This is a genomic window from Streptomyces sp. NPDC026522, from assembly GCF_055567555.1.
In genome coordinates, this window is the sequence record NZ_JBVHQF010000013.1 from 111947 (window position 1) to 168905 (window position 56959).

Annotated in this window: 48 protein-coding genes and 7 pseudogenes; 37 read left to right on the forward strand and 18 right to left on the reverse strand. The window is 67.9% G+C overall.

What is annotated here, in order from left to right; translation table 11 throughout:
• Window positions 1-688: 688 nt before the first annotated feature.
• Together ACZ4M3_RS29565 and ACZ4M3_RS29570 are read right to left on the reverse strand one after the other, a co-directional pair.
• Window positions 689-973 (reverse strand): chaplin, encoded by a 285-nt coding sequence (locus ACZ4M3_RS29565; RefSeq protein ID WP_467737760.1) that lies wholly within the window; start codon window positions 971-973, stop codon window positions 689-691.
• Between the two features lie 599 nt (window positions 974-1572).
• Window positions 1573-2820, reverse strand: a complete 1248-nt coding sequence (locus ACZ4M3_RS29570) for a beta-ketoacyl-[acyl-carrier-protein] synthase family protein (RefSeq protein ID WP_467737762.1) — start codon at window positions 2818-2820, stop codon at window positions 1573-1575.
• A gap of 66 nt (window positions 2821-2886) precedes the next feature.
• Here ACZ4M3_RS29570 and ACZ4M3_RS29575 point away from each other — a divergent pair, with 66 nt between their 5' ends.
• From ACZ4M3_RS29575 to ACZ4M3_RS29585, 3 genes and pseudogenes are all read left to right on the forward strand, one after another.
• The gene (locus ACZ4M3_RS29575) at window positions 2887-3504 is read left to right on the forward strand and encodes a TetR/AcrR family transcriptional regulator C-terminal domain-containing protein (RefSeq protein WP_467737764.1); all 618 of its coding nucleotides are present in this window, start codon (window positions 2887-2889) and stop codon (window positions 3502-3504) included.
• A gap of 62 nt (window positions 3505-3566) precedes the next feature.
• A pseudogene (locus ACZ4M3_RS29580) lies at window positions 3567-3991 on the forward strand (transposase family protein); the annotation flags it as partial.
• A gap of 49 nt (window positions 3992-4040) precedes the next feature.
• Window positions 4041-4862, forward strand: coding sequence for a CHAT domain-containing protein (locus tag ACZ4M3_RS29585; protein WP_467737766.1), 822 nt, complete (start codon window positions 4041-4043; stop codon window positions 4860-4862).
• 209 nt (window positions 4863-5071) lie between these two features.
• Here ACZ4M3_RS29585 and ACZ4M3_RS29590 read toward each other — a convergent pair.
• Together ACZ4M3_RS29590 and ACZ4M3_RS29595 are read right to left on the reverse strand one after the other, a co-directional pair.
• Window positions 5072-5557 (reverse strand): annotated as a pseudogene (locus ACZ4M3_RS29590) (transposase family protein); the annotation flags it as partial.
• Window positions 5558-5781: 224 nt separating this feature from the next.
• On the reverse strand, window positions 5782-6108 hold the full coding sequence (locus ACZ4M3_RS29595) for a hypothetical protein (protein WP_467737768.1): 327 nt from the start codon (window positions 6106-6108) through the stop codon (window positions 5782-5784).
• A 96-nt stretch (window positions 6109-6204) separates the two neighbouring features.
• Here ACZ4M3_RS29595 and ACZ4M3_RS29600 point away from each other — a divergent pair, with 96 nt between their 5' ends.
• The 6 genes from ACZ4M3_RS29600 (at window position 6205) to ACZ4M3_RS29625 (ending at window position 11604) form a co-directional block, all read left to right on the forward strand.
• Window positions 6205-6474, forward strand: coding sequence for a hypothetical protein (locus tag ACZ4M3_RS29600; RefSeq protein WP_467737770.1), 270 nt, complete (start codon window positions 6205-6207; stop codon window positions 6472-6474).
• 411 nt (window positions 6475-6885) lie between these two features.
• Window positions 6886-7095 (forward strand): hypothetical protein, encoded by a 210-nt coding sequence (locus ACZ4M3_RS29605; RefSeq protein WP_467737772.1) that lies wholly within the window; start codon window positions 6886-6888, stop codon window positions 7093-7095.
• Window positions 7096-7365: 270 nt separating this feature from the next.
• Window positions 7366-8337: an LLM class flavin-dependent oxidoreductase gene (locus ACZ4M3_RS29610; protein ID WP_467737774.1), complete on the forward strand. Its 972-nt coding sequence runs from the start codon at window positions 7366-7368 to the stop codon at window positions 8335-8337.
• A 76-nt stretch (window positions 8338-8413) separates the two neighbouring features.
• Window positions 8414-9637: a TerD family protein gene (locus ACZ4M3_RS29615; RefSeq protein ID WP_467737776.1), complete on the forward strand. Its 1224-nt coding sequence runs from the start codon at window positions 8414-8416 to the stop codon at window positions 9635-9637.
• Between the two features lie 516 nt (window positions 9638-10153).
• Window positions 10154-10684, forward strand: coding sequence for a hypothetical protein (locus tag ACZ4M3_RS29620; RefSeq protein WP_467737778.1), 531 nt, complete (start codon window positions 10154-10156; stop codon window positions 10682-10684).
• A 257-nt stretch (window positions 10685-10941) separates the two neighbouring features.
• Window positions 10942-11604, forward strand: a complete 663-nt coding sequence (locus ACZ4M3_RS29625) for a hypothetical protein (protein WP_467737780.1) — start codon at window positions 10942-10944, stop codon at window positions 11602-11604.
• 422 nt (window positions 11605-12026) lie between these two features.
• Here the strand turns inward: ACZ4M3_RS29625 and ACZ4M3_RS29630 are convergent, their stop codons facing one another.
• Both ACZ4M3_RS29630 and ACZ4M3_RS29635 read right to left on the reverse strand, forming a co-directional pair.
• Window positions 12027-12758, reverse strand: a complete 732-nt coding sequence (locus ACZ4M3_RS29630) for a hypothetical protein (protein ID WP_467737782.1) — start codon at window positions 12756-12758, stop codon at window positions 12027-12029.
• Between the two features lie 166 nt (window positions 12759-12924).
• A pseudogene (locus ACZ4M3_RS29635) lies at window positions 12925-13086 on the reverse strand (ISL3 family transposase); the annotation flags it as partial.
• A gap of 280 nt (window positions 13087-13366) precedes the next feature.
• On the opposite strand from ACZ4M3_RS29635, the gene ACZ4M3_RS29640 reads away from it, so the two are divergent.
• Both ACZ4M3_RS29640 and ACZ4M3_RS29645 read left to right on the forward strand, forming a co-directional pair.
• A complete protein-coding gene (locus ACZ4M3_RS29640; protein WP_467737784.1) occupies window positions 13367-13609 on the forward strand; it encodes a hypothetical protein in 243 nt (80 codons plus the stop codon).
• A gap of 11 nt (window positions 13610-13620) precedes the next feature.
• On the forward strand, window positions 13621-14772 hold the full coding sequence (locus tag ACZ4M3_RS29645; RefSeq protein WP_467737786.1) for an HAD family hydrolase: 1152 nt from the start codon (window positions 13621-13623) through the stop codon (window positions 14770-14772).
• Window positions 14773-14968: 196 nt separating this feature from the next.
• Here the strand turns inward: ACZ4M3_RS29645 and ACZ4M3_RS29650 are convergent, their stop codons facing one another.
• Window positions 14969-18094: a DNRLRE domain-containing protein gene (locus ACZ4M3_RS29650; protein ID WP_467737788.1), complete on the reverse strand. Its 3126-nt coding sequence runs from the start codon at window positions 18092-18094 to the stop codon at window positions 14969-14971.
• Window positions 18095-18561: 467 nt separating this feature from the next.
• Between ACZ4M3_RS29650 and ACZ4M3_RS29655 the strand changes: the two genes are divergently transcribed.
• From ACZ4M3_RS29655 to ACZ4M3_RS29665, 3 genes are all read left to right on the forward strand, one after another.
• A complete protein-coding gene (locus ACZ4M3_RS29655) occupies window positions 18562-26010 on the forward strand; it encodes a ricin-type beta-trefoil lectin domain protein (protein ID WP_467737790.1) in 7449 nt (2482 codons plus the stop codon).
• A 14-nt stretch (window positions 26011-26024) separates the two neighbouring features.
• A complete protein-coding gene (locus tag ACZ4M3_RS29660; protein ID WP_467737792.1) occupies window positions 26025-26393 on the forward strand; it encodes a hypothetical protein in 369 nt (122 codons plus the stop codon).
• Between the two features lie 211 nt (window positions 26394-26604).
• Complete coding sequence (locus ACZ4M3_RS29665; protein ID WP_467737794.1) at window positions 26605-26814, forward strand: hypothetical protein; 210 nt, start codon at window positions 26605-26607, stop codon at window positions 26812-26814.
• A 1-nt stretch (window position 26815) separates the two neighbouring features.
• Here the strand turns inward: ACZ4M3_RS29665 and ACZ4M3_RS29670 are convergent, their stop codons facing one another.
• Entirely contained in the window at window positions 26816-27142 is a 327-nt protein-coding gene (locus ACZ4M3_RS29670) for a relaxase domain-containing protein (protein WP_467737796.1), read from the reverse strand.
• 656 nt (window positions 27143-27798) lie between these two features.
• Here ACZ4M3_RS29670 and ACZ4M3_RS29675 point away from each other — a divergent pair.
• Complete coding sequence (locus ACZ4M3_RS29675) at window positions 27799-28167, forward strand: hypothetical protein (protein ID WP_467737798.1); 369 nt, start codon at window positions 27799-27801, stop codon at window positions 28165-28167.
• A gap of 37 nt (window positions 28168-28204) precedes the next feature.
• Here the strand turns inward: ACZ4M3_RS29675 and ACZ4M3_RS29680 are convergent, their stop codons facing one another.
• Together ACZ4M3_RS29680 and ACZ4M3_RS29685 are read right to left on the reverse strand one after the other, a co-directional pair.
• Window positions 28205-28441, reverse strand: coding sequence for a hypothetical protein (locus tag ACZ4M3_RS29680; RefSeq protein ID WP_467737800.1), 237 nt, complete (start codon window positions 28439-28441; stop codon window positions 28205-28207).
• A 362-nt stretch (window positions 28442-28803) separates the two neighbouring features.
• Window positions 28804-28974: a hypothetical protein gene (locus tag ACZ4M3_RS29685; protein WP_467737802.1), complete on the reverse strand. Its 171-nt coding sequence runs from the start codon at window positions 28972-28974 to the stop codon at window positions 28804-28806.
• 130 nt (window positions 28975-29104) lie between these two features.
• Here ACZ4M3_RS29685 and ACZ4M3_RS29690 point away from each other — a divergent pair, with 130 nt between their 5' ends.
• A complete protein-coding gene (locus tag ACZ4M3_RS29690; RefSeq protein WP_467737804.1) occupies window positions 29105-29557 on the forward strand; it encodes a hypothetical protein in 453 nt (150 codons plus the stop codon).
• Window positions 29558-31159: 1602 nt separating this feature from the next.
• A complete protein-coding gene (locus ACZ4M3_RS29695; RefSeq protein ID WP_467737806.1) occupies window positions 31160-31513 on the forward strand; it encodes a hypothetical protein in 354 nt (117 codons plus the stop codon).
• 710 nt (window positions 31514-32223) lie between these two features.
• Here the strand turns inward: ACZ4M3_RS29695 and ACZ4M3_RS29700 are convergent.
• Entirely contained in the window at window positions 32224-32349 is a 126-nt protein-coding gene (locus tag ACZ4M3_RS29700) for a hypothetical protein (RefSeq protein WP_467737808.1), read from the reverse strand.
• Between the two features lie 102 nt (window positions 32350-32451).
• Entirely contained in the window at window positions 32452-33120 is a 669-nt protein-coding gene (locus ACZ4M3_RS29705) for a high-potential iron-sulfur protein (protein WP_467737810.1), read from the reverse strand.
• 242 nt (window positions 33121-33362) lie between these two features.
• On the opposite strand from ACZ4M3_RS29705, the gene ACZ4M3_RS29710 reads away from it, so the two are divergent.
• Window positions 33363-34037 carry a hypothetical protein gene (locus tag ACZ4M3_RS29710; RefSeq protein ID WP_467737812.1) on the forward strand — a complete coding sequence of 225 codons (675 nt, stop codon included), beginning with the start codon at window positions 33363-33365 and terminating at the stop codon, window positions 34035-34037.
• 51 nt (window positions 34038-34088) lie between these two features.
• Here the strand turns inward: ACZ4M3_RS29710 and ACZ4M3_RS29715 are convergent, their stop codons facing one another.
• Entirely contained in the window at window positions 34089-34355 is a 267-nt protein-coding gene (locus ACZ4M3_RS29715; protein WP_467737814.1) for a hypothetical protein, read from the reverse strand.
• A 128-nt stretch (window positions 34356-34483) separates the two neighbouring features.
• Here ACZ4M3_RS29715 and ACZ4M3_RS29720 point away from each other — a divergent pair, with 128 nt between their 5' ends.
• Together ACZ4M3_RS29720 and ACZ4M3_RS29725 are read left to right on the forward strand one after the other, a co-directional pair.
• A complete protein-coding gene (locus ACZ4M3_RS29720; RefSeq protein ID WP_467737816.1) occupies window positions 34484-34963 on the forward strand; it encodes a hypothetical protein in 480 nt (159 codons plus the stop codon).
• Between the two features lie 452 nt (window positions 34964-35415).
• Window positions 35416-35997: an AlbA family DNA-binding domain-containing protein gene (locus ACZ4M3_RS29725; protein ID WP_467737818.1), complete on the forward strand. Its 582-nt coding sequence runs from the start codon at window positions 35416-35418 to the stop codon at window positions 35995-35997.
• On the opposite strand, the gene ACZ4M3_RS29730 is transcribed toward ACZ4M3_RS29725, so the two are convergent.
• Both ACZ4M3_RS29730 and ACZ4M3_RS29735 read right to left on the reverse strand, forming a co-directional pair.
• Window positions 35926-36297 (reverse strand): STAS domain-containing protein, encoded by a 372-nt coding sequence (locus ACZ4M3_RS29730; RefSeq protein WP_467737820.1) that lies wholly within the window; start codon window positions 36295-36297, stop codon window positions 35926-35928. The two genes, ACZ4M3_RS29725 and ACZ4M3_RS29730, sit on opposite strands and share 72 nt — an antisense overlap.
• Window positions 36294-37727 (reverse strand): PP2C family protein-serine/threonine phosphatase, encoded by a 1434-nt coding sequence (locus ACZ4M3_RS29735; protein ID WP_467737822.1) that lies wholly within the window; start codon window positions 37725-37727, stop codon window positions 36294-36296. Before ACZ4M3_RS29735 ends, ACZ4M3_RS29730 begins: the two co-directional genes overlap by 4 nt.
• A gap of 152 nt (window positions 37728-37879) precedes the next feature.
• On the opposite strand from ACZ4M3_RS29735, the gene ACZ4M3_RS29740 reads away from it, so the two are divergent.
• From ACZ4M3_RS29740 to ACZ4M3_RS29780, 9 genes and pseudogenes are all read left to right on the forward strand, one after another.
• A complete protein-coding gene (locus tag ACZ4M3_RS29740) occupies window positions 37880-38311 on the forward strand; it encodes a GNAT family N-acetyltransferase (protein ID WP_467737824.1) in 432 nt (143 codons plus the stop codon).
• A 156-nt stretch (window positions 38312-38467) separates the two neighbouring features.
• The gene (locus ACZ4M3_RS29745; protein WP_467737826.1) at window positions 38468-38959 is read left to right on the forward strand and encodes a NucA/NucB deoxyribonuclease domain-containing protein; all 492 of its coding nucleotides are present in this window, start codon (window positions 38468-38470) and stop codon (window positions 38957-38959) included.
• A gap of 17 nt (window positions 38960-38976) precedes the next feature.
• A complete protein-coding gene (locus ACZ4M3_RS29750) occupies window positions 38977-39507 on the forward strand; it encodes a hypothetical protein (RefSeq protein ID WP_467737828.1) in 531 nt (176 codons plus the stop codon).
• Window positions 39508-40423: 916 nt separating this feature from the next.
• Window positions 40424-40832, forward strand: a pseudogene (locus tag ACZ4M3_RS29755) (lamin tail domain-containing protein).
• A 968-nt stretch (window positions 40833-41800) separates the two neighbouring features.
• Window positions 41801-42136 carry a hypothetical protein gene (locus ACZ4M3_RS29760; protein WP_467737830.1) on the forward strand — a complete coding sequence of 112 codons (336 nt, stop codon included), beginning with the start codon at window positions 41801-41803 and terminating at the stop codon, window positions 42134-42136.
• Entirely contained in the window at window positions 42136-42699 is a 564-nt protein-coding gene (locus ACZ4M3_RS29765; protein WP_467737831.1) for a hypothetical protein, read from the forward strand. The genes ACZ4M3_RS29760 and ACZ4M3_RS29765 overlap by 1 nt, the downstream gene beginning before the upstream one ends.
• On the forward strand, window positions 42699-47378 hold the full coding sequence (locus ACZ4M3_RS29770) for a putative T7SS-secreted protein (protein ID WP_467737832.1): 4680 nt from the start codon (window positions 42699-42701) through the stop codon (window positions 47376-47378). The genes ACZ4M3_RS29765 and ACZ4M3_RS29770 overlap by 1 nt, the downstream gene beginning before the upstream one ends.
• Window positions 47379-47404: 26 nt before the next feature.
• On the forward strand, window positions 47405-47644 hold the full coding sequence (locus ACZ4M3_RS29775) for a hypothetical protein (RefSeq protein WP_467737834.1): 240 nt from the start codon (window positions 47405-47407) through the stop codon (window positions 47642-47644).
• Between the two features lie 412 nt (window positions 47645-48056).
• Window positions 48057-48854: pseudogene (locus ACZ4M3_RS29780) on the forward strand (IS5 family transposase).
• A 4-nt stretch (window positions 48855-48858) separates the two neighbouring features.
• On the opposite strand, the gene ACZ4M3_RS29785 reads toward ACZ4M3_RS29780, so the two are convergent.
• Window positions 48859-49620: an SMI1/KNR4 family protein gene (locus tag ACZ4M3_RS29785; RefSeq protein ID WP_467737836.1), complete on the reverse strand. Its 762-nt coding sequence runs from the start codon at window positions 49618-49620 to the stop codon at window positions 48859-48861.
• A 361-nt stretch (window positions 49621-49981) separates the two neighbouring features.
• Between ACZ4M3_RS29785 and ACZ4M3_RS29790 the strand changes: the two genes are divergently transcribed.
• Window positions 49982-50485, forward strand: a complete 504-nt coding sequence (locus tag ACZ4M3_RS29790) for a fascin domain-containing protein (protein WP_467737838.1) — start codon at window positions 49982-49984, stop codon at window positions 50483-50485.
• A 17-nt stretch (window positions 50486-50502) separates the two neighbouring features.
• Complete coding sequence (locus ACZ4M3_RS29795; RefSeq protein WP_467737840.1) at window positions 50503-51018, forward strand: MFS transporter; 516 nt, start codon at window positions 50503-50505, stop codon at window positions 51016-51018.
• A gap of 57 nt (window positions 51019-51075) precedes the next feature.
• On the opposite strand, the pseudogene ACZ4M3_RS29800 reads toward ACZ4M3_RS29795, so the two are convergent.
• Window positions 51076-51243 (reverse strand): annotated as a pseudogene (locus ACZ4M3_RS29800) (VOC family protein); the annotation flags it as partial.
• A gap of 295 nt (window positions 51244-51538) precedes the next feature.
• Between ACZ4M3_RS29800 and ACZ4M3_RS29805 the strand changes: the two are divergent.
• Together ACZ4M3_RS29805 and ACZ4M3_RS29810 are read left to right on the forward strand one after the other, a co-directional pair.
• Complete coding sequence (locus ACZ4M3_RS29805) at window positions 51539-51847, forward strand: transposase family protein (protein ID WP_467737842.1); 309 nt, start codon at window positions 51539-51541, stop codon at window positions 51845-51847.
• A 140-nt stretch (window positions 51848-51987) separates the two neighbouring features.
• The gene (locus ACZ4M3_RS29810) at window positions 51988-52449 is read left to right on the forward strand and encodes a hypothetical protein (protein ID WP_467737844.1); all 462 of its coding nucleotides are present in this window, start codon (window positions 51988-51990) and stop codon (window positions 52447-52449) included.
• An 18-nt stretch (window positions 52450-52467) separates the two neighbouring features.
• Here the strand turns inward: ACZ4M3_RS29810 and ACZ4M3_RS29815 are convergent.
• A pseudogene (locus ACZ4M3_RS29815) lies at window positions 52468-53234 on the reverse strand (IS5 family transposase); the annotation flags it as partial.
• Between the two features lie 204 nt (window positions 53235-53438).
• On the opposite strand from ACZ4M3_RS29815, the gene ACZ4M3_RS29820 reads away from it, so the two are divergent.
• From ACZ4M3_RS29820 to ACZ4M3_RS29835, 4 genes are all read left to right on the forward strand, one after another.
• Window positions 53439-54014, forward strand: a complete 576-nt coding sequence (locus ACZ4M3_RS29820) for a TetR/AcrR family transcriptional regulator (protein WP_467737846.1) — start codon at window positions 53439-53441, stop codon at window positions 54012-54014.
• 128 nt (window positions 54015-54142) lie between these two features.
• Window positions 54143-55075, forward strand: coding sequence for an MBL fold metallo-hydrolase (locus ACZ4M3_RS29825; protein ID WP_467737848.1), 933 nt, complete (start codon window positions 54143-54145; stop codon window positions 55073-55075).
• Window positions 55076-55201: 126 nt separating this feature from the next.
• Window positions 55202-55420 carry a hypothetical protein gene (locus tag ACZ4M3_RS29830; RefSeq protein ID WP_467737850.1) on the forward strand — a complete coding sequence of 73 codons (219 nt, stop codon included), beginning with the start codon at window positions 55202-55204 and terminating at the stop codon, window positions 55418-55420.
• Window positions 55407-56798, forward strand: coding sequence for an amidase (locus ACZ4M3_RS29835; protein WP_467737852.1), 1392 nt, complete (start codon window positions 55407-55409; stop codon window positions 56796-56798). The genes ACZ4M3_RS29830 and ACZ4M3_RS29835 overlap by 14 nt, the downstream gene beginning before the upstream one ends.
• Window positions 56799-56959 lie beyond the last annotated feature (161 nt).

Genomic DNA, 56959 nt, shown 5'->3' on the forward strand with positions numbered 1-56959 from the left:
CCACTCCTGGTCACTGCGCGGGCGGTGCGGACGTATCGGCCACCAGACACGGCGGCTGTCGACCGAGACGAAGTCGGCCCTGAAAACGGCGGAGCTCTTCGCTGCCGCGGAAGGTTTTGCCGCCGTCGGGTGGGTGGGACGAGGGTGGCGTGGGCGAGGTCGGTGACCATGTGTCAGCCGAATCCGCCGGTGCCGTCGGTCGCGTCGGGGTGCGCATGCGCGGCGCATGGGGCTGGGGTCGTCGACGGAGACTCGGATGGTGTTCGGGTGGGCGCCCAGGTGGAGGGTGTAGGTGCCGCCGCCGTGGCGCAGGGGCGTTGGTGACGAGTGCGGATACGACCAGGACCACGCTGTCGGCCGCGTCGGGTGGGGCGGCCGACAGCCCGAGGGTTTCGAGGAGGTCCCGGCCGGCCTTCAGGACGGCGGCCACGCCGAACGCCCCCGCCTGGTCCTGCTTCTCCGCCTGTGCGAGCTGTGGTGGTGCGGCGGACATGTGCCAGGGGAGAAGGCAGCACCCGCTGGTGCGTCCGTGCGACCAATACCCGACAGGCCCCGCACAGAAGTCGGCCTCCCCTCGGAGGATGGCGGGGAGGCCGATTTCGGTACCGGGCTGTGCGCTGCGGCTGGTTCAGGTGGCCGCTGGGTGTGACGACGCGCTGTGTGCGCCGGCATCCGGGGCCTGGTGGTGTCAGTACTCGCCGTGCTGCTGGCCCTTGTAGTGGTCCTTGAGGCCGCCGCCGTTGATGCAGGTGTTGCCGAAGGCGGGGTTGAGGAGGCCGACGACGTTTACGGTGTTGCCGCAGATGTTGACGGGGATGTGGATGGGGACCTGGACGACGTTGCCGGACAGGACGCCGGGGGAGCCGATGGCGGCGCCTTCGGCTGTGGCGTCGGCGGCGGCCATGCCGGCCCCGCCTGCCAGGACGGCACCGGCGGCGGCGGTAGCGGCTACGGCCTTGGCGATACGGAACATCAAAATTCTCCTTGAACTTGGTTTGCGGGGAATCCAACTCGGACGACGCACCCCACAACCGCCCGGACCGCCTGTCCGTCACGGGTACTGGGCCGAATCGGTGACCTGCTACCTGGGTGTGGCCTACGAGCTCTGCCCTGACCGCTACGACGCCCGGGCCGCCTGCCCCGGACCGTGGCGGGATATGAAGGGGCCGGGGGAGTGGACGTGTCGGCTTCGGGTGTCCACGCACCCCGTGCGACGTCACACAGGGTGGCGAACGCTGTGCTTGTGATGCGGGGAGCTGGCCGGCTGCGGCTATGGTCGGGCGCAGTCCCCGCCGATAGGGCGTGCGCGGGCGAGGCCCGGTGACCAGAGCGCTCTGGCGGTAGCAGTACCGGGTCGCGGTCGGCGCGTACGGCGGGTAAGCCTGGACGCTGATGCCGAGGGTTTCGCACGCGGTGGTGAACACTTTCGACCCGGACAGCCCCGGGGATGCAGGGGTAGCACGCCCCGGGCCGGTGGACGCCGGCCGAGCGAGGGCAGGCCAGAGCCACCGAGCTCGTCGCGCTGGACTTCACCGAGGTGCCGCCCACCACGGTGCAACGCATGCGGCTCCCCTACCGCATTGGACGTGCGATGCCGTGCGCGGCGACGATGAGTGAGACGTTCTGCCCACCGAAGCCGAAGGAGTTGCTGAGCACGGCCTCCTGGGGGGCGTCTCGTCGCTCCGCGACGACATCGAGGTCGATGTCGTCGCCCACGCCGGCCTCGGTGAGGTTGCGGGTCGGTGGGATGACGCCGTGCTTCACACTGAGAACGGCGATGAGCGCCTCGATCGCGCCGGCTGCGCCGAAGAGATGGCCGAGCGCCGCCTTGGGGGCTGTCACGGTGGCGCGGCCGAAGACCTTCCCGATCGCGCGCGCCTCGGCGACGTCGCCGACCGGAGTCCCGGTGGCGTGGGCGTTGATGTGGCTGATCTGCTCGGGAGCCAAGCCGGCTTGCGCGAGGGCCTTCCGCATGGCCGAGATCTGCCCCGAGCCGTCGGGAGCGGGCGCGGTGATGTGGTGGGCATCGGCGGCGATGCCGGCGCCCGCGAGCACCGCGTGGACCCGCGCGCTCCGGGCGTTGGCATGCTCGGCGCTTTCGAGCACCACGACGGCCGCGCCTTCACCGAGGACGAATCCGCTGCGGTCCGCGGCGAACGGCCTTGATGCCGAGGCGGGTTCACCAGTGTGCCGCGAGAGTGCTTTCGCCTGGGCGAAGCCGGCGACGGTGATGGGGGTGATCGCGGCCTCGGTCCCGCCCGCGATGACCACGTCCGCCTCGCCGGCACGGATGAGCCTGGCCCCCAGGGCGATCGCCTCGGCACCGGAAGAGCACGCCGAGACGGGCGTGTAGACCCCGGCCCGCGCGCCGTACTCGATACTGATCAGCGCCGCCGCCGCATTGGGCATGAGCATCGGGACGGTGCGTGGCGAGACGCGCCGAGTCCCGGCCGCCTCCAGTGCGTCGTCTTCTTTCAACAGCGTCCGTATGCCCCCGATGCCCGTGCCGATCGCCGATGCCAGCCGGTCCGGATCCACCTGCGGGGCGCCGGCGTCGGCCCAGGCTTCGGCCGCCGCGATGAGGGCCGCCTGCTGCGCGCGGTCGAGCCGCCTGGCCTGCACCGGCAGCAGCAATTCAGCGGGATCGATCGCCATCGTCCCCGCGACGGTGTCGGGAAGGCCGGCGTCCTCGTGGTCGCGCAGGACTCCGCCGCGAATGCCGGACTCGCCGGCAAGCAGGGCGTCCCAGGTGGACGCCATGTCCCCACCGAGTGGCGTGGTCGCGCCGAGTCCGGTCACTACGACTTCAGTCCCGTGCATGCCCTTGGACCTTTCTTGTATGTGATACAAGTTCACAAAGCTTGTTGTATCACATACAATTCGGACGTGGAAACGAAACGAACCGAAGCTCGATCAACGTCGGGTCGCTCGCGTGACCGCGGTCGCGCGACCAGGCGCCGGCTGATCGAGGCAACCGCACAGCTCTGCAAAGAGCGGCCCGGCACCGAGCTGAGCGTCGCGGCGATCGCGAACGCGGCAGGGGTCTTCCCCAATCAGGTCACCTACCACTTCGGCTCCAAGGACTCGTTGCTCGTGCACGCCGCTTTTCTCGGCTTGCTGCACGACGCCCGCCGGATCGAGCGCATCGGGCGCCAAGCACCCGATGCGGCGACATTTCGGCGCAACATCGCCCGCGCCGTGCTGGCCATGCCCTCGCTCCCATCGGTCGCGCGAGCACTCGCCGCCGGGATCTCCAAGCCGGAACTCGCCCCCGTGGTCGACCAGCACCTCCAGTTGCTGTTCCGGCAATCCGAGCGCTTCGTGAGCCAGCTCATCGACAGTCGCGGCTGGAGGACCCGTCGACCGCTCAGTGTGGAGGCCAGGACGTTCTGGAGTACCGCGCTCGGCGCAGTACTGCTCGTCCGCGCCGGCGCACACGGCACTGTCGCCGACCTCGACCTCGCCGGAGCATTGACGATCCATGACGAACCCGAACCCGGCTAGATGAATGAGTCCGATGTTTGTGCTGGCCGCGACTATGGCGAAGGGCGCCCGATGGCCTGAGTGTGACTTCTGGCCTGGACGCCCTTCTGGCGGCACTGCACGTGTTCATCGACGACCATGTAGCCCCGCGTCGCCGGATCGGCGACCCCCCAAACTGACGGACGCCGAACTGCTGTGCCTGGCCGTCGCCCAGGTCCTGCTCGGCTTCCCCTCGGCCCGGCAGTGGATCCGCTTCGCTCACGCCCGGCTGGCACGCCTGTTCCGCTACCTGTCCCAGCAGTCCGCCTACAACAAGCGCCTCAACGCCGCCGGCCCGCTCATCAGCCACGTGATCGAGGCCCTGGCCCGGCAGCTGCCCACCTGGCACGACGACCTGCGGCTGTTCGACTCCACCCCCCTGCCCTGCCCCGCCTCACGCGAGACCGTCAAACGCTCCGACCTGGCCGGGCACTGCGGCTACGGCTACTGCCGCAGCGACTCCCGCTTCACCTGACTCCGTAGGCAGCGCATTTTCCTCAGCGACCCGGCTCCCGAGGATGGGGGGCGCCCGGTGGACTGCGTTGCTAGCTCTGCACGCCGCGGGCACCGGGCAGGGCCCGTACCGCCGCACCGTCCTGGACCGGGTGATCTCCTCCTACACCCCCACCATCCGTGCTCTGCACCACACCCGCCGGCGCCGAAACCAGCGCCGGGGCCGGGATGCCTCCACCCCCCGGTCCCTGATCGTCGCCATGCCGACCACTCCCGGCCTCAGCCCACTGGATCACGTGGCCGAGGAAGCCCGCCGGATCAGGGCCCTGCTTCCCCGCCCGGTGCAGCTCACCGGACCCGAGCCCGCGCTCGACGGATCGCCCGTTCCGCCGGGCGCCGATTCCCCAACCGCTGCCGCCGTGCTCACCTTGCTCCCGGAGTGTGGCATCGCCCACTTCGCCTGCCACGGCGACACCGACCACACCGACCCGTCCCGGAGCCTGCTGTTCTTGCACGACCACGCCACAACGCCATTGACCGTCTCGGCGCTGGCCCAGGTCGATCTCGACCGCGCGCAGCTGGCCTACCTGTCCGCCTGCAACACCGCGCATCCCACCGCCTCCGACCTCCTCGACGAGGCCATCCACCTCACCAGTGCCTTCCAGCTCGCAGGCTTTCCGCACGTCGTTGGAACCCTGTGGCAGATCGACGATCGCCTGGCCGGCGACATCGCTGAATCCTTCTACGCACACCTGGTGGCCGACCGGCCCGGAACGCCCGACCCCGACCGGGCTGCCACCGCTCTGCACCGCAGGATCCGGGCAGTTCGCGACCGCTACCCGGCAACTCCCTCCTTGGGGGCGGCCTCCCTTCACGTCGGCGCGTGATCGAGTCGGACACGATCCGAGACGCGGCGCTGGCGTTCCGTACACTCCTTGCGATCCACATTCGCTGGCCGTGGCACTAGACGAGCTGGGCCAAGACTTTCCCCGGCGCAATGCCCTGACCAAGGTGGCTCTCAACACCGTTTGCCAAAACAACATCACTACCACCGGCCGCCAGCTTCGCGAACTGATGCTCCGCGCCACCTCGTGCGCCCGGCGACCGTCGTGGCGGCCGCCGCGGCCGGCAGGTGGGACTCGCGCCAGGCGTGGGCGTCGGCCTTGTTCCCGGGTGCCGGCCGGGCCGAGGCGACGACCAGGTGGGTGTCTGCGTCGATGATGACCTGCACGTTCGCCGAGAACCGGTAGTTGTAGGAGGAGGCGCCGACCGTGCGGTCACGGACCGGGATGAGGGTGCCGTCCACGATCCACAACCGCTCGACCTTGGCAACCGTCCGGGGGCCGGCTCCGGCGCCAGCAGCGGACGCAGACGCTCGATGACCCGGCAGACGGTGGCCGGGGAGATCCCGAAGAGCGGGGCGTGCTGCCGCATCGTGAGGTTCGTGCGGTAGTAGACGGCCACCAGCAGCACCCGGTCGGCCAGCGGCTGGCACCACGGACGGCCCCCGCCCGGACCGTTCCCACCGATCGATCGGCAAGCCTGTGAACGTCTCCACCCATGCCGGCTCAGCGCGTAACATCCTGCCCGTACAGGCAAGATGCCCCACATCAGGCCTTCTGCGACACTCTTTATGCCGTCGTTGTGGTTGGGATGGTGTCGGGTCCTTTTTCGGTTCTTCTCCGGCTGGGGCTTGTGACTACGGGCAACGGCGGACGTTGCGGACTCTGTGGTGTTATGGCCGGGCGGCGCAGGTCACGCATGGGCGATCGGATGCGCCGGCAGAGTTCCTGCTGCTGTCGGCTCTCAGCGGGCTCGTGGCGCGAGGCTCGGGGATTGGTGCTGTCCGGCTCTGCGTACCGAGCGCAGGGTCTGGCAGAGGAGATCCCAGGCCAGCACCATGGCGGCGGTGACCATACAGCTGCTGGCTGCCATCGAGGACCCTATGCCGATCCCTCGTGCGTAGAAGGCGGCCCAGGGGCCCGCGCTGCCGAGGTCCCACAGGGGCCGTTGCGGCCAGTCAGCAGAGACCATGTCGCTCAGGGACCAGCCCACCAGGGCGAGCAGCGTCAGCCAGAATCCGGCGAGTACCAGCTTCCGGGCAGCCGGCCGCCGCTCCCACACTCCACCCATGCCCGCCCCCTGTTGTCGGACTGGCCACTATAGGGGGCCCTCCGGTGCAGGTGCCCTCCGGCTCACGCTTTCGTACCGGCGAGTAGCGTCGTGGGCATGGAATCGCTGATGGGCATCGTCGTGCTGACCTTGTTCGCGCTCGCCGCGTTCTTTGCCGGCTGGGGCGCGGTACGGCTTCTGCGCCGCGCCCGCCTCGGCTGGTACGCGGGCGTACCGTTGCTCGTCACCGCGGGCTCCGGCTACGGCGTGGCCTGGCTGCTGTGGCCGTCGTACTACGTCGGTCCGGCTGTCCTGGTGTGGTGGGGCTGCGCGTTCTTCGGAAACGTCTCGGGCTGGTTCTGCCCAGCCCGAGGACTCCACGCCTAGCGGGATGGCGTGAACACGCCCGGTTCGGGCTCGGCCAAGGTGCCGTGGTGAGCCGGCGTTTCAGATTGGCCCGCTTGCTCTCGACGTGCCGGGGTTCGGTGTCGGTGTCGAGGGCTTCGCAGAGGCCTTGGCGCGGAGTTCCGTCCGTGGCCGACTCGAAGGCGGCCAGGATGCGCCGAGGAGGCGTTGGTGTACCAGCCGTCGGCGTGGCCGGTGATGCGTCTGTCGCAGGCCGTTTACCCCCCGCCACCCTTCGCCGGACAGATGGTTCGTCCCGGTTCTGTACGCACAGGCCCGAGCCGAGCCCCGCGTCTATCCACCGCTGGGGTGGGCCCACCAGAAGAACCCATCGATCAGGCCCAGGGCCCGTTCAGCATCGAAGAGGGTGGGCGGCGCCGTGTTGCCCTCGCGATGTATGACGTCGTCGGGACCCGGCCGGCTGGCCGGGAGAAGGATCGACCGGTACTCCTCGTCGACATCACCGGCTGGACGGCAGACGAGGTCCGGACCGGCGCCGCGCTGATGACCGGGCTCGGCCGGTTCGGCGTCGGCGGCGGGGCCCTGTACTACCCGCGCCCCGGCGAGCGGAACCGCTGGAACTGGTCCGGCGACACCCCCTGACCTGGGCGGCAAGGCCGCCCTGGACCTGCCCGTCTACGCCTACGCCGCGAAGGATGGCACCCGGACGCGGATCAGTACCGTGAAATCGCCCGGCACCGCCCTGCCGCTGTCCGGGCTGGTCATCAACCTTGCAGCCCGTCGAGCCTGGGCGGGGCCTTACCTTCGGAGTCGTCGTGTTCCGATCCACTGGTACCTGGCCTCCCGCTGAACGCGTGCTGCCCGTGCCCACGAGTGATCCCCATGCAGGCGCATGATCCCTATGCTGACGACATGCTCGACATACCTCTTTCAGCACTGGAAGTCGCGATGGTCCAGACGGACACCCGCGCCGTGGACACGCTGCGGGACACCGCCGCCTTCGCACAGGGACTCGAACGGCTCGGCTACCACCGGCTCTGGTACGCCGAGCACCACCACTCGCCCGCGATCGGCGCGTTCCCGCCGGTCGTGCTGATCGCGCACGCCGCCGCCACGACCTCCGTCATCCGTCTCGGCTCTGGCGGGGTGCTGGCACCGAACCACGCCCCCATCATGCTGGCGGAGCAGTTCGGGACACTGGCCGCCCTGCACGGGGGCCGTATCGACCTCGGCATCGGCCGTGGCCCCGGAACCTTCGACGAGGCCACCGCGCGGGCGTTGCGCCGCGGCGCCGGACCGACGACCGACGCGGAGTACGGGAGCGACGTGGCCTCGGTCCTCTCCTTCCTGGTGGGCGAAGTCGCCCTCGACCCGCTGCCGGAGCCGTGGCTGCTCGCCTCCAGCACCGCGGGCGCCGCCCTCGCCGCGGCGCTCGGCCTGCCGGTGGCCGTGGCCCACCACATCCGACCCGACAACACCCTTGCGGTACTCGAGCGTTACCGGGCGGAGTTCACCCCGTCCCGTTGGTGCGAGCGGCCCCGGGTGTTGTTGTGCGTCGAGGCGGTGTGCGCGGAAACCGACGAGGAGGCCGTGCGGCGGACGGGGCCCATGGCCGTCGTCAAGGCCGGGCTCCTCAAGGGGGTGAGCGACATGCCCTTCCCGACCCCCGCGCAGGCCGCCACCCACCCGTTCACGGAGGAGGAGCGAGCGGTGCTGGCCCACTTCCGGGCACAGCAGGCCGTCGGGGCCCCGGAGACAGTCGTTCGCCGGCTCGACCGACTGGCGCGCGAGACCGGCGCGGACGAGCTGATGCTGACCACGCCCGTGCACGACCTCGGCGACCGCCTGCGCTCCTACGAATTGATCAGGAAGCGCTGCGGCTGAGCGAGAAGTACCGAGACGGGCGGGAAGACATCGTAGGCTGCGGACGTCGGGGGGCAGTCGCGGAAGGGGGGCCCGCATGGGCTTGCGAAAAGGCGCCAATGTGCCGGTGGAACACACTTCGGTGCGGGTGGAGTTGGGATGGCAGGAGCGCCCCGGAACTCCGGGCGTCGACGTGTCGGCCCTGCTGCTGACCGCGGCCGGAAAGGTGCGGTCGGACGACGACTTCGTGTTCTACAACCAGCCCGCCCACCGCAGCGGCGCCGTCCGCCACGAGGGCAGGCGACAGGACGGCGCGAGCGTCGTCGAGACGATCAGCGTGACGTTGTCGGCGGTGGAGCAGGACATCACGACCGTGGTGGTCGCGGCCTCCACCGACGGCACGTTCGGCCGAGTGCCCGGTCTGTTCGTACGCGTACTGGACGCAGAGAGCGGGGCCGAGGCGGCGAGGTTCGACGCCACCGACGCCGACTCCGAGACGGCGTTCCTGCTCGGCGAGCTGTACCGGCGGGGCGGTGCGTGGAAGTTCCGCGCGGTGGGCCAGGGTTACGCCTCCGGCCTGGCCGGGCTGGCCACCGACTTCGGCATCACCGTGGACGAGCCCACCACGCCGTCATCCCCACCCGTACGGCAGCCGCCGCCCGTGCCCCCGGCGCCCGAACCCGTACGGCTGTCGAAGATCACTTTGACGAAGGCCGCCCCCGCGGTGTCGCTGACCAAGCAGGGCGCCACCTCGGGGGCCATGCGGGTCAACCTCACGTGGAGCGCGGCCGAGCCGGGGCGCGGCCAGCTGGGCAGGGGCACGGACGCCGTCCGGCTGGAGGACGTCGACCTGGACCTCTCCTGCATGTGGGAGCTGCGGAACGGAACGAAGGGCATCGTCCACCCCATCGGCAACCAGTTCGGCTCGTTCGACCGACCGCCGTACGTCCTGCTGGACCAGGACGACCGGACCGGCGGCAGCGAGGACGGCGAGAACCTGATGATCAACCTTGATCACTCGGCCGAGATCAAGCGCCTCCTGGTGTTCGTGGTCATCTACGACGGGGCGCCCGACTTCGCGGGACTGCACGGCGTCGCCACGCTGTATCCGCCCGCCGGCCCTCCGATCGAAGTGCGTCTGGACGAGTGCACCGTCCCCTCACCGGTCGCCGCGATCGCGCTGATCGAGAACGTGGGCGGCGAACTGGTCGTACGGAGAGAGGCGAAGTACCTGGTGCTCGCGCCGGGAGTCTTCAAGCAGCAGGCCGCCGACCTCGAATACGGCTGGGGGATGAGCTGGCACTCCGCCACCAAGGACTGACACCAAGGACTGACATCGAGGACCGGCACCGAAGACCGGCACCGAGGACCGGCCGATCATCCGGCGAACAGGATGTAGGAGGCCGTCGTGGTCAGGGAGGATCCCGCGAGCTGGACGGGGAGCAGAGCCCAGAAGCACACAGATGCCGACAGCAGCGGCGTAAAGGCCGGATTCCCGGGACGAGCAGCCCGAAGGGCAGGAGGGCATCGATCGCGATCATCAGGGTCGACATGGGCCTGCCGACGCGCAGCGCGTGCTCCGCTGCCCAGGAGGCGGACGGGGGGCGTGGGGTAGAAGTACTCGCGACGGGGGAGGAGCGGGCGCACGGCCGCTCCCGCCTCGGCCCACTGCGCCACCCGCAGCCCGGAACGGATGTGGGGGAACGTGCCTTGATCCACGCGCTGTTGACGTACATCTGGGGGCGCCGCCTCAACGAGATGTTCACCCTCAACGGCATCCTCGACGGCGACGCGTTCTACGTGAAGATCACTCCCTGACCATTCGACGGAGCCCCCGATGCCTCTCCTTGCCGAGTACAGCACCTTCGCCCAACCAGACCGCGGGATCCTGGAGGTGTACGACTCAGGCGCGTACATCGGCGACGACGAGGCGTTGAAGCAGTCAAGGACCAACGTGGTCGCCGGAAACGGCTACCACCCCTACCTCCACAGCCTTCAACCGGACGTCGAAGCAGAAGTCACCATCAGGGTCTGGGACACCCCACAACAGCCACCAGCAGACGCCGAAGGCACCACCGCGGTATCCCTGGAGTCCGAGACCGGCCTGCTCGTCATCAACCAACTCACCTACGGGCCCGCAGGCGAAATGACCCTCCCACGCCCCGGCGTCTACGAGGGCCACGCCGCATGGCACGGACGGAACGCAACCGCCGCCTCCTACGACACGACCCTCCGGCGAGTTGCCGAGGAGCAATGGACACCGGAGCAGATCGGAGCAGCACGGAAGCAGTGTCCAGCCTCTGAGCAGTATGTTCTCGACCTCTGGTTCGCCCGGGAATCCGAACCCGAGGACGACGACGAGGAGTAACCACGGACCGCGCCGACCGCGTGCGTCGGTCTGCAGCGGCAGCGCTGGCGGTCCGTGCGACGAGGCGGCCTTATTCGAGAAGCCGCGTGTCGCCCTGCGCCGTCGCCTTCTTGCCTGTGGAGTACCTGCTTCCGACGCACTTGTGAATGAAGGTGTGTCCAACGACCTGCAGACCGGCTTCACGCAGACGATGACTGTAAAAGGCCGCACCTGCATCAATGGCACCTGTACGAAGAGCTGCTGAGTGAGGAAGTGTCATGAGTACGGGTAAGTGGCTGTGGATATCCCTGCGGCGCTACGTCCTGACCGCCTTGCTGGCCTGGGTGACCGCGGCCTCCGTGCGGCCCGCTCTCGGTGACGAGCCCTTCACCGACGAGTTCGTGCTCGAGATGCGGATGGCACTCGTGGGGGTTCCCCTCCTGACACTCGCGACCATGTTCGTCCTCGTCCTGCTGGCCGGCCGTCGGTTCGAACCGCCGACCGGTGGCGCCCAGCGGATCCGGGGCGGCTGGATGGTCGCACTGCCGTTGTTGCTGTTGCTGCCGGTGGGAATGCTCATACCACTGGAGTACCTGATCGTGCTGGGGGCGCAGCTGGCCTACGTGGTCTGGGTACTGCCCTGCGAGGACGCACGTGACACGGCGGACGTCCTGCGCGCGCTCGCCGACCCGGCCGTCCCCGCGGAGCAGCGGGCCCGGACGGCGCGGGCGGTCGCGGGACTGCGGACCAGTCCGGTCGTGGAAGCCCTGGTGCTCGCCGCGGCGGACGAGGAGCCGGAGGTCGCCGAAGCGGCACTGGAGGGCCTCTGCACCATCTGGCGGCAGGACGGCGTCGTCGGCGAGAACCGGTTGCTGAGGCTTGCGCCGAAGGATCAGGACCGGGTCCGGGCGCTGGGCATCAAGGTCCGCAGCCCCTGGTGACAGGCTCTGCCGCAGGTGGGGCGACGCGGCCTGGTCGTCATCGGTGTCGATGACGGCAAGCAGGACCACGCCTACGCCCTGTCTCCCCGACCGCACACCCGCCGCGCCGTACGCGCCCGCACCTGGCGCTGCGGCCGAACTCCTGGCACAGCTCCGGGCCGACCGCCGTGCCGAGCAGTGGGTGTCGGGTGGCTGCCCACATACAGCGTCGATTGAGAGCCAAAGGTTGCTCGGCTTGATGCCCCAGGCCCGCGCTGACTGCTGTGGTCGGCTTCTTCTCTCTGGGCGCTCTGTTGAGCTGTCGCGATCGTGAGTCGATCTGGGAGCCGAAGCGCCCCTGGGCGAGATCCGGATACTGCTGGAAGGCAAGGCGACGCGGTGTATCCGTGTCCCTCGGCTCATGCGCGACGGGGACCGGCGGTCTACGGCAGCTTGAGCGTCACGCAGGTGGGGCCACGCGATGAACGGACCTCGCAGCCCGTGTCCCCACCCCCAGTGACTGCGGTGATCTGGATACCCCACGCGTTCCGGGGGACGGAGACGGACACGCTGACCCGCTGGGCGACCTCGCCCTTGTCATTGGGCCGAAGGGTGCTCTCGTACAGATTTTCGTTACCGCCGACGGGTGCTCCGTCTTTGTCCACGCCATTGACGTACACGTCGATGGTGGCCCACCGATCGACACCGTCCGCGTGGACGTCGAAGTTCAGTTTCAGATCGGGTCGGTGACCCTCGATGACGACGTCAGTGATGTTCGGGCGCCCGTTTCCGCCAGCTGCCTGGGCGGCGCCAACGACGGCCACACTCAACGCCGTCATGTAGAAGATCATCCCCAGCACCAGGACCGCGGTCTCCCAGACGTTGCCCCGGCGCGTGGGGTGGATGAGCAGGGCCACGACACTGCACGCGATAGCCAGGATGGCGCAGAGGGAGGCAACGTAGATGGGCCAGGACTCGTTGTTGAGGGCGACGAAGACCACATCGCTCGTTAAGCCGAGGGTGGTCATGACCCCCGCGACGGCTACCAGAGCGCCGGCCAGGATCTTGGCGACATCGTCCAGGCGGCGCTTACCGACCCTGGCCTCGACCTCGTCCGGTTCCACCGTCAGGGGCTGAGGCTCGCGGCCCGCGCCCGGTTTGGGGAGCCAGCTCATGGCACCACGCTACGGTCGCGCCGGCAGGCAGGCCTTTCGTAGCTAGCCCGAAGGGGCGCAGGCCGAACGAGGGGCCACAGATAGTGAAGATCACCGTAGAGGTTCCACCACGGCAATTGCAAGGTTTTCGGCTCCGACCGTAGGTGGCGGTGACGCCAGGTAGCCGTCACGGTAGGAGGATGCGGTGGCGGAGGAAGTCGAATCCGGCGCGTCCGAGTATCTGTCTCATGATCCTCTTCGTACGGGTGTTGACGCCTTCGGTGCGGCCGTTGTGGTGGGGCAAGGTGAGGCCCGCGTCGACAGCGACCCGGTCGATTTCGAGGCCGTTGGTGAGGCCGCCAGGGACAACGGCCTCAGCCCCCGCCCTCACCTTCAATGCCGCGGCCGTAGGGATGCTGGTCGCGGACCTGGGCATCGAGCGCAGCGCCAAGACTTGTTCCACACCAGGGATTGAGCGGCATTCCGCTGCGGCGAACAGCGCGGGCCGGGTCGCCCGGGCTTTGCTCCGTTGGCACGAAGCGGGTGGCAGTCCGGCGGCTGATGAACGAGGGTGGCTTGGATGCCGGCCGCTTCGCCGGTGCTTCTTCCGCTGGTCAAGGGAGCCGGTCATGTCCGATCGTCGCACGGTGTCTTCGACTCGTGTTGCCGTCGACGCGTTGGTGGCTTGCGCGCGTGCGGCGCCAAAGGAGTTGGTGAGCTGGCTGGTGGACAGCGACGAGGTGGGCGCGGCGCGGCTCGGTCAGGCGATCCGAGATCTACAGAACAGTCCTGACGAGCCCGCGCAGGCGCCGGGTTCTTGCTGTGACAGGGCGCATGTGATCGACCCTGTGACCCACGACCCCGCATGGTGAGCGCCGGCGGAGTGACGGCAGACACCGTCGGCGTACTGGTAGCCGACTTGGACGGCACCCTGTTGGACGGGGGGTCGCAGGAACGGCGGCAGCTCTTAGACGCCCTGGACGCGGACCCGGATATCGCCGTCGTCTTCGCGACCGGACGCGGCCTGGCGTCCGTCCAGGCTCTGCTCCGCGACGACCCTCTGCTGCCGTACCCGCATTGGATCATCGCCGACGTCGGCTCCAGCGTCATCGACGCCACCGACATGACACACGCGGCGGCCCTGGAGGCACGGCTGCGCGCGGGATGGCCGGGTGCCCGACGGGTACGGGCAGCACTGGCCCGATTTCCGCAGCTGGTATATCAGCACGGCGTGACCCAGGAGGGTCGCTGCTCCTTCTACCTGACCCCCGACGGCCTCTGCGACGAGTTGATCCGGGTGATCCGGGCCCTAGGCTGCTCCTGGTCGTACGCATCGGACCGGTATTTCGACGTCCTGCCGCGCGGGGCGGACAAGGGACGCGCGCTGGACCTGCTTGCCCGTACGCGCGGCTGGCCCCTGCGGACGGTGCTGGTGGCGGGAGACTCCCTCAACGACCTCTCCCTGTTCCGCCTGGGCACTCCCGCCGTCGTGGTGGCCAACGCCGAACGGGCCCTGACCGCGCAGGTCCCGGCCGGTCCCCTCGTCCACCACTCGACCCTCAACGGAGCGGCCGCCGTGCTGGAGGGCATCCGACGCTTCCGCCGACCGTCGAGGCACTCAGTGGTGGTCGGCTACCACCGCCCAGCCGACGTTGCGGTGCGGTCCGCCCGCGACCTGTTCGTGGACGTGGCCGGTGACCAGGCAGTCGGTGAGCAGGCCGCGGGCGGCCCGTACCTCTTCAAAGAGGAGGTACGGGGGGTGCTTGGGATAGGTGAGGGCGTAGTGCTCGACGGCCGCCTCCGCCAACTTGGTGGCCTCAGCGCTGCCGTGGGGGTCGGCGAGAAGGGCGAGCGGGAGGGATTCGCGGACAGCAGGAAGGCCGGCGGCTGTGGTCATGTGCACCACCATTTCCCGTGCGCCAGCGCTGCACGTGTCGGTCTCGGCCGACCGTACCGGATCACGGTGGACAACTCGCTTTTCGGAAAGACTTGTTCGGCCAAGCCCAGGCCGAGCTGGGCGGGGGTGGCGCCGTAGGCGCGGCAGAGCATGACCGTGTACTCGCGGTCGGGGCGCTCACGGGGGTCGTGTTCCCACCGGCACAGCATTCCCGTACTCCTGTCAGCGCCTGACTCAGTGGGCCTGATGGAGGCTTCGAGTGGGTGGGACGGAAACAGAGGTGCCCAGTCAGGGGATGAGTCCTGGCTGGGCACTTCGGTGATCTGTTGTTTGGTTATCCGAGGGTTCGGGCGGTGCCCCAGTCGTCTTCTTCGACGCGCCAGCCGTTGCCGATGGCGGTTCTTCCGCCGTAGTAGAGGTGGAGGGTGCCGTCGTTTCGGGTGAGGTAGAGGTCGGGGATGCCGTCATTGTTGACGTCGGGGGTGCCGCGCAGGAGGGGCCAGGTGGTGCTGTCCCATCCGGAGGTGCCGTAGGTGAGGTCCTTGCCGTCGGCGGAGTTGACGGCGAGGGCTAGGGAGTTGATGTCGGCCCCGCCGTTCGCCCCGGGTTTGCCCCGGCGCAGGGCTAGGCCGCGGTCGGGGGTGGAGTCGTCGCGGTAGACGAGGTCGGGGACGCCGTCGCCGGTGACGTCGCGGATGTTGATGATGTCGCGCTTGGTCCAGCTGGTGGCGGACAGCTGCCGGGCTTCGGTGACGGAGGCGCCGCTGTAGCCGGTGAGAACCCAGAAGGTGTCGCCGGCGGTGGCGAAGATGTCCTCGGTCTTGTCGCCGTCGACGTCCTGGACGGCCACGATCTGGCTGAGCGTGGCCGGGTCGGGCGCGCCTGCCGGGAGGAGGATCTCGGTGCGGCGGCTGATGTCGAAGCGGCCGTTGCCGTCGCCCTGGTAGACATACAGCTTGCCGTCGGGCATGCGGGCGATCAGATCGGTGATGCCGTCGCCTGGGTACCAGTCGGAGGAGTGCGCGATCAGCGCGTCCTTGAAGTAGCCGGCGGGCGCGGGTCTGCCGTTGTCGGTGGCGGCGGGCATCCAGGCGTCGACGTCTCCGGTGGCGTCGGCGGCGTAGACGCGCAGGTCACCCTTGCCGTCGATGGCCAGGAGGTCGGCCTTGCCGTCGCCGGTGATATCGCCGGGGCCGTCGAGGCCGGGGCGGGGACGGACGTAGAAGGTGTAAGTGACGGGGTTGGATGGGTTCCCGGCCTTGTTGACGACGCGGACGTAGAACAGGTTAGGTCCCGCGTTGTCGGGGTTGACGTCGACGGTCACTGTGTCCGACCCGGCGGCGGGGACGGCCTTCTTGTCGTAGACGGGGTGGTTCAGGGACCACTGGAACTCGGCGATGTCCACGGGGCTGGTGCCGCCGGCGATGACGGTGATCTTGCCGGGCCCCAGGGTGTTCTTGCTCCACTCGGCGCCGTCGGGGCCGGGAGCGGGGAAGTCGTCGGAGCGGATCGTGGGCGGTGTGGGCTGGGTGTGGTCGACGGTGAACGTGCACCAACCGCCACCCCCGGAGTCCAGGGGACCGCTGCCCGACCACTGGCCGTCCCAGTCGATGGCCTGGGCGAGCCAGTAATACGTCTTGCCGGGTGTGAACTTCTCCCAGGGAATCGTCACGTTCGCGGCGCCGTCGCTGTTGGTGTCGCGGAACTCGTTGGCGACGGATTGGGAGCCGTCGGCGGCCCAGATCCGGAAGTTCAGCTGGCGAAGGTTGCCGTCACCGTCCGATGCCTTGGCCTGGAAGTTCACATCGGTCTTGCCGATCTTGGTGAACGGCTGCCCGGTGACGCACGCACCGCCGGGCGAGGTGCTCATGTTCGCCAGGACCGGGGTGTCGGGGACCTTGGTGTACTCGACCTCGATATACGGGGCGCTCTCACCGTTGGCCTGGAACTTCTTCCAGTAGTTCGCGTCGCTCTCGTTCGGCGAGCGCAGGCCCAGGGTCAGGTTCTGCCAGGCGCCGCGGGCGCCCTCCTCAACCTTCGACTTGATGTCGATACCGACCCACGCGTCGGGGCAGGAGCTGTTGTAGCCGTACCCGGTGGACGCGCCGGCGATGCGGTTGCCCCAGAAACCGGCGTTGTCGGTGTTGTTCCAGGTACTGGAGCTGTTGATCAACGGCACGTGGTAGACGTCGAAGGCTCTCGCGGTGCAGCCCCAGGAGTAGGTCTGCAGCATCCGCAGGTTCGCGGAGCGGATCTGGGAACCGTAGAGCTGGCTGCCGAAGTCGAAGATGAACGCGGCACGGGAGGTACCGCCCGAGGTGGACTCGTAGCCGACACGAGCCTCGGGGGTGCCGCTGCCGCTGTTGTAGTTCTGCCCGTTCCAGAAGCTCGAGCTGCCCTCGGTCTTGTAGAAGAGCGTCCAGTCCTGCTTGTGACCCTTGAAGGAGGGGTCGATGAAGACCGGGTAGACGGTGTCCCCGTCCTCCAGGAGCTTGCTGTTCGGCGTCACCGTCAGAACATTCTCGGCGCTGAGGGCCGCGATGGCCGCCTTCGCGTGACTGCCCTCGGCACCGTTCAGCCCCGCGAGGGCCAGGGTGGGGTGGTTCTTGGCCTCGGGGGCCGGAGCCGGGACGGGCTCGCCTTCGGTGACGGCCACCTTGCCGGCAGAGTCCCACATGAACGGGGTCGGAGAGCCCGCGACCTCCACGCCCTGGGCGTCCTGGGCACTGACCGAGCGCGAAGCGTCGTCCAGGTGGAAGGTCAGGTCGGGGGAGGACAGGCGGTAGTTCAGCTGGCCCAGGAGGGTGTCGGCCGCGGCCTGCTTGTCCTTGACAACCAGGACGTGGGTGTAGCCGCCGTCCTGCGCGGTCAGCACCAAGTCGATACCCGGGCGGACGTTCTCGTACAGCGCCCGCGAACCGGAGATGACCGGCTCCGGCAGCGGACCCGGCCATGCAACGGCCAGATCATGGCCGTCTAGGGTCATGCGGACGAGGTCGGTCCAGGCCGGCTGGGGAGTGTCGGCCTTCGCGACCGCTGGCTGAACGAGGGCGACCCGCGATGAGCCGCGTGACGCCCGGCTCCCGCCGCCACTGGCGGCCGGGGCTTTGGTACCCGCGCTGAAGACGACCTTCCCGTTGACGGCCTTCGGCGCGAAGCCGCCGTCGACCCGCTGAAGGGTGGTGTCGATCGGCTTCCACTCATTGCCGACTTTGGCCCGGTTCGCCAGGCTGGAAACCCTCAACTTGAACGTCCCGCCGGGCTGCGCCCAGGTGCTGCTGTATGCGGAGGCCTCGGCCGTGACCTCGACCTCCTTGCCGGTCTCCTGCGCTATCCGGCGGGCTTCCGTGGCACTGACCGGGCCTTTCGGCTTCGAGGGCTTCGCCTCGACTGGCTTCCGGGCGTCGTCGTGGTTCAGGACCACAGGGACGGCGATGGCCAGGGCAAGGAGGGCAGCCATGCCACCCACAGTCCGACGGCGCCGATACCAACGACGCGTTGGGTCCTCAACGTCGTTGCTTCTGGACCGTATTGGCGGGCTCTCGTCCACGGATTCACTGACAGGCACAGCTTCTCTACTCCCCCCTCGGGCATGACAACGCGATGCCCTCGGCACTCAAAAAATCTGCTTTCAGCCACTGATGTGAAAGCAGAGGGTCCACCCCCCGGTCGCCAATGCGCGGGGGTTTGCGAGCTGAGCATGAACTATGCAGGGCGCGAGGTCACCCCGTCCCGCACCCCACAACCAGCCCGATAAGTCATTGGTTGTCCGCTTAATGCAAATGTATCCCTCCTGTAAGGTGATTAAGGCCACATCTGATATCGAGTCATGGATTTCAGGAAACGGAAGCCGCAGAATCGGCTGGTTAATTGCCAGATTCCTGCCCACGCGCATCTCACATCGTGGGCAGAGCGTGGGGGGTCTACATGTCGCCGTTCTCGGCGCATAATTTCCGCCTGCTCGGAAACAGAAAGGCGCGTGCGAGACGCACGCGCTTCTCCGGGCGTACTGGTGTCACGTTGTCCGTGGCGCTGGTGGCGACGCTACTTCCCGCCCAAGCATGGGCGGCATCCCCTGGAGACCGCAGTGGCGTACAGCTGCCGGGTCTTCAGCAGGACATCAAGGCCAAGCTTGACCAGGTCGAGGCGGCCAAGCTGGAGGGCTGGGCGGGTGCTCCGGTTCAATCGCCGCCTGAATACGAACCGTCGAAGGTGGCGCCGCCGGTTGGTGGCACCGAGCCCGTTACGCTGACGGGTGAGCAGCTGGTGCAGGCAGGCACTTTGCCGGTCAGTATCGGCAAGGCCTCGCCGACTCCTGATAACCCGGCTCCGCCGACGCCTTCGGGTACCTGGTCGGTTTCGGTAGAGACGCGCACCAAGACGGAGGCGTCCAATGTCGACGGCGCCCTCATCAAGGTGACGCCGCCAGCTGAGGGCTCGACGCCGGTCGACGTGCAGCTGGACTACAAGAAGTTCAAGGACCTCTACGGCACCGAGTGGGCCACCCGCCTCAAGCTCAAGCAGCTTCCCGAGTGCTTCCTGACCACCCCGGATCTCCCGGAATGCTCGGTGTCCAAGGACGTCCCGAGCACGAACAACCCGGCGACGGGTACCGTCCGGGCGACCATCGACCCTGCCACCGCCCCCAGCCAGGGCATGCGCACCATGGTCGGCGGCAGCGGCGGACCGACGGTCCTGGCAGCGTCCGACGGAGCCTCCGGCGCAGGTGGTACGTACACCGCGACGCCCTTGGCTCCCTCCGGAAGCTGGAGTGCCGGCGGCAGCGGCGGCGGCTTCTCATGGAGCTACCCGCTGACGATGCCTCCCGCGCCGGCGGGACCGGCTCCGACGATCGCGTTCTCGTATGCGTCGCAGGCTGTCGACGGCAAGACATCCGTCGCCAACGGTCAGGCGTCCTGGATCGGTGACGGCTGGGGTTACGAGCCCGGGTTCATCGAGCGCCGCTACCGTTCCTGCTCCCAGGACCGGAAGGCCTCGCCGAGCGCCCCGAACAACGACAACGCCACCGACAAGAAGAAGAGCGATCTGTGCTGGGCCGGCGACAGCGTGGTCATGTCTCTCGGCGGCAGCACGACCGAGCTGGTCCACGACGCCGCATCCGGGCAGTGGATCCCTGCCAGTGACGACGGCGCGCGCGTAGAGCGGAAAACGGACGCCACCGTCGCCAACGGAGCCAAAGATGGCGAGTACTGGCTCGTCACCACCCGCGACGGGACACGCTACTTCTTCGGACGCCACGACGTGGATGGCGCCGGCAGCAGAGCGGCCACCAATTCGGTCTTCACCGTCCCCGTCTTCGGCAACCACCCGGGCGAACCCTGCCACCAGGCCGCCTTCGCGGATTCCTCCTGCACGCAGGCCTGGCGCTGGAACCTGGACTACGTCGAGGACGTGAACGGCAACGCCATGGTCATCGACTGGGCCAAGGAGACCAACTACTACGCCAAGAACGAGAAGACGTCGGCGAAGGTCTCCTACGACCGCGGTGGGTACCCCACCCAGATCAGCTACGGTCTGCGCAGCGACAACCTCTCCGGCCCTCCGGCCGCGAAGGTCGAGTTCACCGTCGCCGAACGCTGCATCAAGGAGGGCACCACTCAGTGCTCCGATGCTGAGTTCGAGGGCAACAATTACGGGGACAAACAGCCCTGGTGGGACACGCCCTCCACGCTGCACTGCAAGGCGACCGCCAAGGACTGCTACGTATCCTCCCCGACCTTCTGGACGCGTAAGCGACTGACCTCCGTCACCACCAAGGCGCAGCGCACCCAGGGCTCTACAGACCTGTCCCTCGTCGACCGCTGGAACCTGGCGCAGTCGTTCCCGAAGCAGCGCACCGACACGCACCCGCCGCTGTGGCTGGAATCCATCACCCGCACCGGTTACGGGACGACGAAGGACGCTGCGGGCAACCAGCAGAGCACCACGCTGCCCCCGGTCTCCTTCCTACCCAATGTCCAGGACATGCCCAACCGGATCGCTTCCGGACCCAGCGACGCCACTCCCGACTTCGATCGTCTCCGTGTGGAAACCATCCGCAACGAGACCGGTGGCGAGACAGTCGTCGACTACTCCGCGCCCTGCCCGGTGGGCGGCACCCATCCGAAGCCCGACGAGAACACCTCCCGCTGCTTCCCGGTGCACTGGTCCCCTGACGGCGATCTCGAGAACCCCCCGTTGGAGTGGTTCAACAAGTACGTCGTCGACAAGGTCACGGAGAAGGACCGGGTTGCCCGGCAGCCCGACGTGACCACGAGCTACACCTACGAGGGCGACGCCGCCTGGGCCAAGGACGACGACGAGTTCTCCAAGCCCGAAATGCGCACCTACAACCAATGGCGTGGCTATCCCAGCGTCGTCGTGAGTACGGGCGTTACCGCCAATGCGGGCAAGCCCGAGGCCACCGAGCAGTCCCAGACCCGCACACGCTTCTTCCGCGGCATGTCCGGCGACGCCGGCCGTCCCAAGATCACGATCAAGGACTCCACCGGCGCAGAGGACCTCGGCGAGGACCTGCCCCAGCTCCAAGGTCTCGCCGCGGAGACGATCACATACCTGCAGGCAGGCGGTCCCGTCGCCTCCCGTGAGCTGACATGGCCGTGGAGCCAGAAAACCGCGTCAAGGACCCGGGACGGAACCACACCACTGGAGGCATTCCGCTCCGGAACGCTGCGCACCGACTCGATCACACCGATCAGCGGCGGCAAGACCCGAGTAGTGCGATCCCGGAACACCTACGGCAGCACCTACGGCCTGCTCGAGACGACGCAGGTCGAGGCCCTCACCTCAAACGGTTCGGGCTGGGACACGACCGAGTCCAGCTGCACGGTCACCACCTACGTCCACAACGCCGACAAGAATCTGATCGGACTCGCACAGCGAGTGCGGACCACGGCCGGTGACTGCACCAAAACCGCCACCGGCGCCGTCTTCTCCGACGCGCGCACCTCGTACGACGCCCTGAACGCATTCGGTACGGCGCCCACCAAGGGCCTTCCTGTCCAAGTCGACACCAACGACGGGGCCGGCACCGGCTGGATCACCACCAGCCGCACCGAGTACGACGCACTCGGCCGCCGCACCAAGGAACTCGACGCGGCAGGCAACGCCACGACGACGAGCTACAGCCCGCCGACAGGCCCCGCTTTCAGTGCCACCGCCACGAATCCCCTCGGCCACACGGGAACCTCGAAGGTCGACCCGGGCCGCGGCAGTGCCCTGGAAGTGGCAGACGCCAACAACCGCAAGGTAATCCGGACATACGACAACCTCGGACGCGTCACCCAGGTCTGGACCGCCTCCCAGGACCCGGCCAGGGACAAGGCCGCATACAAGTTCGCCTACCAGATCTCCGAACACGAAGCCCCCGTCGTCACCAGCAGCGCGCTGCGAGACAACGGAACGTACGAGTCCACCCTCGCCATCTACGACGGCCTGCTGCGCCCACGCCAGACTCAGAAGGAAGCCCTCGGAGGCGGCCGCATCGTCGGCGACACCCTCTACAACGCCAACGGAGCGGTACGACGCACCAACAACAGCTACTACGCGGAGGGCGACCCTCAAGGAAAGATCTTCGTCCCCGAATCGAACTTCCAGATCCCGAACTCGACCGCCACGGCGTACGACGGCCTCGGGCGAGCCCTGCGCTCCACCACCATCTACGGCGACCCCTCGATACCCGCGACTGCCACCGTCAACGAGTACGCCGCTGACTGGACACTCACCCGAACAGGAATGTCCGCCGACGCCGTACCAGCCCCTCTGCCCGGCAGCAGCGCCGTCAAGACCACAACCGACTCATTCGGCCGGACAACGCTGCTTCAGCGCGCCGTAACCCTCACCAGCCCTATGACCTGGAGGGACACCAAGTACGAATACGACGTACGCGGCAAGCTGGCCAAGGTCACAGATCCCGCAGGAAACAACTGGACGTACGCCTACGACGCCCGCGGCCGTCAGATAGGGTCCACTGACCCCGACGCGGGCCCCAGCTCAGCCGGGTTCGATAACCTCGACCGCCAAGTCTGGACGAAGGATTCCAGTGGCCGCACGCAGTACAGCGTGCTCGACGCCCTGGGCCGTGTGACCGAGCTTCGGGACAACGCTGCCGACGGTCCGCTCGTTGCCTCGTGGACTTTCGACTCCCTGCCTGGTGCCAAGGGCCAGCCCGTCGCCTCTACCCGCTACGAGGGCGGGGCTGCCTACAGCAGTGAAGTCACCGGATACGACGCCGAGTACCGGCCGATCGGATCGAAGATCACGATCCCGGACGTCCCGGCGGCCAAGGGCCTGGCCGGCACGTACGCCTACAGCACCACCTACACCCCGACGGGCAAGGTCCAGTCGACCACCCTCCCCGCCACGCCAGGCGGCCTTGCGGCGGAGAAACTGGTCACCCGCTACAACTCCGACGGCATGCCGCAGAGCATCTCGGGCCTCGCCTGGTACACCGCCGACGTCAAGTACAGCCCCTTCGGCGAGGTCCTGCGCACCGCTTCGGGGAACGCCCCGAACAGGGTGTGGACCACCACGCAGTACAACCCGAACACCGGGCACGTCACCCACCAGATCAGCGACCGCGAAACGGGACCGAACCGGATCAGTGACGTCTCCTACGGCTACGACCCGGCCGGCAACGTCACCTCCATCACCGACTCCCAGCCCGGCGGCCGGGAGGACCGCCAGTGCTTCTCCTTCGACCCGATGGGCCAGCTCACCAAAGCCTGGACGGGCAAGACCGCAGCCTGCGCCGGCCCCACCCTGTCGGACGTCACTGCGGGTCCGGACGGTGACGGCTTCTGGCAGGAATACCAGTTCGACACGATCGGCAACCGCACCAAGCTGATCAACCACGACCTCACCAACTCGGCCCAGGACGACGAGAGCACCTACACCTACGGCGTCACCATCAACGGCGGCGCTCAGCCCCCGGTGAAGACCCAGCCCCACGCCCTGGCCAAGGCCGAGAAGACCACCCGCAACCCAGGCTCCACGGTCACCTCGCTCACCGACTACACCTACGACGCATCCGGCAACACCAAGACCCGGCGCATCGACGGCGACACCCAGACCCTGAACTGGGACCGCCGTAACAAGCTCACCTCCGCCACCAGCCCCGGCATCGGCGCGGTCGCCGTCACCGGAGCTTCCGGTAAGTGCATGGACGTCGAATGGGGAGGCACTGCCGACGGAACGCCCGTCCAGATCTACCGCTGCAACGAAACCAAACCCCAGCAGTGGCGCCTGACCGGTGACACCGTCCGCGCACTCGACAAATGCCTCACCACCAGCGGCACCAAGCTCGTCCTCGCTACCTGCGACGGCAGCGACAAGCAGAAGTTCGTCTACCGCGCCGGCGACAAGTCGCTGAACAACCCGGCCACCAACCAGTGCGTCGACGTTCCCAACAACGCCGCCGACGGCAGCGACCTCCAACTGTGGTCCTGCAACTCCACCGGCCCACAGCAGTTCAGCTTCGACAACACCACCACCTACATCTACGACGCCTCCGGCAACCGCCTCATCGAAGAGACCGGCAGCAGCCGCACCCTCTCCCTCGGCGACACCGAGATCACGGTGAACAAGGCCGGCCAAGCCCTCGACGCCGTCCGCTACTACACCGGCCCCAACGCCACCACCGTCCGCCGCACCGAAGGCAGGACCACCAACCACCAACTCAACATCCAACTCGCCGACCACCACGGCACCGCCACCACCACCATTGACCTCGCAACGGGCCAGAACATCACCCGCCGCAAGTCCGACCCGTACGGCAACCCCCGCGGCGCCCAGCCCGGCAACTGGCCCGGTAACCGAGGATTCCTCGGCAGCGGTGTCGACGACACCAACACGGGACTGACCCACATCGGCGCTCGTGAATACGAGCCCGCCACGGGACGCTTCATTTCAGTGGACCCCCTCATCAACATTGCAGACCCGCTGCAGATGAACGGGTACACATACGCCAATGGCAACCCCATCAACCAAACCGATCCGTCCGGACTCTGCAGCGGCCACGACCCGGACGCAAGCTGCAGTGCGTATGTGCCGGGCAAGCTGTACGTCCTGCCGGACAACCCGGGACGGCCACAGAGCGCTGGCGTCACTTACGTCCGCACCCCATGGAATGCCTACTTGTTCTCCGGGCCCGCCCGCGCCTCGGGGCCTGTCGTCGTGAAGAAGAGCGGCAAATCAGTCGTTATACACAACGTCTACGTACCCACTCACGACGAACTGATAGCACAACACAAGTGGGCCAGCCCTGAACACACCTGGGGCCAGGACCTCCAAACGTGGACGCGTATGCAGTGTGCCCCACCATCCATGACCCACGACAAGGCCGCGTTCTGCGATACGGCAGGTCAGATGGGGTTGATGGGAACTACCGAAGAGGCCGACCCACTCGAACTGGTTGGGCTCCGCAGCGCATACGACTGCGCTGTCGAAGGCGACGGCGGAGCCTGCAAGGACGCCGCCGAAGAGGCAGCTATCGATGCGGGAATCACCCTGCTGTCGATTGGTATTGGGAAGGCAGCCAAGGTCGGCTTCAAAATCCTCAAGCAAGGATTGAAGAAGGGAGACGCCAGAGCCATCGAGTGCCTTACCGAAGCAGCCGCCAACAGCTTCCTTGCCGGCACTCTAGTAAAGCTGGCGAATGGCGACAGCAAGAAGATCGAAGACCTCGAAAATGGAGACGAGGTACTTGCCACAAACCCCGAAACCGGCGAAACAAGCGCACAACCGGTAGTCGCCTCCATCATCACGGACACAGACAAGCAATATGTTGAACTGACACTGGAGTCCGCTGGTACGCAATCCTCTCTCGTGTCCACTGCGCACCACCCATTCTGGTCGGAATCGACTGCGTCATGGGTGGATGCCGACAGTCTTGGTTCCGGGGCGACCCTCCACACCAGTGAGGGTTCCACGGTCAACGTGGTAGCCAACCGCTGGTTTGAGGCGCGCCAGCGAACCTACAATCTCACCGTCGCCGGGCTGCACACGTACTATGTACTCGCCGGTGATACGCCCATACTGGTCCACAATTCAAATTGTGAACATGACGTTCCCGGACTGCCGCGGAATAAGTCGAAGATCACTGATGGACCCGGCGACTGTAAAGAGTGTGCCGAGAAGATCCGCGACAGCCTCGGAGGAGGCGATATTCATAGGTTTGAGCCAACGCCATACCCCAACTTCGGCCCCTATCAAGGGCAGCCTCAGTCATGGAGCCATCACTATGCGGTAGTGAAGGATGGTCGGGTCTACGATGCCTTCACTCCAAGAGGTGGCGTAACAGTCGATGAGTATAAGGGGATGTGGGAGTACGGTGACGACATCAATTTCGGCTTTTAGGCTAAGGTGCCCTCATGATCTCCAATGACTTCCTTACAAGCGTTGAGGCCAGGCCCGAACGCTTTGGCCTGGACGGCTCATATCGGTCGATGACGGCATTCCTGATCGGCTTCGATCTCGGTAACAGTGGCGGCATCTTGAGGGGATTCAACGAATGGCTAGTGGTGAAACTTGGCCACGCGACCAGCCTCGGCTGGAGCTCCCTGGTTCTGCAGATAGAATTCCCTAGTGGGGACGTTCGAACCGCCGATAGATTGAGCTCATCGCAGGAGCGCCGAGCTGTTGATCGCCTTTTTTCTCTGCTTTCGGAATTTGCTGCTGTTCGCGAATCTCCGATGGCTCTGGCCGAGCTCTATTCCAGATATTCGGCCTTGATGCAATAGGTGAATGACTCACGCGGCGGCCCCACCGAAGTTTCTTTTCGGTGGGGCCGTTGGGGCGTGCGACGGCAACGTCAGCGGACGTTGGACCGTCCGGAGCGCCGCAGCCCTTCCTGGGCCGCTCAATTCATCAGTGCCGCGACGGCCCTCGCGTCCTCGGAGTCGAACACGACAGCGGTGCTGGTGTTGACGTCCAGGACTTCGTGCACCGAAGTTGCTTCGACAGGGTTTTGCATCTCGTCAACTTCGACGACTACCTGACGCGGGCAAACCCGGGCTGATCGGTGAACCATTCGCTCCGCAAGAGCCTTGGCGATATGTGGAGGCTCGAAGTTTGGTTGACGAGGACGGGCACCAAATTTCTGAGTGGTCGACGACCATCTCTGAGGTGCGGCGGTTCCGTGAGTCCATCGGGGGCCAGTAGCTCAGGCGCCATGCAAATCTGAAGCCCCGTCAAGGCAGTGCCTTGGCGGGGCTTCGGTGTGCCGCCCGTCCCGGATCGGCTTGCACTGCTTGCCGCCACTCTTCCATCGGGTCTGCACGACCGCGTCCTCGAGCCAGGCCAGCGTCTTGTCCCGGGCGATGTCCCGGCACAGCTCCAGCACCAGGCGGGTCTCGTCGTCCCCGAGCGCCCACGCGATGTGCACCGTCGACGGAGCCCGGAACACCAGCTCCATGGTGAGCCAGGGCTTCCGCTCCTTGGCTGTTTCCGTCCCGGGCGACCGGTTGTGCTCGATGAGCCTGCCCAGCATGGTCGCCCGTCGGGCCTGCGCCGGGCTCCTTGCCCCGCGCCAGGAGTACGCGCTCGATCCGGTCGGCTTCCGGGTGCCGACCTTCCCCGAGGAGGAGTTCGGCCTGCCGCTCGGTCACAACGTCCCCAGCCACAAGGCCTACCGCGGCCAAGCCCCGGCTCATCCAGACCCCGGCCGGGACGCCGGCCTCGTCCTGGGTCGCGCGCAGCGGCCTCCCCGCAGGACGTCGAGTTCCTGCAAGGAGAAAATACGATTCACCTTTCCTTTTCCCTTGCAGCCTGCTTCGACGCCGAGGTCACCCCCGCCCTGCACGCCCTCAAGCGCATGGAGGAGGCCGGTTGATGCTGGAGGAGGTGGTGGTTGGTCTGGCGGCGGCTGACTGGCCTGGTGTCTTGTGGGTTTACTGCGGGGGCGGATCGGCGGTTTCCGGGGGTGAATTGGGGTGTGTGAGCTGGTGTTTTCGGTTCTGCGTTGAGTGTGGCCGGGTCTGTTGTGGATGGTTCTAGCGTGTAATGGCTCGGCTGGCGTTTGTGCTGGTCAGAGCCACGCGACCGCGAGCGGCTCGGGCTGCCCCCGGTCCTGGACAACGTGATCGTTTTGCACGGGATGCGATGGCCGAACGAGATCCGGGACCCCGGCCAGGTAGAGGTCCGGACGTGGAGGTCTCCGACGAGGAGATCGACGCAGCGGTCGCTCTCGCGGACACCCTGTCCGGCCGGGACATCAGCGAGATGCTCGACGAGTATCGCGAGGCACTGGAGAAGCTGATCGAGGCCAAGGCCGCCGGGACCCGCCCCGAGCCGGTCGAGGCTCCCCATCCGGTATTGGCGGAGGTCGTGGACCTGATGGCCATGCTGGAGAAATCCGTGAGCGAAGCCAAAGCCTCCCGTAGCGACGGGGCCGATGCCACCGTCCACAGCCTGCCCGCCGCGAAGAAGACCACCAAAAAGACTGCCACGAGGGAGGTGGCCGGCAAGGAGGCTCCGGCGAAGAAGAGCGCCGGCCGCAAACCCCGCAGCGCCTGAGCCAGGCAGGTCCCGTCGTGTCCGGCAGTGTGCGGTCTCAGGGGAGCCAGGAGATGTTGTAGTCGTCGGCGCTACGGTTCGCCGGGTTCTCGGGGTCTCCGGTGTCGCAGGGGAGAGGGCGGCTGCTGCCGAGCGGCCGGTGGGTGGCGAGCAGGGCGAGGATCCTTGGCCAGGTGCCGTCGGTGTTCCACAGGCGTAGGCGTTCGGCGCAGCGGTGCCAGGGTCCGTAGCAGGTGGGCAGGTCGTGCAGCGGCGGCCGCCATGCTGCTGCCACGGGATGTTGTTGACGATGGCCCGGTAGTCGGCGCCGCCGGGCATGCGGTGGGGCAGGAAGGTGCGGATGGCGTCCCATTCCTAGTTGTTGAGGTCGTCGGCTGCGTCGTTCATGCCGCTATAACGTTTTTCCCGTCTGCCGGGCACGTTCCTGGCTGTACCGGTGTGACTGCTGCTGGACGGGTAGGTGCGGAGCCGGTTCTGCTGCGGCTCGTTGAAGTGGCGGGGATGCACAGCCCACTCCGGGCGCCCCGAGCTTCCGGGGCGGGGGGCCCACCTGCCGGGCCTGGCTTGGAGGCCGGGTCACCGCGCGGCGGTGTCAGCTGCCGCGCGCGGGCAGACCGCAAGGCCGTCCTGTTGGGCTTACAGCAGTCCCAGTGTGTCGGCGAGCCAGTGTCCGAGTTCGTTGCTGCCGAAGAAGAGCGGGAGGGTGATTCCTGGGACACGGAGCAGGGTGGTGATGGTGCCCACCCAGGCGAGCGGGCCGGCCGGCGCGAGGGTCACCCGTCCGAAGGCGGCCGGCGCATCCCCCACCCTTTGATCCCCGCCAGGCCCCGAGAGCGGCGGACGCAATTCCCCGTACGGGGCCGGTACCCCGAAACACCTCAAAGCGGCCTGGTTTCCCCGATACGCTGCCCTGCACCGGCAACCCGAGGAGCACGCCTTGACCCGACTTCGGCACCTTCTGACCGCCTCCACCGTGGTGGCCGCGTCCCTGCTCACCGCCGTCCTGGCCACGGCGCCGGCCGAAGCAGCCGGAAAGTCCTGGGGCAAGCTCTATGCCCGCGACGACTCCGGCAAGCTCGCCCGCGCCTACGGGGACTTCGCCAACAATGGCGGCGTCTACGCCACCGTCGGCGCCAACTGGGACGACCTGCGCCGCAGCGACCACAACCCCGTCTACGTCGAAGCGGAGTTCTTCTTCCTCAAGAACGGGAAGTGGGAGAGCGCGGGGACGACCCAGACCCCGCGCACCGACACCTCCGCCAGCGGCTCCATGTCGCGCAAGCTGCGCCACGACGCATACGCCGCACGCGCGGTCATCAAGGTGTGTGTCGACCGGGCGCACTGGTCCGACATCTGCTCGCCCCAAGCGGTCGTCTCGTTCAGTTACTGATGCTCAGGGGATGACGGCGTTCGCGTCAGTGCCGCGCAGTCGTTGCAGCCGGTGCCGCAGGGGCCCCACGCCCGAGATGACGCCCGACGAACTCTCCACCCTGAATACATGCGCGCCACCGGCGAGTACCCGCCCCACTCCTAGCGGGCCCTTGGCGCGTGGCGCCTGGAGGGGCGGGGCGTGCCGCCGTGTGGCCATGGCATGCGCGGGGGACGCCGGGCCGCAGCACGCGTGGGGCGCTCGACTAGCACGGCGGTATCTGAACGTGCCACAGCCTGGACGAATACGACCGGGAGTCGGCGAACGTGGCGGACCTGGAAGACGGCGTCCACTCTTTGTGGTGAGCCGCTCGTAGAACCAAGCGCCGGTGACGGCAGGTCAGCGCCCGGTCGACTCGACCCGGTTCGGCCGCCGGCCCGGGGAGCCGGGGCACCGCGGGCTCTTCGGGCATCGTGCCGGTGCGCCGCTCGCCTCGGCGGCGAGGCGGGTCCAGCGGGCGGCTGTCGGCGGCGCAAAGGGAGTTGCGGGGCGCGGTCCGGCGCCTAGAGCGCGACGTTCGGTCAAGGGCGCCCACCCACCCGCGTCAGCTCTCTCAAGCCAGTGTTTGAGGCGTTCCAGGAGTAGTTCGTCATCGCCTCCGAAGCGGTCGAAGCCGCCTTCCTCCCAGGCCACGATCACCGTCGGTTGGCCCGTTGTGTGGGTGTCTGTCTTGAGAGCTCGAACTCTGCGCCACTGGCCCTCGTAGCCGATCACATCGCCGCGGCCCAGGAGGGCGGCTGGCTTGGTCGGCACGCTCATGACGCTGACCCTGGGACCCGGGCCACCCTCACTGCATTGGGAGGGTGTGGGGGTGGATGCCTGCTGGGTGGATCGTCTTGTGTATGGCTCGGAGCCGGATGAGCCGGTCCGCGGGCCGAAACCAGGGAATGCCTGTGTCGAGCTGGTGGGTGGCTCCTTGGACGGCTTGCTGTTGGACGTCACGAGGTGGGAGCCGCAGGAGGTTGTGGACGGGGCGATGTTGATGTCGGAACACGGCCAGTTCGGGCCGTCCGGCCGGTCCGACTACGAGCCGGCTGAGGCGGACCCCGGCGCGGGCGGTGTCGGCCGGTTCGTGTGGCGGGGCCACGTTCCGTAGGCGGCCGGTGGCCGCACCGGTGCAGGGGTGCGGCTGGTTGGGGTGCGGGTGGCCCGCGCCGCTATGGCGTGCGCGGGTGAGGCCCGGCGCCGGGTGTCTCCCGCGGGCAGTACCGCCGGGCCGCCTCTGTCGTGTCGCTCCGTCAGAGCCTGTCTTTGAACCCTCGCTGTCCGCCTGGAGGGCACGCGTCGAGGCGCAGATGGGGGTTCAAAGGCAGGCTCTGGAAGTGGGGGTTAGGGCACAGGGGAGTTGCATGCACCATGACTCAGGGCCGCGCGGAGTCCCGGTCTGGGCGCTTCGGATACGCGCGGCGGTCGATTCCTGGGCTGGTGGTCTCTCGCTCGCGCCGGTTCCTGCCAAGCCGGAACACATACTTGACATGCTCCCGACATGATCTTAGCGCACGGGATGGTTGGCTATTCGAACGTCTACCCGCAGGGTGCGGGTAGCGGAGCCGAGGAGTCCGCATGCAACTCGTCCACAAGCTGGTAACTGGAGTAATGGCGGCTGGCCTCGCCATCACCGGCTTCGCCGCCGCAGCCCCGGCCAACGCCTTGGTCGTGAACTCCACGTGCAACCTGTCGAACGTCGTTACGGTCAACTCCGCCAGCGGCAACTACTGCTACGTCTGGGACGGTAACTCCGCCAGCGGCTACGTGGGCGGGATGAACATCAGGACTTCCACGTATGCATGCTCTCGTGGCAATTACATGGGATATGTGACGGACGCTGCTGGCCGCTCGTACTCCTTCGCCCGGGGACAGTGCAGCCCTTACACCGGAGGGGCGACACTGGTCTCGATCACCTTCCTCGGTAACTGAGCCAGCAACAGCCCGAAATCTGTGCGCGGGCTAGGGCAGTGCGCCCGCAGCAGAACCCGTCCGCGCGTGACGCATCGCAGCGCCTCCGGGTGCGCTCGGTGGTCGTCAGCTGATCCATCCGCAGAACGTCCCGTGACCGCAGCGGTGATCGCTCGTCCGACACGCACGCCGGCCTTGCGCGTGATCGTGCGCAAGGCCGGCGTGCGTGTCGGCTGCTCTGGTTCCGGCACCGCGGCCTCAACGGCCCGGCGGACACCTCCTAACGGCCGGCTGAGGGGTCGGCCGCACCGTCCCCCTGCGCCCGAAGGCGGGCCGCCTGGTCGCTGAGCACCTGGTCGCCATCGGCCCCGGACGAGAAATTCGGTGAGAGCAGTGCCTCCGCCGGCGCACACCAGTACCGCACGCTCGATCTCCGGTGCCTCCCCCTGTCGGCGGAGCACACCTGGAGCACTATCCACCTGGACGGCGCATTCGGACGCAAAAACGATGCCCTCGTCAAGGGAAGCGCGGCCCCCGCGACTACGGAACGTGGCGCGGCTATAAAAGACGTCACATCCCAGCTGCACTCATCACCCGGGCTCCACAGCGCCCATGGTGCAGAGCCCGAGGGTGATATCCGTCGGCCCGGAATCCCTCGGACCAGCGAGCCCAGGTGCGCGTGTCCTCATACGTGGGAGGAACGTTGTCCCGAACGATCACCCGCGGCAGGATCACCGCCGCTGCTCTGGTTCCTCATGCTGGCTGTACAGGGCGGCCCAGGTGTAGAGCGGCGCGTCGTCCGCGCCGCTCTCGCGGGCAGCGTTGGGGCCCGGCTCGTGCTCGCCGCGCTGGGGCACGGCGAGACCACATCGGGCAGTCATTTCCCGGCCAGCCGGTGGCGTACTTCACCAGCTCCGTCCAGGTGCGTCCCGGGTGACGCTTGGCGGGGCAGGGTCTTGTTATGCCGCTTTCGTGAACGCGCTGCACCAGCCGCGGGCTGCGACCTGGTTTTCCGGGAAGGCCAGGCACGGGCCGGATGAGGATCTCGGCGTGCCCTGATACAGCGTGCACACGGCGTAGGATGAGCCGGTCTGGTACTTCGGGTACTTGGCTCGGTCCGCCGCCGACGCGTCGGCTTCCGGACCACCCGGTGGAGGGCGGCGCGTAGACGTCGCCGGTCGTGGCACCCGGACCCGCCTGGGCCACCCCGGCGCCCGCCGCCGCCCCCGCGCCTGCCCCCGCTGCTTCCGGCGCCGCAGCGCTGGCGGCCCGGGACGAGCCAGCCGCGCGCAAGGGCGGCTCCGGTGACCCGTGGGGCGCCCCTGCGGCGGGCCGTGTACCCGGACCCGCCGCTCCGGCTCCGGGCCCGACCCCCGCTCCCGCTGCTGCGCCGGTGGGGGAGGCCGCTGACCCGTGGGCGCCAGCCGCCAGCGTGGACGCGAAGCGCTCCTGAGGCCTGCTGACCGAGGGGTTGAACGTGCCCAGGGACCTGGACCTCGGCGACCGGGCGAAGGCGCTGGAACAGCTCGGCGTGAACCGGTCCGCGCACGCTGCGATCGTCGCCGTCGGCAAGGACGCCCTGCCCGAGACGCAGAGACGACATCGTGCGCGGCGAATAGACGGAGCACCGGAGGCGGCCGTCTGGTCGGCGAGCACCTGGCGGCTGCCGACCCTGGACCCTCAGGGAGGGCGCCTGTCTCGCCGGGCGTGGGACGCTGCGAGGGGGAGGCCCTCTACGGCCGCGACCATGCGTTTTCCGGACGCTTTCTGACTGATTGTCGCCTTTGGGGGGTTCGGGGTGGCGTGGGCTTCTAGCGTTCGTCCGACGCGGACTCGTTGATCGGGCGCGGGCTGACAGAGGGAGTCGCTGGTGGCTGGTGCGGTGGAGCGGACGGAGCAGGAGCGTCTGCAGCGGGTGCAAAACATTTTGTCCGGGGCGCGGACGCAGGATCGGGTGGGGCGGGCGCTGGCGCAGGACGGCGGGTACGGCAACGTGCTGATCGGGGCGATACTGCACGGCGCCGACCGGGTGCGGCAGGGCTATCAGCCCAGCGACCTGGAGCGGATGATGCTGGATGTCCTGAAGACCGTGGCGCCGGAGGCCGAGGCCCGCGAGTGGGGGCGGGTGTACCGGGAGGCGGTCGCCAAGGGCGCCTCGTCGGTGGTGCCACGGGTGATCACCGACCTGCCTGCCACCCGCGGGTACACGGTCGCGGACTTGCGCCGGGACATGCCGCACCTGGTCCAGGAGGCGGTGGCCTCTCCCAACGTGCAGATCGTGGACCCGTACGCGGCGGCGACAGGGGGAGCCCGAGTACGAGACGTTTCTCGCGGCGATGAAGGAGACCGGGTTCGCCGTCACCGCGTTCTCCCGATCCACCCCGTCGGGGGCCCGGGCGCAGGCCCAGGACGCGTCGGCAGAGGGCCCGGCCGAACCCGCCACGGACACGGGTGCGGCTGCGCCCGCGCCGACGTTCCGGGCGCGCCTGGAACTGGAGAACTTCTTCGTCCACCGCGAGGTGGGCGATCAGTGGTGGAGCAATGACGAGATCTACTGGGTCGCCTCCACCAGCGCCGGCCCGGACACCGGCCGCACCTACGCCTCGATGGAGTTCCAGAACGTCGACAAGGGTAAGACGTTCACCTTCCCCGCCGACAACAACGTCCTGTTCGACGGCCCGTGCAACGGGCTGCTCGCGACGATGATCATGGCCTGGGAGGCCGACCAGAGCACCGCCGAGTGGTGGGAGTCGCTCAAGCAGGCGCTCAGCGACGCGCTCGCCAGCCTCGACCTGCTGATGAACGTCGACAGCTTCGTTGCTGTCCTCCCGAGCTGGGTCGGCGTGGCTTTCGAGATCGCCAAGATCTTCGTTTTCCTCTTCGACGTGTTCCGTAACTACGAGGACATGTCCTGCGCGCGCACCATCGGGATGGATCGCCACGGCAGGACTTCCTGGCACTTCAACGGAGAGGGCCACCACGAACTCAGGGGTGAAGTACACCGGCGACAAGGTCCCCTTCCCCGAAGGAACCGTCGAGTACGCGGTGCGCAGCGCCGAGGGCACCTGGGGCGCCCCCATCACCCTGGGCTGGCAGGGCACCCAGCCGCCGGTGCTGGCCACGTACAAGAACAAGCTGTACGCGATGTTCGTCCGCGCCCAGGACAACGGGGTGATGTGGAGCCGTCTGGAGGGCAAGGCCTGGACCCCGCCCCAGCGGGTCGGAGGCGACGGGACCGTCTTCGCCCCGGCGCTGGCCGCCAATCAAAGCGGGTTGTGCTACGTCGTCACTGTCGTCGTCGTCAACTGTGTAGGCGGCCACGTTGAGCGTCCCTCGTCCGCGTGCCTGAACCCGGACGCGGTACCAGCCCTCGCCGACGGTCGCGAAGTTCCCAGCCTCATCCTCCACATCACCACCCCACCGGAACAGTCGCAGGCTTCCGCTTGTGCTGTAGATACTCACGTCAACTGAGGTCTCCCACTCCAGCGCCGACGGAGGAGGTTCCTCTGCGCACTGCTCGGTAGTGAGGCGGATCCAGCCGGTGTGCGTGCCAGCGAACACCGTGAGGTGTTCCGGGCCTCCAGCCGCCAGGCTGTTGCCCTCAAAGATCCGCCCGACCGTGTCGGCGTCGTCATAAACAGTAGGGAAGTCGTCGCCCTGCAAGTAGTACTGGCAGTACGACACAAACATGCGATCCGAAGTCCACCGCGTGTAGCTCATTCACCGGATCATGCCCTGCCCCACGGACACCCTCGAACAGCCCGCAATCACCCGCCAGCGATGACACGCGTGTGAGGCCGATGAGAACACTCTGGCGACCGATACCACGGCTTTGCAGAAACGCCTGGTGATGGCCAGGTGCGCCCGTTTAGCGTGTTCTGACTGGCGCATGCCGGTAATGCACCTGGTGAACTGGAGAACCGATGGCTCTGCCCGCACGGCTCACCGCCGCTCTGGGACGGCATCCTGACGACCTCACCGAGGACGACCTGCAGCGGGCGGTCGACAACCAGATACCCGAGGGCGTCGATCTCGACTGGAAGAAGGACTTCTACGACGTCAAGGACGCGGGCAAGAAGGAACTCGCGAAGGACGTGGCCGCCATGGCCAACACGGTCGGCGGTCTTCTCGTCTTCGGCGTCGACGACGGCAAGCAGGACCACGCCCACGCCCTGGCCCCCGCCGAGCCGGCCCCCGGGCGGGGCGAGGAGTGGATCCGCTCGGTGATCGCGAACTGGATCCAGCCCGTCATCCCCAACGTGGGGCGTGCGCTCCCTGCAGTCCGCCGACGAGGGAAAGATCTACTGGCTGCTCACGGTGCCGCCCAGCACACAGGCTCCGCACGCGGTCGCTGCCCCGGGCAACGACTACAAATTCCGGGTGCACGTCCGGCACGGCACCACCACCCATTTGCCTGGCGGCCACTGCGGGGGTTACGCGGTGGCCGTGTTTTGGCTGGGGGTGTGCGCGACGAGGGCGTGGGCGGCGGTGGGGTGGGCGGGTAGCAGGGTGCTGATGCCGGTGAGGTCCAGCAGCCGCTCGAGGCGGTCGGGGACGGCGGCGAGGACCAGGGTGCCGTCGGTGGTCTTGGCGCAGCGGAGGATGCCGACCAGGGCGTTGAATCCGGAGGAGTCGCAGAAGGTGACGGACTCCAGGTCCAGGATCAGGTGGCGGTGGCCTTGTTCGATCAGGGCCAGGGCCTGGGCGCGTAGCTCGGGGGCGGTGGTTACGTCGAGTTCCCCGGTGACGCGGGCCAGGGCGAGGTCGCCGTCGGTGTGCTGTGTGGTGAGGCGGAAGTCGGTCACGATCTGTTCTCCGGCGTCTCGCCGGCGGGGGCGATGGTGTGGGCGGTGGCGGTCGCGGTGAGGCCGTCCGCGGCGTCGGCGAGGGGGACGGACAGCGCTAGCAGGGCGACGTCGTCACCGGCCCCGTGGGGCATGGCGTCGATGAGGGCGACGGTGTCCCCTATGACCGCCGCCGCGCTGACAGGTGCCGTGCGCGCGGAAAGGAAACGGGTCAGACCCTCGTCTCCGATCATGTCACCACCAAGGGTGCGGGCCTCGGTCAGCCCGTCGGTGTAGAGGAGCAGTCCTTCGCCCGGGGCGAGGTGGATGCCGTGGGAGGCGAAGCGTGCGCCGTCGAGGGCGCCGATGAGCATGCCGCCCTTGGGGTGCACCGCTTCGACTGTCCCGTGGCCGCGCAGGTGATAGGCCGGAGGGTGCCCGCCGGTGGCCACCGTGACGGTGAACCCTTCCTCCTCGTGCGGTTCAAGGACGCCGAAGACAGCGGTACAGAACCGGGTGCCGACAGCCGGGTCCAGCAGCAGCGCCGTGTTCAGCGAGGTAAGGACTACGTCGGGGTCGGGGTCGATCAGGGCCGCGGCGCGCAGCGTGTAGCGGGTCAAAGAGGTCAGGGCGGCGGCTTCGGGGCCCTTGCCGCACACATCGCCTAGGAAGAACGCCCACCTCGCGCCGTCGAGGGGGAAGACGTCGTAGAAGTCACCGCCGACGTTCTGCGGGGAGGCGGTGGCGTAGTGGCAGGCCAGCTCCAGTCCGGGCACCACCGGAAGCGCCGGCGGCAGCAGAGTGCGCTGAAGGGTGGAGGCGAACGCCTCGATGGCGCTCTTGTCCCGCTCGGCGCGCTGCCGGGCCTCCTCCTGCTCCCGGCGCCGCTCCTGCTCGGCGCGCAGGGCGTTCAGGGCGGCCAGGCGCATCTCCATCTCGTCCAGCACGATCGCGGCCAGGTCCGTGAGGGTGGCGGTGTCGTCCTCGGTGATCAGACGCGGCCTGGTGTCGAGGATGTTGACGGTGCCCAGCCGGTGCCCGTCGCCGGTGATGATCGGAGCCGCGGCATAGAAACGGACGCCCATCGGCCCGGCGACCAAGCCATTGTCGATGGCGACGGGATCGGTGAGCGTGTCCGGGATCACCAGGGTCTCGTCGGACAAGATCGCCGAGCCGCACAGGCCCGGCTCCCGGCTGATCTCGCTGACGCCTTCCAGACCGTGGGCGGCCTTGAACCAGATCCGGTCCTCGTCCACGATCGTCACGCTGGCCACCGGCACTTTGAACAGCCGGGCCGCCATCGCCGCGACGCGGTCGAACGCACCGTCCGGCGGGGTGTCGAGGATGTCATAGCGGCGCACCGCGTCCATTCGGGCCGCTTCTTGTGCCGCACTGAGCGTCTGCCGGCCCGGCGTGCCCGCCGGGCCGGTCGCGTGTTCCGCTTGCGGCATCGTTTGCCTCTCCTTGCCGCGCCGGCCTCGGTGGCCGACGACTGTCGCAGCCTAGACGACTCATTTCCGAACGATCAGTGGTCGTAGGCGACCGTGCTGGTCTGGCTGATATCCATTGGCTTGTCGGCGGGTCAGACTGCTTGGATCCGGGCATGAACAGTGATCTGCCGGACGGCTACGAGATTTCCACCGACCCTTCACGCCTCGATGCCGAGCTGATCCACCAGTGGCTGTCACAGGACAGTTACTGGGCGCTCGACCGCTCCCGCGACAAACAGGACTTGGCTATTGCCGGCTCTCTCAATTTCGGTGTCTACGACAGCGCCTCCAACGCCCAGCTCGGCTACGCCCGTGTAGTTACCGACCAGGCCACCTTCGCCTGGCTCTGCGACGTTTACGTCGCCCCTGCCGCACGAGGCAAGGGCCTGGGAACGGCCTTGGTCGCCGCCGTCCGGGACCACCTCGCCCCCTATGGCCTACGCCGCATCCTGCTGGCCACCGCTGACGCCCACGCGGTCTATGCAAAGGCGGGGTTCGCGCAGCTGGCGAAACCGGAGATGTGGATGGCGCTCGGCGATCAGTGAGCCGCCCCAGGCCCCCGGGACGAGCGCAGAAGCCGTTCAGGGATGAGATCGGGCCAGGCGAGTCGTCCCGAATGTCGATGATGCGTCCGGGGAAGCAACAAGAGCATGGACATGAGGGTGTCCTCACCCACCGCGGTGCCCTGGACGGATCCCGTCATGGCCTACTCCAGCGTCCGCTTCGGCTACGCCGGGCCGACCGCCGGCAAGCACAAGGGCACTGTCTTCACCGAAGCCCGCGTCGAACTCGTGATGAGTCTGCAAGACCCCGCCGTCGACCAGAGCGCCCGGCAAATACTCGACGCACAACAGCTTCCCGAGCGCACTTTCCCCGCCTGGGCCGGCAAGACCGTGCCCGGAGCCACCGAGCCCCTCCACCGCCTCATCGACAAGGACAAGCAGGAGAAAAATCGGGAGAAGGCCATCGCGACGTGCAACGATGTGTGGGGTGACTACAAAGGGACGAGGCTCCAGTGCGACGAGTACCCCTTCGCTTCCACCAAAGAAGGCGCTGCCGCCCCGGGTAACAGGTTCTCGGCCAGACTCATCGACGGAACTGACAATGAGACAGGCGGCCGAAAGCTCAACGAAATGTTCACCCTGAACCGCATTCTCGACGGGGACGCGTTCTACGTGAAAATCAGTCCCTGAGCAGTGACGGAGCCTCCGTGTCTCTCATCACCGAGTACAGCACCACCGCCCGACCGGACCACAGGATCGTGGAGGTCTACGACTCTGACGCCTACCTCGGCGACGATGAGGCGGTGCAGCAGTCAAGGACCCAGGTAGTCGCCGGAAACGGCTATCACCTCTACCTGCACAGCCTTCAACCCGACATCGAAGTACAGGTCACCATCAGGGTCTGGGACACCCCCCAGACCCCCCCGGCAGACGCTGAGGGCACGGTCCCTGTCTCCCTGGAATCAGAGACGGGCCAACTCGTCGTCAACCAGCTCACCTTCGGGCCGGCGGGCATGATGGACCTGCCCCGACCCGGCGTCTACGAGGGGCACGCGGCATGGAACGGACGAGACGCTACGGCCGCCTACTACGACACGTGCCTCCAGCGCGCTGTCGAGGGGCAATGGGGCGCGGAACAGATCGGAGCAGCATGGAAACAGTGCTCCACGGCTGAGCAGTACACCCTCGACCTCTGGTTCGTAAGGGAATCCGAACCCGAGGACGAGGACGACGAATAGCCCTGGGGACTGCTCCCCCAAACACCACGTGGGGCCCGTGACGTCCACACACCTGCGCAGAAGCACGGGCCCTCTTCCCAGATTGCCTGCTACGCCCCGCCGCCCTGGGGGGCGGGCTGCTACTCCAGACCCGGCGCGGCGCGCTATCTCCGCAACTATCTGGCCTTCCTCGGTCTCGCAGCAACCCTGTGCTGCTTCAAGCGGCTCGTCCCCCTCACCACATAGGACACGGTCTACGGAGGGCGTGTGACGGGCCTAGCGGTCGTTCAGACGATCGCCGACCGGGGGCCGGCCGGTATCGCAGACGGTCCAGGAAGTGCTGCCTGGTTGCGTTCGGCGTCGACGCGCGACCCGGGGCCGGGTTGCGCGTCGATCCGGCCGTGATGGGGCGGCTCACGCCAGTGGCGAGCCGTGGCACGTGATCTTCCGCGACACCGCCTGAACGGGCACGGACGTTCCAGCCCACCCTGTCGGTCGAAATGATGTACGGGCTTGTGGTGTGTGTGCGGCAAATTCTGCAGAACGGTTGATACTTGATCGGCTGCTCCGCGTGGGTGAGATTGGTCGGGAGTGCGCTTGGTGGTGCGCCGGAGCGCATTGTCCGTGGGTGCCGTTTGTGGGGCGGGTGAGCGTAGGGGCCGCCGAATGTCAGGGTCACGGCAGGTGGATGTGGGTGGGGTGTACAGGCAAGGGTGACGGAAATATCCGTGTCTGGTAACCGCCCTCACGGGGTGCTGCGGCGGGGTGGGTTGGGGGTTGAGAGTGTGGCCCTCGGCTCACCCCGGGCCGGGAATTCCACACCGGTGTCTGGGCCCGCTTCGGCGGGTCGGGCGCTGTTGTTGAGGGAGCGCCACCCATGTCTTCTACTTCTTCGTCCGTCCGTCGTATCGCCGCGACCGTCCTGGCCGCCGGGGCCATGGTGGGGGCTGCCGCCCTGCCGGCGGCCGCCCAGGACCGCGACCACGGCCGGCATCCGCGGGTGGAGATCAGCCGTGTCCAAGCCGACAGCCCCGGACGCGACGACCACTCCAACCGGTCGCTCAACGCGGAGGGGGTGGAGATCACCAACACCACCCGCGACGCCATCAACCTCCGCGGCTGGACCCTGCGCGACGACGACGGCAACCGCTACCGCTTCGACCACGTCCGCATCAACGGCCGCGCCACCCTCCGCATCCACACCGGCTCCGGTCACGACACCCGCACTGACCTGTTCCAAAATCCGCCGCGACTACATCTGGGACAACCACGCCGACACCGCCATGCTGCGCGATGACCGCGGCCGCACGGTCGACACCGAGTCCTGGGGCCGACGCCACCACTGACCAGTGTCCGGGTGCGGGCGGCCGCCTGGACGGCGGGCGGCCGCCCGCACCGCAATGCACGGCGCAAGCCGACCGGCCCGGTAACGGACCGGGCCACTACCGGCTACCGGGACGGAGGGCTGTGGCGCTGACAGAGAACCAGGGGCACAGCCCGTGGGGTCGGGCTGCGGCAGCGGCGGGCGTGTGTGGGCGAAGAGGAGTTGAGGCCCGGGAGTCAGGGGGGAAGGGTGACTGCCTGGGCCGGTGTCGCCTACCGCGGGGGAGCGGTGTGCATTGCGTCGCGACACCTGGAGGAACGATTCGCCAGCCGAGAGGTAACGATCCTTACCGCGCCGCCTGGCCAACGATGGACGCCGCCCAGGAGAGCTGCCGAGGTGGACGCCACTGGGCGGCGCGCGCCGGATGGCGACGGACGTCGCACTGGTGCGCCCCACATGTCCGCGACCAGACCGATCCGGTGGTGCCACCCGACGATGCACGACACTCTCGCGCAACCGGTTCACCGCTCCCTGCACAGCACTGTGCCCCGCCCCGGCCCTTGGCGGGATGCTGCTCGACGTGACGGGCCGAGGCCGCAGGAAGTTGTCGACGGGGGGCGGCTTTGCTGTCGGAGCACGGCGCGTTCGGGCCGGGCGGCCGATCCGACTGTGAGTCGGCCGAAGGGGAACGTGACGCTGGCGACGTCGGCCGGTTCGTGTGGCGGGGCGACGTTCCGTAGGCGCAGGCAGTGCTGGTCGGACCAGGTCCCGTGCCAGGTCACGTTCGCCTGGGATGTCCTGGTATTCGCTGAGCTGTTTGGGTGGTGGCTGGTTAGGCTCGGCCGTGTTGTTGATCAAGATAGTGTTCGTGTCTTTGGGGTGTGTTGGCCTGCTGGGGGGCGTGGGGTTGTGGGTTTGGCTGGGGAGATAGCCGCGTTCCGTGAGGGGGGCGGGGAGCCCGGGCGTCTGGTGGGGGAGTTTCGGCGGGCGGTGTTGCTGGTTCCGTTTGCGGCGGGTTCGGCCGGTGGTGTGGACGGGTTGATGTCGGCGGTGTCGGGTGGTGTGCGCTGGTTGTACGCGTTCACCGACGAGGAGGCGCTGTCCCGGTTTGCCGTGGCGCGTGGGGACGCGGGCCGGGAGTGGCCATATCTGGCGGTCCTTGGTGCGCGTCTTGTCGACGCGATCGTTCCCCAGGTGGGCGGCCCTGCCGGTGTGGCGGTGAACGTCGCGGACGGGGACGGGGCGATGTTGTTCCCGCCGGTTGCCGGGATCGTTCCCGACACCTGTGCCGTGGACATCGAGGACCGGCCTGGGGTGGTTGCCTGATGGTGGGTGACGGTGATCTTGAGGTATCGCCGCAGGCGGTGGCCGCGATCCAAAAGGGGTTGCGGGCGGCGATCTCCGAGCTTCGCGAGTCGGGGGACGCGGCCGGAGCCGAGATGGGAGCGGGTTTCGAGAACCTGTCGATGACGGCGATGGAGACCGGGCACAGCGGCCTGTCGAAGGACTTCGAGGACTTCTGCGAAGGCTGGGAGTGGGGCGTGCGCTCCCTCATCCTGGACGCATCCGCGCTCGCCGCCAATTTGGGGATCGCCGCGGGAACGGTGTGGGAGGAAGACCACTACCTCCAGGGTGCGTTCAAGGTCGGTGCGAACTCCCTGTACGGCAATCCGCACGCCGGCGAGGACGAGATCGAGGAGAAGTCCTGGGGTGACATCTTCCGCGCCGACGTCTACAAGCCGGACTTCAGCCCGCAGTCGGTTATCAAGAGCAACGAGGACATCGACAAGACCTGGTCGGACACCAAGGACACGGTGACCTCGACGGGGAAGATCGGGTCGATCAAAGACCTGGTCGAGCAGGCCGAAAAGTATGGGAACAAGGGCTGATGGGCTGGCGTGACTACATACCGGACTCCGTCGAGGACCTCGCGGAGGACACCGCGGAGAAGGCCGGCGTCGTCGTCCAATGGGGCGGGAACAAGGTCGCCGACCTCGCCGACGACGTCGGCCTGGACGACGCCGGGAACTGGATCCGCGACAAGAGCCGCTCCGCCGCCAACCAACTCGGCGCGAACGTCGCCGAACTCGAACTCGGCCAAACTGAGGATCCGAAGAAGCTTGTCTACGGCAGCGTGCCGAAGATCCGCGCGCAGGTCTCACACCTGAACGATTTCCAGACGGCGTTCGAGTCGGTCGGCAACGGACTGAAGGCCATGACCGAGCCCGCCGGTCTGAAGGGCAAGGCGGCCGAGGCGTTCGCGAAGGCGGTGTCCAAGCAGCCGCCGCGCTGGTTCAAGGCGGCCGAGGCGTTCGGGAAGGCCGCCGACGCCATGAACCGCTTCGCCGAGACCGTCGAATGGGCACAAGGCCAAGCCAAAGAGGCCCTGGAGGAGTACAACCAGGCCAAGAAGGCATCCCAGGACGCCTACGAGACGCACAAGAAACTCGTCGACACCTACAACGACGCCATCCGGGCCAAGAAAGACCACCTGCCGCCCCGCCCGTCGGAAACCTACGACGACCCCGGCCCAGCCATGGCCACCGCCGCGCAGGACAAACTCGACAACGCCCGCAAACAACGCAACGAGCAGGCCCAAACCGCCGCCACAGCCGTCCGCGCGGCACGCGAGGCCGCCCCGCCCAAGCCCTCGTACGCCAAGCAGTTCGAAAACGGCATGCTCTACAACGGCCTTGCCATGACGCACCTGGCGGGTGGCGTGGTCAAGGGCACTGCCGGCATGCTGGACTTCGCCAGGGGCCTGAACCCATATGACCCCTACAACCTGACGCATCCCGCCGAGTACGCGACGAGCCTCAACTCGACCGCAGCTGGCCTGGTGACTGCGGTCAACGATCCGTGGGGCGCGGGCAAGCAGTTCCTCGACGAGTTCATGAAGGACTCCAACGAAGGCATCGGCAAGTTGCTTCCGCAGCTCATCGGCTCCAAGGGACTCGACGCCTTCAAAGAGGCCGGTTCCGTTGCCAAACCCCTCAATGACGTCAAGCATCTCGACGACGCAAAGGGCCCCGGCCGGCGTGCGAATGACGCGGACGGCCCGCACAAGGGTGAGCGACCCGACTACGAGAAGCGGGTCGACGGGACTGACCCGGTCGACCTGGCCACCGGCCGGATGTTCCTGCCGCAGACCGATATCGTGCTGCCCGGAACTTTGCCGCTGGCGTTCACCCGACGCGCGGAGTCGGGATACACCTGCGGCCGCTGGTTCGGCCCGACATGGGCATCAACGATCGACCAGCACCTGGAGATCGATGCCGCAGGCGCCGTGCTCGTCACCGAGGACGGCCTTATCGTGGCGTATTCCCATCCGGCCCCTGGCGTCGCAGTCCTACCACTGTCCGCCTCCGCGCCACGCTGCCCCCTGGAACGTACCCCGGACGGCGATTGGATGCTCACCGACCCCAGCACTGGGCACGTCCGCCGTTTCGCCCCGGCCGCCGGCGATCCGGACGGCGACGGCATCGCCCCGATCGCGCAACTCGACGACCGCAACGGCAACCTCGTCACCTTCGAGTACGACGAACACGGCACCCCACTCGGAATCACCCACTCCGGAGGCTATCGACTCAGGTTCGATAACGCCGACGGCCGCATCACCGCCCTCTACCTTCACGGCGGCCCGCGCGTCCTCGGCTACGGCTACACCGAGGGGAACCTTACGCAGGTCATCAACTCTTCCGGACTTCCGCTGCGCTTCACCTACGACGACCGCGCTCGCATCACCTCTTGGACCGACACCAACGACCGGTCCTATAGGTACGTGTACGACGAGCAGAACCGTTGCATCGCAGAGGGAGGCGACGAGGGGCACATGGTGTTGCGCCTGGCCTACGACGCCGTCGACGAGGCGACGGGCCACCGCGTGACTGAAGCCGTTACAGGCGAGGGCCATTCTCGCCGGTACCTCGTCGACGAAACCTATCGGATCGTGGCTGACATCGATCCGCTCGGCCACATCACTCGCTATGCGCGCGACCGCCGCAACCGGCTCCTCGCTCGGACGGATCCGCTCGGACGCACTACCACGTACGGTTATGACGAAGACGGCAACCTGGTCAGTATCGTGCGCCCCGACGGTCGCGAAAGCACAGCGCGACACAACGAGTTGGGCCTGCCTGTCCACATCAGGCGGGGCGACGGCCAAGTTGTCCGGTACACCTATGACGACCACGCGAACCGCGTCTCGACCAGCGACTCGCTGGGCAGGACCACCCGCGCCACCTACGACGAGGCAGGTGGTCTCACCTCCGTCACCGACCCCCTCGGCAACACGACCAGCATCCGCTGTGACCGCGCCGGGCTTCCCTTAGAGGTCACAGATCCGCTCGGTGCCACCACTTACTTCGTACGGGATGCCTTCGGCCGTCCCACCGCCATCACCGACGCTGCGGGTGCCACCACGCACCTGCAGTGGACCGTCGAAGGCCGACTCGCCCGTCGCACTCACGCGGATGGCGCCGTCGAAAGGTGGGCGTGGGACGGAGAGGGGAACTGCACCAGCCACACCGACCGACTCGGCGGGGTCACCCGCTTCGAGTACACCGAGTTTGATGTGCTCACAGCCCGCACGGGACCTGACGGCGTCCGCCATGCCTTCCGCCATGATGCCGAACTGCGCCTGACGGAGGTTACCAATCCGCAGGGCATGACCTGGAGCTACACCTACGATTCAGCCGGACGCCTCACCTCCGAGACGGACTTCGACGACCGTACGATCACCTACACCTACGAGCCCACTGGAACTCTCGCTTCCCGCACCAACGCGTTGGGGCAGAAAATCACGTTCGAACGCAACGCACTCGATCAAATTATCCGCAAGGACGCGGACGGCAGCGTTACCACCTACGCCTACGACCTCACGGACCAGCTCGCCCACGCACAAGGCCCCGACGGGACGACGGTCACCCTGCTGCGCGACCGCGAGGGCAGACTCCTGGAGGAGACCGTCAGCGGTCGCAGGCTGACCTACACCTATGACGATTTGGGGCGGCGTACTGGCCGCACGACGCCGACCGGCGCGACATCGACGTGGAGTTACGACGGCGCCGGTCGCCGCATGGCGATGACCACTGCCGGACGCCGCATGGACTTCACCTACGACACGGTAGGCCGTGAGGTGACACGCCGAATCGGTGACTCCCTCGTCCTGGACCACGCCTTCGACTCCGCCGGGCGCCTCACGGCCCAGACCGTAACCGGCCGGGCTGACATCCGCGTACGGCACCGCAACTACAGCTATCGGGCCGACGGCCACCTCACTGCGGTCGACGACACAGCAGGCGGACGGCAGGAGTACGAGCTTGACCCGGCCGGTCGGGTCACTGCGGTCCACGCAGTCGGCTGGAGCGAGACCTACGCCTACGACCAGGCCGGAAACCAGACGTTCGCCTCCTGGCCGACGGACCATCCCGGCAGCGAGACGAACGGTGAGCGCACCTACGAGAGCAACCGGATCACGCGAGCGGGTGCCGTGCGCTACGAGCATGACCGGCTTGGCCGCGTCACCGTGCGGCGCAAGACCCGTCTATCCCGGCAACCGGACATATGGCGCTACGTATGGGACGCCGAGGACCGTCTCATCTCGGCGAGCACTCCCGACGGCACCCTGTGGCGCTACCTCTACGACCCCCTCGGGCGCCGCATGGCAAAGCTGCGTCTGGCAGCGGATGGCCAGAGCGTTGAGGAACGGATCGACTTCACCTGGGACGGGAACACACTATGCGAGCAGACCAGTAGCTCCAGCGCGCAACCGCACCTCGTCGTCATCACCTGGGACCACCAGGACATCCGCCCCATAGCCCAGACGGAACGCATCCTCGACGCGTCGCGGGAAGAGGTGGATTCCCGCTTCTTCGCAATCGTCACCGACCTGATAGGAACCCCCACCGAGCTGATCGACGAGTCCGGCGACGTCGCATGGCACACCCGTTCCACGCTGTGGGGCCTCACCACCTGGGCAGCGAACAGTACCGCCTACACCGCTCTCCGCTTCCCGGGCCAGTACGCCGACCTGGAGACCGGCCTCCACTACAACTACTTCCGCCACTACGACCCCGAGAACGCCCGCTATCTCACCTCGGACCCCCTCGGCCTTACCCCGGCGCCGAACCCCTTCACCTATGTGGCGAACCCGCACGCTTGGACGGACTACCTGGGACTGGCCCCGGACTACGTCCCGATCTACCGCACACCCAAGGGGGCCCACGCCCAGTACGAGCTGGACCACGGGCCGAATCCTGCCAACCATCAGCCAGGGGTGGACATCGGTGGTGGAGTCATCTCGGACGGCAAGATCTACTTTGGTGAACATGCTGTGGCTGCCGAGTACGCTGGTCCGACAGGAGTGAACTTCGCCAGAGGAATGGTCAAATACGAAATGCACCCGTCATTCCTTGAAGAATTTGGCGGCCACGCAAAAATCCATGACACCAAGGGGCCTGGTGGCCAGCCACGGATCGAATTTGAGATACCGGTAGAGAAACTCGACCGCTTTAACGAACTGACACTTAATCGCAGTTGGGTTAAGATATTTGGAGGGCCGAAGTGACATTTCACCAGCATCAGGAACTTGACGTGACGATCACCGGAGTCGCCTCCGTCGGTTCGAGGGTGGAAGTGGATGGATCCGAGGGAGTATTCGGGTTCATTGACCAGGTGAAGCACCCGTCATGGTGGGATGAAAACGTGGCGCCGCCGCAGGCAGGGGACAAGCTCCACGTCTGTGTTCTGGACCCAACCCGAGAGCCGTATCCTCGTTTCAGCGCGCTGCAGGACGATATTGACATCGCCCGGCACCTGCGAGGTGATGCATAGAGTCCGCGGCATGGCCCGGCGACACCCCGTAAGAGGGGACGCGGCAGGGTACTGGGCTGGGCGATCCTCCCAACTCGTGCCTCGGGCTCAAGGCGAAGGAGTACCAGGCCCGCCCTCGGGGTGGCTGAGTAGCGGGCCTGGGCCGGCCGCGTGGCGGCCTGGGATAGCCGGGGGGGGGAAGATAGCCGCGCTCGCGGGCTGGCTTGATCCATGGTGCGGGCCATTCGGCGAGCCGCCGCCTGCCTCCAGGGAACCGCCGGAACCAATGCGAGCGGGAGGCGAACCAGGAGGGGCGAACAACGCACATCCAGTTCCGTGAGTTACGCCCCGGTCCTAAGAGCTCGTAACAGGATCTTGGTGAAATGTCCTGGTCGGGCGTGACCGGTGTGACGATTCGGCCGTTCGTGATCCTGTGAGTACTCGGCCGTGGATCGTGGACGACGACTTGTGGGCACTGATCGAGCCGCTGCTGCCACCCTGGCCCGAGAAGTCACCGGGGCCACGGCCGGTGGCTGACCGACAATGCTTGCAGGTCCTCTACAACGATATAGCCTGGCAACTCCTGCCGCTGGAGCTGGGGTTCGGCTCCGGGCAGACCTGCTGGCGACGCCTGGAACGTTGGTAGCAGGCAGGGGTCTTCGACCAGCTGCACCGGATCCTGCCGGCCAAACTGAACTCGGCCGGCCGCCTCGACTGGTCGAGGGCCTGCGTGGACGGCTCTCACATCCGCGCGAAAAAGGGGGCTCCGACACCGGTCCGTCGCCGGTCGACCGGCGGAAGACGGGCAGCAAACACCACTTGATCTGCGACGGACACGGCACTCCGCTCAAGGTCATCACGGCTGCGGCAAACGTCAACGACGTCACCCAGACCCTCGCCCTGGTCGACGGTATCCCGCCCGTCGCGGGGCGCCCCGGCCGTTCCCGCAGACGCCCCGAGGGCCCTGCTCGGCGACAAGGGCTACGACTTCAACGCCAACCGCGACGAGCTGCGCAAACGCCGGATCCTGCCGGTCATCTCCCGCAAGGGCGCCCCGAACATCCAGGGCCTGGGCAAGCTCCGCTACGTGGTGGAGCAGACCTTCGCCCTACTCCACCACTTCAAAAGACTCGCCGTCCGATGGGAACGCCGCACCGAACTCCACGACGCCTTCGTATCCCTGGCCTGCAGCCTCATTTGCTGGAGACGTCTCAACAGGCCCCCATCATGACGCTTCAGAAGGGCGGCGGCTCGGCGTCCAGTGAGTCGGTGTATCCCAGGGCCCACCGACCGGGGACGGTCTGGCAGATCGCCTCCAGGTCGGCCATGGTCCGGCCCCGAACGTGCAGCCAGCTGTGGGCGCCCAAGCCGTCTTGGCGCAGCAACTGTCCGGGGGCGGAGAACCAACGCACTGGAAATTCCTCCGGCCCCGTCCACGTCGGGTAATCGGGCAGTGCGACCCGCTGGAAGTGTTCGGGCACCGCCCCAAGCAGGTCCGCCGGCAGCTCGCACGCGTTGTACAGCCGACCCCCACCGCCGAACAGTGCCTCGCTCAGTACGAGCTCGACGCATGCCAGAGACACCCGGTCCAAGAACGGCACCCAGCCGTGCCGCGCCTGGACGAGCACCGGCGGATCGTCCTGATCAAGGTCGCGCAGGCGCACACCCCAGAAGGCGCAGCCCTGGTTTTCGCTGCGGAAGACGAGGACACCGCCGCACTCGTCATGCACGAACATCTCGGCGGGCGGCAGCAGGGGATCCTGGTTGGCGATCAGGCTGGACCGCGTACCCAGGAGCGTGTAGACCTCGCGCAGCGCGGTCGGCAGGGAGCAGCCGAGCGTCGCCTCGGCCCGCGCCAGTTCCGCTGCCGGCGTGCCGCCGTCCTCGGTCAACGGTTCATCCCAAGCAGCGGCGAAGCCGCGGACGAATGCCCACGCCCGCTCCTGGTCGGTGATTCCGCCGTCTAGAGCCTGGGCCACGTCGAACACGCCAGTCATGCCGCGAACCGTACCGGAAGCACACGCCGCATCACTCAGAGACGATCAGGCCGCCGTGAGAGCAGCCCCACCGGGAGGGTCCGAAGGCATGGTGGATTTCCCGAGGCAAACATGAAACCGGCGAACGCTATGACCTGACCACACTCGCCAAGATCGTGTTACGAGCTCTTAGCAGGCTACGGGAAGTCGATCACGGAGCCGGTAGGGCTTATCGGTTCACCCGGAGGCTCCCGCTGCGACGCGGTATTCGCTGAACGGAAATGTCCCTCTTCCTTGCCATCACATCAGCGCTGCGAAATGTGGCGGCGACGGCGCTCATCCATCTCGTCCGCGTTATCTCCAGACGGAAGGAACGGCCAGCATGGCTTTATCGGAAGCCGACCTCGCGAAGCTCGGAGACACTCCGATCACGATCCAGTCGACACACTACCCGAATGTGTACCTGCGTATGGATGGGACTGGCGTGACCGCCCCCAGCGATCCCGGCGGCGGTAAGGTCAACTGTCAGTACGGCACCGGCGCCTGGACCGCGTTCAAGGTCCGGCCGCAGGCCGACGGCTCGTACGCGTTCGAGTCCGTGGCCTTCCCCAGCGTGTTCCTGCGCATGGACGGCACCGGGGTCCCCACCAACATGAGCTGCGGGGGTACGGTCAACTGCCAGTCATTCATTGGCCCCTATGAGAAGTTCCGTGCGCGCGCCCAGAGCGACGGTTCGTTCTCCTTCGAGTCGGCGACCTTCACAAACATCTTCCTGCGCTTGGTGACCGGCAGCGGGGTCACCGCCGCCACCGGCCCCGGCGGAACGGTGCACTGCCAGTACAACGCCAACGGCGGCGACGAAAAGTTCTTCATCGACAAGGCATAGTGTGATCCCTTCCGGCCTTGTGGCTCCGTATTGGGCCGGAAGGGATCGTTGGAGCGGCGTACCTGGCCCCGGCGCTGGAGGCGCACGGAGCTCCTGTCACCCTGGCCTGCGCGGTCGCGGCCCTGTACGGGGTCGGTTCCATGGCGGCGGCGCAGGTGGTCAGGCGGCTCGTCGGACGGTGGTCTCCGGCGGGCCTGATCGTGGCCGGCGGCGTGCATATGGCTGCGGCGTACCTGTTCGCCGGCCACAGCCGGTCCACCGGGGTGCTCGTCGCGGTCGCCCTGCTCCTGGGGGGCGGCTGGTCCTTCATGCACTCCACGGTCCAGTTGTGGGCGACGGACCTGTGCCCGGCGGCCCGCGCGACGGGAGTGGCCCTGTTCGGCGTCGCGCTTTACGTGGGCAGCGCCGTGGCCACCGGGCTGGCGGCCTCCACCGCTCAGGCGCACGAGTACCGTTCCCTGTTCTGGTCGGCGGCGTTCTTGACAGTCCCCGTGACGGTGGTCGCGGCTGTGGGCCGGGCACGCTGTCCTTGAGGGACGGCTCGGGCGGTGGCGGGGAATGGACCGGCAGCCGCGCTGCGGCGGGAGGGCTCAGAGGCGGCTGAGGACGTTGACCACGCGGCCGTTCGGGTCGCGAACGAAGAAGCGGCGTACACCCCACTCGCCGTCGCTCAGCGGGTTTACGATCTCGGCGCCGCGTTCTGTCATCGCCGCGCACACGGCGTCCTCGACCTCGACGCTCAGGTCTGGGATGACCGGTGTCCGACCTCGCCGACCTCCTCGGTGAGCTTGAGCAGGCCCGGCGCGCACCCTGTTCGTCGCTGCCAGATCGACCCGACGGGGGTGGTGGCCTGTCTGCCGGCCCACGACAGGATCGCGGTACCCGTTGCTTGCCGGCGGCCTCGCTGACGCTGGAAGGTACGGGGGGCGCCACGCGCCGGTTCCGGCTCGATGACCCACCTCTGGTCCTCGCCGATGTCGCGTCGGGGGAGGACGAGTTGTCCGGCTGGTCCACCGACGCCGACGCCGACTCCACCTGGCCGACGGTCCGGCCGTGCAGATCCTCGCTGACGCCGGCTATCAGGGTCTGGGCGCCCAGGCCAGCGGCCGTGTCGTCACGCCCTCGCACCGCAAGTTCAACAAGAACCCACCGGACTGGTACGAGGAGATCTACGAACGCCAGCGCAAGGCACACTCCTCACGCCGCATCCGTGTCGAGCACGGCATCGCACACCTCAAGAACTGGCGAGCACTCGCCCGTCACCTCGGCCGCCGCGAACACACGAGCGACACCCTGCAGGCCGTGGCCGCACTGCTCTCACACCAGCAGACCCTCACCCGCGGGGTCAATCAGCCACAGTGACCACCGGGCCGACCTGCACCTTTCGACGTCGCACCGCCAACCATGGACGAGCTCGTCAGAGCCTGTCTCCTTGCTGGGGCGATCCGCTGATGGGCGCCCCCCCATGATGCTTACGGCATCGCGCGTGGAAGCCTGTCCGCATGGACACATTCGCGGACCGACTCGACGGCGGGTGGAAGTGGTGGGAGGCCGCGATTGAAGAAGCGCAGGAGGGGTGTTGGGTCCGTGACGCCGTGGAACGGCAAGTCATCAGGGACATCGGCGCCGCCACGAACCCTCTCCATGGCGGACGGATGGCCCCGTTCACCGAGGACTCGTGGCACGTACGCATCGGGAGGATCGCGAACTGGGCCGGGGTAGTGCGGGTCGCGGCCCGATCAGGCGGATGGGTACTGCAACCCGTGGCCGGACACATCCCGCCCAGCCCTGCCGGCATGACCGAGCTGCTGTCCGGCATCCACGCGGTCGGCGAGCAAGGAGAAATCTGGATGCGTCAGCTCCTGAAGGGTGAGCTGCCACCAGAAGACGAGATCGCGAAGGCTGAAGGCTTCCTCACCGGGCCCGGATCCGTGGAGGACCTTGAGCTCTTCTTCTACGACTGAATCGCCGTCGCTTCGTCGTCATCGCCGTGCCCACATGACGATGGCGGCGAGGTGGAGAGCAGCCTGGTAGGCGATGGCGAGCTTGTCCGTTCGCATGGCCAGGCCACGCCACTGCTCAGCCGGTTGATGCATCGCTCGACCGCGTTGCGTTGCCGATACGCGTCGGCGTCGAAAGCGGTGAGCGACCGCCGGCGCGGCCTCGCCGCCGACGGTGGCCGATCTGGCCGGACGGCTGGGCGATGACAGCGCGGACTGTTCCACGTCGGCGGAGGTGATTCCGGATCGCGCGGGGTGAGGACGCGCGGTCCGCCAGGACGGCATCGGGGCGCGTCCTCGGCCTCCCCGGCCCGCTTCGCGGAACACGGATGACGGCCATGACGGTCTCGAAGGCTGGGGCGTCGCCCGTGTGGCCCGCGGGGACGCGAAGGGCGAGGGGCGTGCACGGCTGTCGCTGGCGAGGTGGACTTCCGTGCTCAGGCCGCCGCGGGAGCGTCCGAGGGCGTGGTTGTCGGGTTCGGGCCGGCCTGGAGCCCCTTTTTCCTGGCTCCGGCGGCGTGCTGGTGGGCTAGGCAGACGGTGGAGTCCACCGAGACGGTCCAGCCGATGCCGTCAGCAGCCTCGGTCGCTGCCAGGACTGCGGCAAGGCTGCTATCCCAGGGGCCGCCCACGGCCCACCTGACCAGGCGTTTGTGGGCGGTCTGGAACGAGCCGAGCTCGTTGGGCAGGTCGCGCCAGGGTGAGCAGGTGCGGTTCTTCCACGCGATGGCTGCCATGGTTCGGCGGTGATGTGACCGCTGGCGACCTGGTGCCGCTGATGTGCGGCGGCATCGCCTACACCGCGAACGTCCTCGCGACTCCTGCGGCCCGGGCGAAGACCGCTCGCCACTATTTGGCCGCGCTGCTAGGGCGCACTCGTCGACCGCGTCGCCCCGCAGTCGAGGGGATGGATGGTAGACGCAGATGCAATTGCTTCGCGTTAAGCTGGGTGTATGAGTGCCCGACCCACCTCGCGCCCCGGAGGGCGCAGTGCCCGCGTCCAGCAGTCCGTGCACCAGGCCGTGCGTGATCTGGATGCCGAGGTGGGCCGGGACGCGCTCACCGTGCCACTGATCGCAGCCCGCGCGGGAGTGACGCCGTCCACCGTCTACCGGCGCTGGGGGGACCTGCGGGAGCTGCTGTCGGACGTGGCCGTCGAGCGGTTGCGCCCCGACGCCCCGCCGGTCGACCACGGTGACCTCCGGGCGGACCTGGCGGCGTGGGCGGTGCAGTTCGCGGAGGAGATGTCCTCCACGGCGGGCCGCACCTACGTCCGCGACGCCCTGCTGGGGGACCCCGAGCAGGGCAATGCGCTGCGCTGCTCCGACTACGCCGCCGAGCAGCTGAAGGCCATCGGGGTGCGCGCGGCCGGGCGCGGGGAGGCCGTGCCTGACGTGGAGACCCTGCTGGACGCCGTCGTCGCCCCCCTCCTGTACCGCATCCTGTTCCGCCCCTCGGACCTGTCGTCGGCCTACACCGACCGTCTCGTGGCGACGGTGCTCGGCCCGAGTCCGGCCTCGGGCCGCTAAAAGCTAAACGTTTGCTTTTTCCGGGGTGCGAGGTCTACTCTCACCTACGGCGACAAACGCAAAAGATTTGCGTTTGCCGCCGTAGGTGAGAGGTGCTCCCCTGCCGCCCCATCAGAAAGGACCTGCCGGTGGTCACCACCACGTCCCGTCCTGCCGACTTCCGCACCAGCACGGGTTGGAACCTCGGCGATCTCGTCGTGCGACGCGTCGACGAGGTCGAACTGCCCCGCCAGACCGGGCCCTGGCTGCTACCGGACGCGACCAGGGAGGTCCTGGACGAGGCACCGTGGCTGCGCCCCGACTTCGCCGACGCCGACGTGCCGCGGCTGGCGAGCCACAGCTTCGCCGTGGAGGCCGGCGGGCTGCGGATCGTCGTCGACACCGGCATCGGCAACGACAAGCCGCGGGCCAACCCCGCCTGGAACGGCCTTCGCACCGACTTCCCGCAGCGCCTTGCGGCAACCGGCTTCCCGCCCGAGTCCGTGGACCTGGTGATCACCACGCACCTGCACACCGACCACGTCGGCTGGAACACCCGCCTCACCGGCGGGGACTGGGTCCCCACCTTCCCCAACGCCCGCTACCTCGCGAGCCGCACCGAGTGGGACCACTGGGCCACCGCCGAACTGGACGAGCCCCGACGCCAGATGTTCCGCGACTCCGTCACCCCCGTCCGCGACGCCGGACAGTACGACCTCGTGGACGTCCCCGGGCGAGGGCACGAGGTGGCCCCCGGTGTCCTCCTCCTCCCCGCCCCGGGCCACACCCCGGGACAAGTCGCCGTGGAACTGCGCGGCACCGACCGCCGCGCGCTGATCACCGGCGACAGCATCCACCACCCCGTCCAGCTGTCCCACCCCCACGTGAACAGCTGCGTCGACATCGACCCCGCCCAGGCCGTCCGCACCCGCGCCCGGCTCCTGGACGCCCTGACGGACACCGACGCGCTGCTCCTGGGTACCCACTTCCCGCAGCCCACCGGTGGCACCGTCCGTCGGGAGAACGGCCGCTACCGGCTCCTCGCCGAGCCCGGCGCCGAGCTGCCCGTCGGCTCGACCTGACCGCGCGGCCCGCTCGCCGGACGAACCTACGCGCCCGACCCGGCGCGAGCCACCGGCCGGCGCCCCGTCGGCTTTCCGAGCGTCGGCCACGCCGCCGCTCCCCCCTCCACCGAAAGGCAGAACCCCATGGCGGCTGATGAACTCACCCCACCCGAGGCCGCCCGCTGGGCCGCCCGAACCGGACTGGTCCTGCCCGCTGAGCGCCACGCGGCCGTCGCCGCGGTCGCCAACCACATCCACAGCGTCGTCAAGGTCCTGCACGAGCTGGACTTCGCGGACGTCCCGCCCGCCACCGCTTACCGCGCCGCACAGCACGAGGAGGAAAAGCGCGATGCAACCGTATGAACTGCCCCTCGCCGCCGCCGCGGACGCTATACGCGCCCGGTGGCTGTCCCCCGTCGAACTGGTCGACTCCGTCCTCGACCACATCGAGGAGGTGGAGCCCCACCTCGGCGCCTACGTCACGGTCACGGCGGAGCAGGCACGCCGGGCGGCTGTCGAAGCCGCACACGAAGTGGCGCAGGGCCGCCACCGGGGACCGCTGCACGGCATTCCGATGGGACTCAAAGACCTGATCGACGTCGAGGGGATGGCCACCACGGCCAGCTCCAGGGTCCGCGCGGGCCACCGCGCGACAGCGGACAGCATGGTCGCCGCCCGGCTGGCCGCGGCCGGTGCGATCTTGCTCGGCAAGACCCACACCCACGAATTCGCGTTCGGCCTGACCACCCCGCAGACCCGCAACGCCTGGGACCGCGGCCGGGTCGCCGGCGGGTCCAGCGGCGGTTCCGCGGTCGCCGTGGCCTCGGGCACCGCGACCTTCGCCCTGGGCACCGACACCGGAGGGTCCATCCGGGTGCCCGCCGCGCTCAACGGGGTCGTCGGCCTCAAGCCGACCTACGGGCTCGTCCCCCGTCACGGCGTCACCTCCCTGTCCTGGTCGCTGGACCACGTCGGCCCGATCACCCGCACCGTCGAGGACGCCGCGCTGGTCCTGACCGCGCTGGTCGGACACGACCCGCGCGACCCCGCCTCGCTGCCCGTGTCCGCCGTGGACTACCGACCCGGTGCGGGGACGGACCTGACCGGGCTACGCATCGGCCTGCCGCGCACCTACTACTTCGACCACGTCCACCCGCGGGTGGAGACCGCCGTCCGCGACGCCGTCGCACAACTGGAAGCCCTGGGCGCGCGGCTCGTCGAAGTGGACATCCCGATGACCCGCTACATCCAGGCCACCCAGTGGGGCCTGATGGTGCCTGAAGCCGGCGCCTACCACGAGCGCAGTCTGCGCACGGTCCCCGAGCGGTACCAGGAGGACGTCCGCATCCTCCTGGAGGCGAGCGAGCTGATGAGCGCCGGTGACTACCTGCGGGCCCAGCGCTCCCGCACGCTCATGCGCGCGCAGTGGGCACGGATGCTGGAGGAGGTCGACATGATCGCAGCCCCGAGTGTCCCCATGTCCGCGGTCGAGGTTGACGAGGAAACCGTCACCTGGCCCGACGGCACCACCGAGAGCGTCTCCGACGCCTACGTACGCCTCTGCGCCCCCGCCAACATCATCGGAGTGCCCGCCCTGACCGTTCCGGTAGGCCACGACGAGGCGGGCCTGCCCATCGGCATGCAGCTGCTCGGCCGGCCCCTCGGAGAGCCCACGCTCCTGCGGGTCGGCCACGCCTACGAGCAGACGCAGCCCGCCCGGGCACTCGCCACCTCCGGCTGACCTTCCCGGCTCCCCGGCCACCGCACGAAACCCCGCGTGGACCGGTGGCGTACGGGTCCCAACGACGGCCGAATGCCCCCGATTCGCCCCGAAAACGGTCAGGGTGCATCCGGGGCGTGCCGCGCGCCTCCTCGATGCGCCAGGGCGGAGCAGGCGGAGGT

Excerpts from the sequence above, each read along its gene's own strand:
- ACZ4M3_RS29565 (WP_467737760.1), bottom strand. The coding sequence starts at position 973 with ATGTTCCGTATCGCCAAGGCCGTAGCCGCTACCGCCGCCGCCGGTGCC.
- ACZ4M3_RS29570 (WP_467737762.1), bottom strand. The coding sequence starts at position 2,820 with ATGCACGGGACTGAAGTCGTAGTGACCGGACTCGGCGCGACCACGCCA.
- ACZ4M3_RS29585 (WP_467737766.1), top strand. The coding sequence starts at position 4,041 with ATGGGGGGCGCCCGGTGGACTGCGTTGCTAGCTCTGCACGCCGCGGGC.
- ACZ4M3_RS29595 (WP_467737768.1), bottom strand. The coding sequence starts at position 6,108 with ATGGGTGGAGTGTGGGAGCGGCGGCCGGCTGCCCGGAAGCTGGTACTC.
- ACZ4M3_RS29600 (WP_467737770.1), top strand. The coding sequence starts at position 6,205 with ATGGAATCGCTGATGGGCATCGTCGTGCTGACCTTGTTCGCGCTCGCC.
- ACZ4M3_RS29605 (WP_467737772.1), top strand. The coding sequence starts at position 6,886 with ATGTATGACGTCGTCGGGACCCGGCCGGCTGGCCGGGAGAAGGATCGA.
- ACZ4M3_RS29610 (WP_467737774.1), top strand. The coding sequence starts at position 7,366 with ATGCTCGACATACCTCTTTCAGCACTGGAAGTCGCGATGGTCCAGACG.
- ACZ4M3_RS29615 (WP_467737776.1), top strand. The coding sequence starts at position 8,414 with ATGGGCTTGCGAAAAGGCGCCAATGTGCCGGTGGAACACACTTCGGTG.
- ACZ4M3_RS29620 (WP_467737778.1), top strand. The coding sequence starts at position 10,154 with ATGCCTCTCCTTGCCGAGTACAGCACCTTCGCCCAACCAGACCGCGGG.
- ACZ4M3_RS29625 (WP_467737780.1), top strand. The coding sequence starts at position 10,942 with ATGAGTACGGGTAAGTGGCTGTGGATATCCCTGCGGCGCTACGTCCTG.
- ACZ4M3_RS29630 (WP_467737782.1), bottom strand. The coding sequence starts at position 12,758 with ATGAGCTGGCTCCCCAAACCGGGCGCGGGCCGCGAGCCTCAGCCCCTG.
- ACZ4M3_RS29640 (WP_467737784.1), top strand. The coding sequence starts at position 13,367 with ATGTCCGATCGTCGCACGGTGTCTTCGACTCGTGTTGCCGTCGACGCG.
- ACZ4M3_RS29650 (WP_467737788.1), bottom strand. The coding sequence starts at position 18,094 with ATGGCTGCCCTCCTTGCCCTGGCCATCGCCGTCCCTGTGGTCCTGAAC.
- ACZ4M3_RS29655 (WP_467737790.1), top strand. The coding sequence starts at position 18,562 with ATGTCGCCGTTCTCGGCGCATAATTTCCGCCTGCTCGGAAACAGAAAG.
- ACZ4M3_RS29660 (WP_467737792.1), top strand. The coding sequence starts at position 26,025 with ATGATCTCCAATGACTTCCTTACAAGCGTTGAGGCCAGGCCCGAACGC.
- ACZ4M3_RS29670 (WP_467737796.1), bottom strand. The coding sequence starts at position 27,142 with ATGCTGGGCAGGCTCATCGAGCACAACCGGTCGCCCGGGACGGAAACA.
- ACZ4M3_RS29695 (WP_467737806.1), top strand. The coding sequence starts at position 31,160 with ATGCAACTCGTCCACAAGCTGGTAACTGGAGTAATGGCGGCTGGCCTC.
- ACZ4M3_RS29725 (WP_467737818.1), top strand. The coding sequence starts at position 35,416 with ATGGCTCTGCCCGCACGGCTCACCGCCGCTCTGGGACGGCATCCTGAC.
- ACZ4M3_RS29735 (WP_467737822.1), bottom strand. The coding sequence starts at position 37,727 with ATGCCGCAAGCGGAACACGCGACCGGCCCGGCGGGCACGCCGGGCCGG.
- ACZ4M3_RS29740 (WP_467737824.1), top strand. The coding sequence starts at position 37,880 with ATGAACAGTGATCTGCCGGACGGCTACGAGATTTCCACCGACCCTTCA.
- ACZ4M3_RS29745 (WP_467737826.1), top strand. The coding sequence starts at position 38,468 with ATGGCCTACTCCAGCGTCCGCTTCGGCTACGCCGGGCCGACCGCCGGC.
- ACZ4M3_RS29765 (WP_467737831.1), top strand. The coding sequence starts at position 42,136 with ATGGTGGGTGACGGTGATCTTGAGGTATCGCCGCAGGCGGTGGCCGCG.
- ACZ4M3_RS29770 (WP_467737832.1), top strand. The coding sequence starts at position 42,699 with ATGGGCTGGCGTGACTACATACCGGACTCCGTCGAGGACCTCGCGGAG.
- ACZ4M3_RS29785 (WP_467737836.1), bottom strand. The coding sequence starts at position 49,620 with ATGACTGGCGTGTTCGACGTGGCCCAGGCTCTAGACGGCGGAATCACC.
- ACZ4M3_RS29790 (WP_467737838.1), top strand. The coding sequence starts at position 49,982 with ATGGCTTTATCGGAAGCCGACCTCGCGAAGCTCGGAGACACTCCGATC.
- ACZ4M3_RS29810 (WP_467737844.1), top strand. The coding sequence starts at position 51,988 with ATGGACACATTCGCGGACCGACTCGACGGCGGGTGGAAGTGGTGGGAG.
- ACZ4M3_RS29820 (WP_467737846.1), top strand. The coding sequence starts at position 53,439 with ATGAGTGCCCGACCCACCTCGCGCCCCGGAGGGCGCAGTGCCCGCGTC.
- ACZ4M3_RS29830 (WP_467737850.1), top strand. The coding sequence starts at position 55,202 with ATGGCGGCTGATGAACTCACCCCACCCGAGGCCGCCCGCTGGGCCGCC.
- ACZ4M3_RS29835 (WP_467737852.1), top strand. The coding sequence starts at position 55,407 with ATGCAACCGTATGAACTGCCCCTCGCCGCCGCCGCGGACGCTATACGC.